The sequence below is a fragment of the Fibrella aestuarina BUZ 2 genome (genome assembly GCF_000331105.1).
Taxonomy (GTDB): domain Bacteria; phylum Bacteroidota; class Bacteroidia; order Cytophagales; family Spirosomataceae; genus Fibrella; species Fibrella aestuarina.
The window spans coordinates 1562740-1619625 of record NC_020054.1; the positions used below are offsets into that span (position 1 = coordinate 1562740).

Genomic DNA, 56886 nt, shown 5'->3' on the forward strand with positions numbered 1-56886 from the left:
TAGTTACCTACTACAACCTGGTGTTCCGGTTTAGCGCTACCTACAACTCACAAGGCCAAACGGGCTTTTTCCTGAACCTGCAGCGTGAGCTGTAGTCGCTCGTGAGTAGCCAACGCCAACCAAGCCATTTTATTCGTGCAGGCTTGTCCCTTGCCAGCCTGCTCCGCCTGACTATGACAACCTACCTTCGTACTGCCGGCTTTGTCCTGTTGGCCCTGATGGGGTTCACCGCGTTTGCGCCCATCGGCGAAACGGCACGAATCACCGATACTAAAGACGGTCTCCTGTCGGGTACGGCCAGTGCCGACGGGAAAATTTCGATCTTCAAAGGTATTCCGTTTGCGGCACCGCCCGTTGGCAACCTGCGTTGGAAAGCGCCGCAGCCCGTGGTGAAGTGGTCAGGTGTACGGAAGTGCGAGCAGTTTGCCGCCAGCCCGATGCAGGGGACGCCCAATCCTTTTGGCCCCTGGAGCGCTGAATACCTCATACCCAAAGAGCCGATCAGCGAAGACTGCCTGTACCTGAACGTCTGGACGGAAGCAAATTCGCCAACGAAAAAACGGCCGGTGCTCGTCTGGATTTATGGGGGTGGTTTCAACAGTGGGGGTAGCGGCGTGCCCATCTATGACGGCGAGGCCATGGCCCGTAAAGGCATCGTGTTTGTCAGCATCAACTACCGCGTGGGGGCGTTTGGCTTTATGGCCCACCCTGAGCTTACGAAAGAATCGGGCAACAAAGGATCGGGCAACTACGGCCTGCTCGATCAGATCGCGGCCCTCCGCTGGGTGAACTATAACATCGCGGGTTTTGGTGGCGATCCGGCCAACGTCACGATTGCCGGGCAGTCGGCCGGGTCGATGAGCGTCAACTGCCTGGTGGCATCGCCGTTGGCCAAAGGGTTATTTAACAAAGCCATCGGGCAGAGTGGGGCCAATTTCAGCCGCCCCCGGACCACCTTACCGCAGGCCGAAGAAACCGGGCTGTCGATTATGCGGGCACTGGGAGCGTCGTCGCTGGCCGAACTCCGTGCCAAGCCAGCGGCCGAGATCCTGCAAAAAGCACAGGGAACCCGTGGCCCCGTGATCGACGGCTACGTGCTGCCCAAACCCGTCGCCACGATTTTTGCCGAAGGCAAACAGAACCCGGTCACCCTGCTGACGGGCTGGAACGAAGACGAAGGGATGCAGTTTGGCACGCCCAAAACTGCAGTTGAATTCCAAAAACAGGTCGAACAGCAGTACAACGCCGACGCCGCAACGTACCTGAAACAGTATCCCGCCACAAGCGATGAGGAAGCTGCCCGGTCGCAGATCGACGCTTCACGCGATCAGAGCTTTGGCGTGCAGAACTATGCCTGGGCAACCGTTCAGAGCAAGCAGGGCAAGCCGGTCTACGTGTACCGGTTTACCCGCAAGCTGCCCGCCACGGGCTCGTACGCGACCTACGGCGCTTTCCACACGGGCGAAGTGGCCTATGCCTATGATAATCTTCGCTTCATCGACCGGCAGCTACGCCCCCTCACCGCAACCGACGATGAGTTGGCCCGCCAGATGTCGGCCTATTGGGCTAACTTCGTTAAAACGGGTAACCCAAACGGGATCGGGCTACCGACATGGCCAGCTTATACCAATAGCAAAAAGCAGATGATGGTGCTGGGCGACGAGGTACAGGCCAAACCCCTGCCCGATGCCGCCCGGCTCGACTTTCTGCTGGGCCTCATGAGTCGGCCTTAATGGCTGGGTACATTGCCGGGTTGCTCAGGCGTTGGTAATCAGCAGGCTGTTGCCGTCGTTGCTCAGCGTAGTTTTATACTGCGTAAGCGAGCGTGTTGCCGGTCTTTGTGTGACGGTTCCACTGGTGGTATACTGGGCTCCGTGTTCAGGGCAGTACAGATTGTCGGCGCTGGCAACGTACCTGACGGTAGAGCCCTCGTGCGTGCAAATTTTTGACACGGCGATGTAGCTGCCATTCTTGATATGCGCTACCAGAATGTTACCGCTGTAGGCATAGTTTCCTACTGTTTTTAACCCCGAAAAAGCCGACGAGCTTAGGTCCAGCGTGACACCATCGGCACTAAGTGGGGTGACGGTATCTTCGGCTTTTGAGCATGCCGAGAGTGAACCTACGCAGTAGAATGCCAGGAGAGCCGAGCCGCTAAGCCCAAGTTGCTTTAAAAACTGTAGCCGATTGATGGCGCCGCCGGTGTTGTCCATTGGTTTGGTTGGTTAAGAATAGGTACAATAGAACCATGCGCAAACTCGGAGAAGCGATGAAAACAGGCAGGCAAAGCAGGGTAGCGCCTGTTGCGTAACCAACGCTACGCCTATTCGCCTCAATACACCATACGTCTGTTTTGCGGCGAACGTGGCAGATGTTGCGGTGAGAAGGAGGACGTATAAGTCGATATGTAGCTGCCTGACGGGCAAAGCCAGTGAAAGCCGTTGCGTCTTTGCGGCTAAACCTGCACTTTCGCGGCATGAGAAAGCTATCCATTGTGTTGCTTGGCCTGTCGCTGCTGGCAACGGCCTGTGAGTCACGCAAAACCACCGACGCAACCCAAACCAGCGATACGGCCACAGCTACACCGGTCACCGACAACAGCGCCAGTAACGTTGCAACCCTGACACCGCGTTTGCAAGCACTTGGCCTGACTCCCGACCATGCCTGGCAGAACGTCAATCTGGGCGACGACTTCTCGGCTCTGAAAGCCAACGCCAAAGCCGAGCCATTTGAGCAGGACGTAAAGCACGTTGGCTACACGACCGAGTTTGACAACCTCGAATCGGTAGATTACCAGTATTTTCAGGACAACGGGAAAATCAACAAGATTCAGGTTGATCTGTACCTGAACACGGCGCAAAGTGTGGCCGATTACAAAAAAGACCTGATCACGTACCTGACCGGCAAATACGGCTCTGCCGCCAGCATAGCGCAGGGCAGCAGCTGGCAGCAAGGCAAAGTCACGCTCCTCGACGTATCGAAAGGAAAAGACTTCGGCTTGCGACTGGTGATTAAATAAACACGAAGACCAGCAAAAAGCCAGCGTTGCGGGCTCATCTGGATGTTTTTAAGACAACCTGATGAATCCGCAACGCTGGCTTTTGCCGGTTAGCGAGCCGTCTTATTTGGGAAACGAAATCTTGAACAACGTACCCTGGCCCGCCTCACTTTCAACGTCAATATGGCCTTTATGGCTGTTGACGATGTTCTGAGTGGCCGTCAGGCCAAGGCCCATGCCGCTTTGTTTGCCCGTAAAGAACGGATCGAACAGGCGCTGCACGTTTTCGGGTGGAATACCACTGCCGTTATCGCGAATTTCCACGCAAACCTGCGTGTCATCGATACAATGGGTCTTGACAATCAGCTTACCGCGTTCCGGCTCCATCGCCTCCACGGCGTTGATCAAAATGTTGGTCAGCGCCACCCGTACCTGTTCGCGGTCGAGTAGGGCGGTGCAGTCTTCGGTCGAGAACTGCGTGACCAGCTGCATTTGCTTCAGCTTGATCCGGTCAGTGACCAGATTGAGCGTGTCACGCACCACATCGTTCAGGCTCTGCGGCTGACGGTCCAGTTCGCGGGGCTTCGATGAGTTGAGCATGTCGGTGATCAAGGCACCAATGCGCTCCACGTTCCGCCCGATGATGTCGGTATATAGCTGCGTTTCTTCGTTACCGACCAGTTCCTCACGGAGCTGATCGAGAGCCAGACTCAGGTTGGTGAGCGGGTTACGTACCTCGTGGGCAATACTGCGGGCGAGCTTACCGGTCATCGTCAGCTTTTCGGCGATAATCAGTTCCTGCTGCGCTTTCTTCTGATCGGTGATGTCGCGAACAATCCCCTGGTACCACATGGGACGGCCGTTGGCATCGTCGACGGCCCAAACCGAAATCAGGCAGATCCGCTTGCGACCTAGCTTGCTCACCAGGGTCGTTTCAAAATCTTTGATCTGATTGAACTCGCGCACCGAAAACCGCAACTGCCGTAGCGTATCGAGGCGGTCGAAGAGGCGGGCGGGGTTCATCTTCAACAGTTCGTCGCGCGTGTAGCCCAGCAACTGCTCCACCGACGGGTTAACATCGCGAAACGCCATGTTGCTGTTAGCTACGAAAATGGCATCGATGGACCGCTCAAACAGCGAACGGTATTTCTTCTCCTGCTCGATCGACTTCGCCAGCGATTCAGCTTGCCGCAACGCATACCGGATACTACGCCCCAGCAACTGCGCATCAATTCGCCCCTTGACGAGGTAATCCGATGCCCCGATGGCCATGGCCGAGTAGTCGACCGACTGATCGTCCTGGCCGGTTAGCAGAATCATCGGGGAGCGACACCCGTTTTCGGTGGCCTCCTGAATCAGTTCAATCCCTGTGCGTTCGCCCAGGCGATAGTCGATCAGGTAGACGTCATACTCATTGGCGTAAATGCGTTCGAGTGCCTCCTCGTAACCTTCCACCCAATCGAGGCGGAGATTTCGGTTTTCGGGAGCGCCCATGAGCGTGCGAGTCAGAATGTAATCATCTTCGTCGTCTTCGACCAGCAACACGCGAATGATGCTGGTCTTTTCCTGGATCTCAGGAGTAGTAGCGGGAGCAACGGTAAGCATAACGTGAGTGTTGCTAAGCAAGTTAATGAGGTAATTGAACGGTCTCCAGCCAATAATTCTTCAGGGAGCCGATCATCTCGGTAAGGCGGTTGAAACTGCTGGGTTTAACCATGTAGGAGTTAACGCCCATGGCATAGGTGCGATCTACATCGTCGCGCGATGATGACGTAGACAGAATGACTACCGGAACCCGTTTCAGATTCGGATGTGATTTGATCTCCGCCAGCGCCTGAAAGCCATTTTTTCGGGGCATATTCAGGTCGAGCAGAATGAGGCTCGGCTGCGGGGCATTCTGATCGGAAAACCCATTTTTATGTGTCAGGTAATCCATCAATTCTTCTCCATCTTCTACAAACTTCACCTGCGACGTGTATTGATGATGACGTAGCGCTTCATTCAGAAACAGCCGGTCGTCGGCGTCGTCATCGGCAATCAAAATCGTCTTGTGAACGTCAAAAGTAGGTGTTGTCATTCCGGTATTGGCTGAATATGTAACAGTTAGCTACGTTAACGCACGTAGGCTGGTTAACCTATGGGTAAACTCGACTGACAAAGCAACCCGGTAGTTTTTTAAAAAGTGCTGCGCAGCCCAGGTAATTGTGGCTATTCGGGCCCGAAACTGTGGAATTCCGTCCGCATAGATTTGCTCTTTGTAAAAAACCGTACTTACTCATTTGTCCAAAAAACAGTTATGTAAGCTTGTTGATAATCAGTTAATTAGACAACGATCGGGCCGTATTAATTATATACTGGCACGAAATTGTTAGGTAAGAGGACAACACAAGTACACTCAACGTTATGAAAAACTCTGTTAAAACCATCGCTGCAGCCGCCCTAATGACTCTGGGCTTTTTAGCTACCAATCACACTGCTCAAGCACAAACTCGCGTCAGAACGGGTATCAAAGGTGGTCTTTCGGCCAGTACGCTCCAATTCAACAATATTGACTTGACCGACCGTAAGGAACGCATTGGTTTCCACGCCGGCTTATTCACTCAAATCCCGGTTGGTTCAGCCTTCGCCATTCAACCCGAATTGCTTTATTCAAATAAGGGCGCCTCGTCGAACTACCGTGCCTTAGCCCAAGACAGCCGCGCTTCGTTCAACCTGAATTACGTTGAACTACCCGTACTAGCTACCATCAAGCTCGGCAACGCTGCCGAAATTCAAGCCGGTCCGTACGTAAGCTACCTGCTCAATTCGAACGTTAGCAATACGGGCGGGATACTGGGCAATTCGTCAATCAATCTCAACGCCGACCAATTTAACCGCGTCGATTACGGCCTCGCCGGTGGTGTCAACGTTTACTTTGGTCAACTGCTGTTAGGCCTGCGTTATGCACAGGGTCTGCAACCCATTGCGAACACAACAGCGTCTAAAGCTGTATTCGACAATGCCAAAAATGGTGTTGGCTACCTGTCGGTAGGGTACAGCTTTAACTAAACAGCCAAGTAGACTGGAAGTCACAGCAATCGTGTGCGAAACGCTCTATGTCAACCCGCAATGGAATCATAAAGCGCTTCGTACACGATTTGGCGTTTTACAAATGAATGTCGTACGCCTTTAGCTTGTTGTACAACGTTTTGCGATCAATATTCAAAACCTCAGCGGCCTTCGTTTTGTTATAACCCGTTTTTTCGAGCACTTTCAAAATGGCTACTCGCTCAGCACTTTCTGAGACAGACTTCAGGTTATTGCCACTACCCTGAGCTGCCTGCTGGACAACCGGCGGTGAACCCGGCCGAACCGAATCGACAACGTAGCTCACGGTTTCCTCAGGTGTGATGTAGGTAGGCGAAACAATCTCGTGGGGAAGCACATCAACAGTGATGTAATCGCCCTGGGTCAGCAGCACCGCCCGCTTCACCACGTTTTGCAGTTCGCGAAGGTTACCATGCCAGTAATAGTCTCTGAACTTGTCCCGGGCCTCATCGTCGAAGCCTAGCACGTCTTTCTCAAGCTGTTGATTAGCGATTTCGAGGAAATGCTCGGCAAACAACATGATATCGGCGCGTCGCTCGCGTAGGGCTGGCAGATCGATCCGAAATTCATCGAGCCGGTGGTAGATGTCTTCCCGGAAGCGGCCCTGCCGCACGGCATCACGAAGGTCTTCGTTGGTGGCACACAGGATGCGCACATCGACGCTGATGTCGGTATTGCCACCTACCCGCTTGATTTTCCGCTCCTGCAAGACGCGCAACAGCTTGATCTGATTCTCGTAAGAGAGGTTGCCAATTTCATCGAGAAACAACGTACCGCCGTTAGCTACCTCAAACGAACCGATCTTGTCCGACATGGCACCCGTAAAGGCACCTTTTACGTGACCAAATAGTTCGCTTCCGGCCAGTTCTTTAGACAGCGCTCCGCAATCGATGGCTACAAACGGCTTATCGGCGCGTTTGCTGCTCAGGTGAATGGCGTTGGCGACAAATTCTTTGCCAGTGCCGGTTTCGCCCGTAATGATCACCGACATATTGGTGGGGGCGATCAGTTCGATGTGTTTTTGAAGCTGTTCGGCCGCGCGGCTTTTTCCGAAGATAAACCGTTTGCCCGAGGGGGCCAATTCGCGGCTGCGGCTGGACTTTGGGGCGGTAGCCGATTTGGCAGGCTCGATAGCAGAAGGCTGCGTCTGAGCCGTGGTTTTGGCTGTAGGTACGTTCCGTTTCTCCAGTGCCCCCCGAATCGTGTAAAGAATTTCGTCGGGGAGAAGCGGTTTGGTTACGTAATCGTATGCGCCATATTTGAGGGCCTGTACGGCAATGCGTACATCGGAATAGCCGGTGATGATAATAACTGCCGTAGCTGGGCTGAGTACTTTTATGCGCCGCAGCATATCGAGGCCATCGGTATCGGGAAGCTTAAAATCACAAATGACCAGATCGTACGATTCTTTGCGCAGGAGCGAGAGACCATCTTCGCCCCGCTGAGCCGACGCCGTTTTGTACTTCTGTTTGCCCAGGAATTTCTCTAGCAACACACAGATGTCATTATTGTCGTCGATTATCAGGATTTTTTCCATAAGCAAATGCCCGAACTAACCTTGACAGGAATTCGGGCCTTGTTAGCCATTGATGGGTACAGTGGGTAAGGTGTAAAAGTAGCCCGCTGGGGGAACGCCTTTGATTCGTTGACTAATCTACAAAATTAATCGTCTGCAAATGCGCTAGACCTGAATTGATTCCAGAGCCTGCTCTACGGTCTTACGTGTAAATGGTTTACCCATGAAATAATCGGCACCCTGATCGCTGGCACGTTTTCGCTCGGCAATGCCGTCGAATGCGCTGATCATCACGACTTTAGGGTTGGAAACGCTGTCTTTTTTGATGGTTGGTAATAGATCGAAACCGACACCGTCGGGAAGATTTAAGTCCAAAAAGATAGCGTCAAAATGCTGTTGTGATAAACATTGACGACCTTCTTCCAACATGTGTGCGCAAGTAGGTTGGTACCCGAGCCGACGAAGTAAGCCAGAAAGAAGCAGACATATGTCGGCCTCGTCGTCCACGATCAGCACGTGCTTCGACTGATTCATAATTGTTTGTGTAGTCGGTCTTAACGGATACCCTTGTGCTGAGCCGCCTACTCGTGTGCCGGTCATGTTAAAAGTATGTTACGTTTTTAAATTTCTATTGTATAGTGTACCATATAAAATATAGTGCCTGAATTTGCAACCTGGTCTGTATTTCAGAATATTACCAACCTAAATGGCCGTTACAGAACCACTTAAGGGGCTGGCGACTTCAGAAATAAATATACTCAGCCTAAACGGCATCTGCGCGATTGGGGAAAAGTGTGGATTTGTTTACTAGGTAGGCCGCTTAAGTTGGGGAATATTTTCTACACTACTTGTGTGGTAACGTTGCTGATATCGATTGCAGAAAAAAAGTTTTTGGGGTGTATATGCCTCATTTCTACGCTTATGAGTACTTCAGTCCACACAGAACATATGTCGGGTGCAGAATTGGCATAATTTTCTCCTACTCAGTAACAGAACGCGAGACAAGTTGTTCTGATTTACTCAACACACAACGAACGTTATGGGAAATTTGCTGTACACAATAGCTGTGATTCTGGTCATCATCTGGGCGCTTGGATTCTTAGGATTCAATAGCTTCGGTATGGGTGGGCTTATCCATGCTTTGTTAGTTATAGCGATCATAGCGGTCCTGTTCCGGCTAATTAGCGGACGTGGCGTTTGATACACGCCCCTGTTCGGTCTATGCAGCCCTTCGGGCCAAGGCATCACGGAAGTGACCTAAGCCTGACTCCAAAGTAGACACTTAGTAAGTGGTACGTTTAGGTTTAGGTGGTTTCATTTTAGGTTAAGTACAAGTTACGGTGGGTACGGAATCCCTGCATCAGTTTGAGTGCAGGGATTTTTATTTGTATACAGTCATCGTCTGGAAAGTCATCAGAAAAAAGGGTCCGTAGTCTGGAAAGTCGGTCAAGTGTTGCTCACGCGAAGCAATCAACTTAACAACTCTCCAGACTACGGACCCTTTTTCTGATGACTTTCTAGGCACTCAAAGAGACATCATCTCCTTGAAGCGAATGGCTTGTCGGCGGCTGATTTCGATTTTGTCGTTGCTGCCCCGGAGCGTCACGAGCAGTCCGCCACTAAACCAGGGCTCAATCTTATCAATCCATTGCAGGTTGATGATGTGTTTCCGGTTGGCCCGGAAATAGGTAGCCGGGTCGAGGCGATCTTCCAGCGCATTGAGCGATTTGAGCACCAGCGGTTTCTGATCATCGAAATACAGCCGGACGTAGTTGCCCATCGACTCAAAGAGGCGCACCTTGCCCAGTTTCACAAACCAGCATTTCTCACCGTCTTTGACAAAGACCTGATCGTTTTCGCCCAATAGCTTGGTTGCGTCCTTGGGTACGTTCGGCGTACGTTCGGCCGTTGACCCGTGCAGTAGTTCTTCCTCGACGCGGTGGATCGCCTCGCTGAGCCGGGCCAGATCAACTGGCTTCAGCAGGTAATCGAGCGCATTGAATTCAAAGGCTTTGATGGCATACTCGTCATAGGCTGTCGTAAACACGACCTCGGGCGTGCGGCCCTCAATCGATTGCAGGAGTTCGAAGCCGTTCTTGCCCGGCATCTGAATGTCCAGAAACAGCAAATCGGGTTGCAGGTCGTCGATCATGGGCAGCGCTTCGTCGGCGTTGGCGGCTTCGCCAATGATATCTACTTTGGGAAAGTTCTCCAGCAGGCGGCGCAGTTCGTTGCGGGCCAGCCGCTCATCGTCGATGATCAGGGTTTTCATAAAAGGGAGTTTACTGGGCGGTTAGCGTTGGGAGCCTCATACATGCTGCAAGTGATCGCGCTTGAAGACACCTTCAGACTGCTGCGGAACCACAACGTCGGCGGCCACGATACCAGCCGTTTCCTGCTGAATGGCAAAGTGGGCGTCGGTGCCATACAGCAGTTCGAGGCGTTGGGCAGTGTTTTTCAAGCCAAAACCGCCCGAAGCCGTTTCTTTGGTCATGGCATCGGGTTGTAACGTACCTGTGTTCCGAATGCAGATGTGAAGTTGGTCGCGGCCCGACGTACCCGTTTCGATGCGGCCGATAAGCTCCACGAAGCCGCCACTAACGGCTTTCGACACGCCGTGTTTGATGGCGTTTTCGACCAGTGTCTGAAGCATCATCGGCGGCACCTGCCAGTAGTTGGCCTGCGGATCGACGCTGATGCGGCATTCGAGGCGGTCTTCATACCGGATCTTTTCCAGCGACAGGTAGTCCTGCACGGTTTTCACTTCTTCGCGCAGTTCAACGGTCTTGCGGCGGTCGGCGAGTAGTGAGTTACGCAGCAGATTCGACAGTTGAGTAATCCCCTGCTGCGCTTTCTGCGGATTCTCGTAGACCAGCGCCCGAATGCTGTTGAGGGCGTTGAACATGAAGTGCGGGTTCATCTGCGACCGTAGCACTTTGGCTTCCGTTTCCCGGATCGACGTTTTCAGGAGGATCTTCTCGATTTCGGCATCCCGCGAGCGTTCCACATAATGGTAGGCCGTGTAGCTTAGAATCCAGGCCATCATCGTTTTGACCCAGTTGACCATATTGGCGATAAAGGTCGACACGGTGCTCATGCGCAGGTCGGTGATCAGGCTCAGGTCGAATGGGAAATTGACGAAGGTCATGATAAACGCCAGCACGATAACGGAGCCCAATACACGCGGTGCCAGTTTGTAGAACGGCAACCGAACCCAGTTCCAACGTTTGATGGTGAGGCGGTATAGGTGCGTCAGGCTGATGCCAAGCAGAATATTGGCCAGCGTGAGGTAGAATATTTCTGGTACGAACCCCTCGTCGATCCAATAGATGATGAACTCGGTCATCATCAGGAGCGTCCAGCCGACGATTTGGCAAAACCAGTAAACACGTTGCTTCGACATAGGATAAAGTGGCTTGCGAGAGCCTGCTAACGAAACTACGTAAAAAATGCCCGTAGCGGGGCCCCCTTTATGCGAAGCCCGCCGATCGCTGGATAAGGCTCGACATTCGGCGGATGAACGGGCTTAAACACCAACGACCAGCTTTTGCGTAAAAGCTGGTCGTTGGTGTTGGGTATGAACGTACTTACAGTTCGAGGTAGCTGTTGACTGCGAAGAGGTGTGCCGTATCGTTGGCAACGTCCAGCGTAAAGGTGCCAGACTGATAGGTATAGGTTAGCTTATAGAGGCATAGGTTACTGTGTTCAAACTGATCCATGCGCGCCAGCGGATAGCCAAGCAGCCACGACAGCAAAATCCGCATCGCCCGCCCGTGCATGGCAACCAGCACCGGCGATTCGTCGGTCTGGGCTAGAATGTGGTCGATAGCCGGGCGTTGACGGGCCATTACCTGCTCGGGGCTTTCGCCCTGCTCGGTGGGCATCGCCGTGTTGCCAGCCGACCAGTTCTCGATCAGCGTCCGGTAATAGTCGTCGTCGAGCGTGTTGGGGACTTTGCCCTCCATGATGCCCCAGCTGATCTCGTTCAGGCCGGAGAGCTTCTCAAAAGGAATGCCCAACTCGATAAACGATTCGACGGTCTGGTACGTCCGAATCAGCGTTGAGGTGTAAATCTTGGCAAAGGGTACATGCTGATAAGCCTGGAAAAACGCCGCCGCCTGCGCCCGTCCCATGTCGTTAAGGCTGGCGTCGACCCCGCTGCCCTGCACAACCCCCCGGCGATTATAGTCCGTTTCGCCGTGTCGAATAATATATAGCTCCTTCTTAGCCAAAAGCGATTGGTGTTCCGGTTTCGGAACCTAAATTGGCCGCAAAAGTACGGAAAAATCAGTTGATTATGAACGCTAACGTCAACTTAGCCAACTTAGCCGAGTTTCACCAGCAGTCGATCGTTGGCCATCTGGGAATCGAATTCCTGGAAGCGACCGACGCCCACCTGACAGCCCGTATGCCGGTAGACGAACGTACCCAGCAGCCGTTTGGCATTCTGCACGGCGGGGCTTCGGTCGTGTTGGCCGAATCGTTGGGCAGCGTGGCATCGGTGCTGCGAATCGACACGAACACTCACCGGGCCGTGGGGCTTGAGATCAACGCCAACCATATCCGGTCGGTATCGTCGGGTTGGGTTTATGGCAAATGCACGCCCATTCATCTGGGCCGTACCACTCACGTCTGGGACATTCGGATCACCGACGAAGCCGAACGCCTCGTGTGCGTCAGCCGACTAACGATTGCCATCATTGCCGCAAGATGATAAAAATCAGTTTATCGGAATAATACAAAAATGGCTTCGTTGGGGTCAATGCTGGAGCTTATCCACGCATAAAGGCCTAAATTTTGGGCAAGCGTATCTCAATAAAGTGCATTTGCGCGCCACGAAGGCCCATGTTAATAGATGGTATCAATGCCTGATTGATAGAACCGATAAGACAGGTATTCATTTTCGCCTCAATTTTGTGCTGAAAACGCATCGTTTACAGAGACAACCTGTCTATCAACTCTATGAAAAATCATATTATTTCCGTTGGTTCGGAATTTCCTGAATTCAAAAAACTGGCCGTTGTTTCACTGGAGAAAGACAACGAGTTCTACGAGATTTCATCAAACGATCACCGCGAAGCTGGTAAGTGGCTGGTGATGTTCTGGTGGCCGAAAGATTTCACGTTTGTGTGCCCCACCGAAATCGCTGAGTTCAACAAGAAAGTAGAGGATTTTGAAGACCGTGATACGGTGCTGATCGGCGCGTCGACCGACAGCGAGTTTGTGCACCTGGCGTGGCGCAAAAACCACGACGATCTGCGTGGACTGAAATTCCCGATGCTGGCCGATACGTCGAAGTCGCTGGCCGAAGAGCTGGGCATCCTGGAAGCCAACGAGAAAGTTGCCTACCGGGTTACCTATATCGTCGACCCGCAAGGGATTGTACGCTGGGTAAGCGTCAACGATTTGTCGGTAGGCCGCAACGTAAACGAGGTGATCCGGGTACTCGACGCCCTTCAGACCGACGAACTTTGCCCCTGTAACTGGACCAAAGGCGAAGCAACGATCAACGCTTAATTAGCTAAGGGCGTGGGGCTCGGGGCAGGAGAGCCTATAGGTTCCTGCCCCGAGCCCCACGCCCAGGCTTTTTCAAACCATGACAATCACACGAACCGATACCGCTACCTCAATTCTGGCGAACCTGGGTCTGGCTCCTGAAGCCGATTACCCGGTGCTCGACGCGATGGGCGACAGCAAATACCTGCGTGATCTGAAGATCAATGTGGGTAACGTGCTGAACAATAGCACAAACCTGAATGCCAAGGAAAGCCGCTTGCTGGCCCTGTCGGTAGCTGCTAACGAAAAGCATCAGCCGCTGATCGACGCGTTTTCGGAGGCCGCTAAACAGGCAGGTGCCACTGACGCCGAAGTAGCCGAAACCCTGGCCTGCACGTCATTGCTTAGCACCAACAACATCTACTACCGCTTCCGGCATTTTGCCAACAAAGACGCATACACCAATGCGCAGGCGGGCATCCGTATGAGCATCATGATGACACCGGTACTGGGCAAAGAGTTTTTTGAGCTGATGAGCCTCGTTGTATCGGCTATCAATGGCTGCGAAATGTGCGTTCGTTCACACGAAGAGAGCGTACTCAAACACGGGGCTTCCGAAGCGCGTGTGCTTGACGCCATTCGGCTGGGCGCCGTCATCAAGGGCTTGCTCGTCGTCGTGTAAGGTCACTAGCCCCCGTTTAACTGGTTCACTATGAGCCGTTAAACGGGGATTTTTCAGATTTGGCTTACCTTCTGGTAAATATTCGGCTACGTTCACGCAATGCAGGCGCTATGACTGCCTGAATCCAATCATATTAAGGGATTGAACCAAAAATCTATTCCTTCTATGAAACGAGCGTTACGGATCGTCGGCGTTCTGCTACTTGGATTGATTGTCGTGGCTGGTGCCGGCTTGGCCTACGTAAAGTGGGCACTACCTAATGTGGGGGAAGCTCCCCAGCTGACCATTCAGGCCGATTCGGCGCAGATCGCTCACGGACGCTATCTGGCCAATCACGTGGCTCTTTGCGTAGACTGCCACTCAACCCGCGACTGGACAAAGCTGAACGGTCCCATGGTGGCCGGTACGGAAGGTAAAGGCGGCGAGGGGTTTCTGCGCACGATGGGCTTTCCGGGCAACTTCTACGCCCGCAACATTACCCCGGCTCACCTTGGCGACTGGACCGATGGCGAGCTCTACCGGGCCATCACGACGGGCGTAAGCCGCGACGGCCGGGCGCTGTTCCCGGTGATGCCTTACCTCAACTACGCCCGCATGGACCCCCGCGACATCAAGGCAATTATTGCTTATGTCCGCTCGCTGCAACCCATCAAAAACACGTCGATTCCGGCGCCTGAGGTCGATTTTCCGGTCAATTTTATCCTCAATACCATGCCCAAACCAGCCGAGCCCGGCACCCGTCCCGACCCGTCGGACAAGCTGGCTTACGGCCGTTACCTGACCACCTTCGCTAATTGCTCAGACTGCCACACACCCGTGGATGGGCAGGGACAACCCCTGCCGGGGAAATTTATGGCGGGTGGGCGCGAGTTTCCAATGCCCGGCGGCACGGTGCGATCGGCCAACCTGACCCCCGACCACACCGGCCTGATGCATTACACCGAGGATGCCTTCGTGGCTAAGTTCAAGAGCTACGCCGACCCGGCTACCCAACACGTAGCTGTGGGCGAAGATGGCTACAACTCGATTATGCCCTGGGCTATGTATGCGGGCATGACCGAGTCGGATTTGCGGGCGATTTACACGTACCTGAAGACCCTGACGCCGGTGCCGAATACGGTAACGAAGTTTACGCCTAAAGGCAACGTGCTGGCGGCTCGTTGATACTAAAAAAGTGGTGGGGTACAGGTACGTTAACTGATCAGGCAACGTACCTGTACCCCACCGCTTTTTGGTAGAGATCTTGTACCGTGTCTGACCAGAAGCAACGCAGCAGGCTATTGTAGTTGTTGATCGGGCAAGTAATCGTAGCGGTATAACGCTGGACGATGGAGTTGGTAAATAAGCAAAAAAAGAACGCCCGCCTCTGATACCAGAGGCGGGCGTTCGGCAAGTGATTCAGCGTAGGGGAATACCCTTACATCTTTTTCACGTTAACAGCGTTGAGGCCTTTTTTGCCGTCAACGATGTCGTACGACACCTGATCGTTTTCACGGATCGTCAGGCCGTTCAGGCCAGTGATGTGTACAAAGATGTCTTTTTTCGACTCGTCGTCAACGATGAAGCCGAAGCCTTTGCTTTCGTTAAAGAATTTAACTACTCCTGTTTGCATGATTGTATGAGGTAAAAAACAAAAAAATGAACAAAAACACTCTTCTACAAAAAATGCTAAACAGGGGACTAAAGACGCAAAGCGGGTATTTAGTAAGAACTGCGCGCAATTTGTCAGATAGTGCAACTAATTATCCGAGGTGTTAGGCTCAGAAGGACAGTACTCTAAACGACAATTTGCAAAATAGGTTCTTACAAACCCAATAAATTATACTGGAAGGTCAAAAAATAGTTAAATACACGCTTTTTTAGTGTAAAAAGGGGTTGAAACGCGTCGAAATAGGCCAATGTGGTTCGTTAATTCGTTCCCCAATCTCGGTAACAAGTGAGTTCGACGTTTGGGTGGAATGCCAATTAAACCTTGTGATCGTTGCCGTCTCTAAGGGGTATACAACACGTAACACGCTACGCAACGATGAAAACAAATTGGATTTTTGCCACCCTTTTCGTGCTGCTGGCTACTGCCTCGATGGCTCAGCCCGGCCGGAGGCCCGCCCCCGATTGGGGCAACGATTACCGCGAGGATGTCTTCCGGATCGAGCGCCTCGACCGGATCGTCAATCTGAACGGTGGCCAGAAGCGCGAGCTGTTCCGCATCGAACAGTTCTACGACCGGGAGTTTACTCTGGCCCCGCGCTATCCCGACACCTATCGCCAGCTGATGTGGCGGAAGAGCCAGGATGTGCTCGCGGTGCTGTCGCCGCGCCAACGCGATCGGCTCTTCACGTTCGAGCAGTATCGCCAATATGGCGGCAATCAGTACAACAATGGCTATAATAACGGCTACGGCAATCGGGGCAATGGTCAGCCCGGCTGGGGCCGCCGTTGGTAAAGGCTTTCCGATCAACTCCATTCCTACATGAACGAAGCCCGCCCCAAATGTTGGAGCGGGCTTCGCTGTTACGTACCCAGGCGCAGTAAGCGCCGATGCACAGGCTTAATAGCCGGGGTTCTGTGGGAAACCAGGCGACCCGTCGGCGTTCTTCTCCGTCCGGTCGATCTGCGTCTGCGGAATTGGGCGCAGGTTGTTGGTTTCTTTTACGTTAGCCGCCGCATCCGGGTTGTATCTCTTCACCCGATCGACCAGGTTGCCCCAGCGCTTCAGGTCAAACCAGCGTAGTTGCTCGCCGGCCAGCTCGCGGGCGCGCTCTTCGTAGATCGTTTCCATGGTTACGTCGGCGGCATTGAGTTCCATGGCGGCTTCTTTACCCGGCCAGGCAGCGCGGCGGCGCACCACGTTGAGGGCGGCGGTGGCCTCGGTCGTCTTGTTTTGCTTCAGTTGGGCTTCGGCCAGAATCAGGTACGTTTCGGCGAGGCGGAAGGCCAGAAAATCACGGCTGCCCTGTTCGTAAGTCAGGTCGGGGCGGAGCGGATCGAGAAACTTCTGGAGCGTCGGGAACAGGGCCGCGTTGTAGAGACTCGGCACCAGCACCTGATACGGCTTGGCCGCCCGTTGCGCCACTGTCCACTCCACGCCGGGAATGTAGATGGCCGTGTCGCCCGCTTTCAGCGTAATCTTCGCTTTGCTATTGTCGAAAGAGGTATTCAGGCCGGTGCCTGGGTTGTTGCTCAGCCAGGTGTCTTTAAACGTCTTCTTGTAGCGCGAGTCGTTGGTGCGGTCCTTGAAAACCGTTTCGAGCAGGTACGTGGTCGGGCGCAGGCGCTTGAAGGGGCGGTCATTGGCAATGTCGCGCTTCATACCGGGCTGCACGTCATACTGCATCCCAAAATACAGGTGCAGTTTGTTACCGTCGCCGTTGTTCGTATTGGCCGTGTTGATGTTGGTCAGCGGGTCGGAGGTATACTGGATTGAATAGATCACCTCGTCGTTGATTTCACCGGCACCCTGGGCAAATACGCTGGCAAAGTCGGGCAGCAGTTTGAACCCATAGTTGTTGATCACGCTCTGCGCCAGGGTCGCCGCTTTGGCGTAATCGTCGGCCGCTTTCGCCGATGACGTTGCTTTGGTCAGGTAGACACGGGCCAACAAATGTTCGGCTGCAGCTTTGGTGGCGCGGCCGTAGTCGCTCGACCGGATTTTGTTGTCCAAGTCGGGGATGGCCGCTTCCAGATCCGCCACGATCGCCTTGTACATGTCGGCCTCGGTAGCCCGGGCGATTTTCTTCGTGGGCCCGAGGGTTTCCGTCAGGCGCAGGTCGATACCCCCAAACAGCTGGGTCAGGATGAAATAGTAATGCGCCCGCAGAAATTTCACTTCAGCTACGCGCAGCTTTTTAGTTGCATCCGTAACGCCCGCCGTGGTCGGGGCTCGTTCGACAACCGCGTTGCAGGTGTTGATACCCCGGTATAGCTCTTCCCAGAGCTGCTGGATGATATCATACGAGCTGTTGAGCTGGCTATCGTAGAAGTGGAAGCCTTTGTAGCTACCGTCGGCCCCGGCCTGATAGATGTCGGTGCCATATTCGGTCATAGTCAGGCCGCGTTCGCTGGCGTAGAAGGCCCGTTGCGACGAATAGGCCGCCCGGACGGCATCCTCGAAGCCTTTGGGTGTATTGATGTAGTCATTCCCGATATTGGCAATAACTTTTTCGTCCAGGATATCCTTGCACGACTGGCCCGTGAGGAGCAGGACCGTCAGGCCTAGTACCCGAACACTATTGGTGATGATGTTTGCTTTCATTGGAAAAAGAAGTCTTCGTGTGGGGACGAATCAGAATTTAACGTTCAGGCCAACGGTAGCCACACGGGTAGCCGGCACAAAGCCATTGTCGACTGTACCGTTCGTCGATTCGGGGTCAACCCCGTTGTACTTCGTGCGGTACGTCGAGAAGATGAACGGTTGCTGAATGCTCGAGTATAACCGCAACGACTGAAGGCCTAAGCGCTGTACCAGACCTCCCGACGGGAAAGTATAACCGAAGTTGATGTTCCTCACTTTTACGAACGAGCCGTCGAAGTAGATCAGCGCCGTATTATACAGCGGGAACTCCTGGTTGGCGTTGGGGCGCGGGAACTCGTTGGTCGGGTTGTTGGGCGTCCAGTAGTCGACCTTGATCTGCTGATACCGGCCCGCCAGCGCGTTGTTGTTCTGGTGGAAACCGCTCAGGATGGTCTGACCAATCCGGGCGTAGATAAAGAACGACAGGTCGAAGCCTTTGTAGTTGAAGCGGTTGGTGATACCACCGCTCCAGGTCGGGATATCAGAGCCCAGGAAGGTCCGGTCGTTGGTAACCGAAAACTTACCGTCGCCATCGATATCAGCCAGTTTAACCTGCCCCGGTAGGAAGTTGCCATACGCTTTGGCGGCATCGGCTTCGTTCGACTGCCAGATCCCGATCTTCTTAAAATCGTAGTAGGCCGTGAGGGGTTTGCCAATGAACCACTTGTTGCCGATATCGTCGACGGCCCCGTTATAAAGTGACAGAATAGCTTCGTTGTTCTTCGTAAACTGCAGATCGGTGCTCCATTTGAAGCCGCCCGGTGTATTCACGTTGATGGTCGAGATGCTGATCTCAACGCCCCGGTTGCGGGTCTCGCCGATGTTACGCGTTACAGCGTTGAAGCCCGTAGAGGTCGGCAGCTGATCCGACAGCAGCAGATCGGTGGTGTTGGTCTGGTAGACTTCCAGCGAACCCGACACGCGACCACGCCACAGGCTGAAATCTACCCCGACGTTCGACGAGGTTGAGGTTTCCCATTTCAGGTCGGCGTTGCCAATCGTGTTCGGGCGGTAGCCATAAGCCGGGTTGTTCCCCCAAGCATACACCGTGCGACCCAACAAACCCTGCGTTTGGTAAGGCGCTACACCTTGGTTACCCACGGCACCCCGGCTCACGCGCAGTTTCAGCAGGTCGATCCAGGTGGCGCCTTTCATGAACTCCTCGTTGTTGATGTTCCAGCCCAACGCAATGCCAGGGAAGTTACCATACTTGGTGTTCTCGCCGAACCGGCTCGATCCATCCCGGCGCAGTGTAGCCGTAATCAGGTACTTGTCTTTGTAGTCGTAGTTGATACGGCCCATGTACGAGTTGATCGTCCACTCAACCAGGTTGCTCCCCACGCCCAGCACTGAGCTGGCGTTACCGGCGTTGTAGAACGACTGCGACTCCGCCGGAATACCCTGTACATTGATGTTGTTGGTCTCGAAGTTGTCGCGCTGAATCGACTGGAGCGCCGTGACGTTCAGGTTGTGGCCTTTGCCAAACGTTTTGGTGTAGGTCAGGATGTTTTCGAGCGTGTAGTTGAACCCAAATGAGGTGTTGAACTCACCCTGCGGGTCGCCGCCTTTGCGGGCGTTGGTCTGCGCACCAATGAACCGCCCGTAGCGCTGAAGCGTGAAGTCGGGCCCGAAGTTTACCCGGTATTTCAATCCGTCGAAGATGTTGGCTTCGATGTAGAGGCTGTTATAAATCCGGTATTTCTTACGTTCCTGGATCTGAGCCCCCGGCGCAATCTCTGCCAAGGGATTGGTCAGCAGGGCGTCGTTGGTGGGGAAGAAGATCATGTTGCCGTTGTCGTCGAACGGCCGACCGAGCGGGTTCTGTTGCAGCGTGAAGCTATACGGGTTCAGGCTTTCGCCGTTGCGCAGGCTGTACATCAGGTACGACGATAGCCCCACCCGGAACATTTTGTTGATCTGGTGATCGACGTTGGCGCGCAACGAGTAACGGGTGTAATCGAGGCCCGGGATAATGCCTTTATCCTGGAAATAACCGGCTGAAATGTAGAACTGCGTCTTCTCGTTACCGCCCTGAATACCCAGCGAATGGTTTTGCTGGAACCCCTGCTTCAGAATCAACGACTGGTAATCCGTGTTGCGCCCGGCAGCGATACCGGCGGCCACGTTGGGGTCACCACCCAGTACCGAAATCTTCGCATCGGCAACCGGGTCCGATTGGCCCGTCGGTACGACTTTCCCGTCGGCACCGGTGTATTGCCCCGTTGTGCGGTAGGCTTCGCGGACAAACTCGGTAAACTCAGCCCCGTTGAACAGCTTGATCTTGTCGAGCGCGTCGGTAACACCCACGTAGTTGTCGTAGCTGATCGTGGTCTTGTTGTTGGTGTTGCCGCGTTTGGTCGAAATCAGCACGACGCCGTTGGCACCCCGCGCCCCGTAAATCGCCGTGGCGGTGGCATCTTTCAGGATTTCCATCGAGGCCACATCGTTGGGGTTGAAATCTTCGTACCCCGCCGAGAGTGGAATCCCATCCACCACATAAAGTGGGTCGTTACCGGCGTTGAACGACCGGCGACCACGTACCCGGATGGTGGGCACTGTGCCCGGCCGGCTACCCGACTGCGCTACGTCGACACCCGCCACCCGGCCCTGCAAGGCCTGCCCGAGGTTGGTGATGGGCATCTCGGTAATCTGCTTGGCGCTGACCGACGAGATAGCCCCCGTTGTTTGGCTTTTCTTCTGGGTACCGTAGCCCACCACGATCACCTCCTGCAAGGCGCGCTCGTCGGATTTCAACGTCAGATCGACGGTAGCCCGGTTCCCCACGGCCACTTCCTGCGAGAGAAAACCCAGCGACGAAATGACCAGCGTAGCCTGATCGTTGGGTACGTTGATCCGGTACGTTCCGTTGGCATCGGTCGACGTACCCCGCGAGGTACCTTTCACGGTTACGTTGGCACCCGGCAGCGGCGATTGGTCGTCGCCCGACAGGATCCGGCCGGTCACCGTGCGTTCCTGGGCATAGGCCCGGCTGAATGGGCTGCTCACCAGCCAGAGTAAAACGCACCATACCAGCAGATGTCGGTGGTACTGATGTGTTGAAAACTGCGTAAAAACGTGCTTCATAGGAAATTAGCAATTAGGTTTGGAATAAATGGCACTCGGGTAATTATCAGGTACGTACTCTTGAGTAATACGTTGTTGGTCAGCGGATAGCGTCGTCGCGGTGGGTGGCGTAGGCCTGTTTGTAGTCAAGGCCACGTACCTGCGAGGCCACGTAGCGAATGCCCTGAAACAGATGCTGCACAAACGTGGCTTCGTTGTAATCTTCCTTGGCGTGGCCCAGCGCCGTGCACCAGGTGTAGCCCCCGTCGAAATGGTAATACCAGGCGGCCGGATAGAGCGCGGTGTAGGAGCCCGCTGCGGTTCTGATCTTCTGGGCCTCGGTGGTGTCGAGCGAGGTCAGGTCATGCGCCAATAGGGTCGTTGGCCCCGGCGACATCTCTTTCATGAAATAGCACTCATCTTCCCGCTGCCAGGTTTTGGGCAGGCCGGCCATGCTCGGGTGGCGCGCGTCGATCAGCTGGAGGCGGTACGGTTGCCGCTTTGGGTGCCACAAAAACGACCCACCCAGCATCCGTTTGAACCACACCCAGTTGCGCTCGGTCCCGATCACCGAATGAACGCCTACGAAGCCGCCACCGGCCTCGATGTAGCGCCGGAACGCCAGCCGTTGGTCATCGGTGTCGAAGACGTCGTTGTTGGTGCTGGGGAAGATCAGCAGGGTAAACCGCCGCAGGTTCTGCTCCGTAAACACCGTTGGCTGGTCTGACACCTCAACCGCAAAACCGTGCTCACGACCCAGTTGCTGAAAGCGGGCTACCGCCGTCGGGATGTTATCGTGGACGTAGCCTTTGCCGTTTTTGGTGAATACCAGTACGCGTATCTTCTTCCAGTTTACGCCATCGTCGGCGTGGCTCAGGCGAGCCAATAGGCAGAGGGTTACCAGGAGGGAAAAACGAAACATGGATGGGTTTAGGGAGGATCGGCGCAAGGGCGTTATACTTTCACGTCGGATGCCTGCTTTTGAGCCTTTAGGGCCAGTTCCGTTGCCAGGAAGCAGTGCGCCTGCGTCATGGCGGTTTCGGTTCGGTTCAGCACGTCGTCGATCAACTGCCGCCCGAAGGGTAAATCACCCTGGCTGCAATCCACATAACGTGTCTCTTTCTGATCGACCAGAAACAGGTGCTCGCCATTAGGGCGCCCCGCCACGTCGACATACTTCCGCAGTTCGATGTAGCCATCAGTACCCAGAATCGTCAGGCGGCCATCCCCCCAGGTGCTTAGGCCGTTGGGCGTAAACCAGTCGAGGCGAACGTATCCGGTGCCGCCATTTCCGCGCAGCATCATATCGCCAAAATCCTGGAAATTGGGGTATTGTGGGTGGTTGACGTTACGGACCTGCGAGGCCACGACGCCCGCCTCGGTGGAGCCGGTGAAAAACAAAAACTGCTCGCACTGATGCGCGCCAATGTCGCAGAGGATACCGCCGAACCGTTTTTTATCGAAAAACCAGTCGGGGCGCGGGTTCAGGCCGATGCGGTGTGGCCCCAGCCCGATCGTCTGAATCACCTTGCCGATGGCCCCGGCTTTCACCAACTCGCCCGCCCGCACCGTAGCGCGTACGTCGAAATGTTCGCTATAGCTGATGGAGTAAATGCGCTTGGTTTCTTTCTGCACGCGACGTACCTCCGCCAATTGCTCGAGCGAGGTGATGCCCGGTTTATCTGCCAGGTAATCCTGCCCGGCTTTCATCACCCGAATGCCCAGCGGCGCGCGCTCGTCGGGGATGGCGGCGCTGAGAATGAGTTGAATCTGCGAATTGCCAATCAGTTCGTCTTCCGACTTGGCTACTTTGGCCTGCGGGTATTTTTTGGTATAAGCCGCCAGCAAATCGGGTTCTTTGGCATACACACCCACCAGCTCGCCACCGCCGCGGAGTACGGCCTCGGTCATGCCATAGATGTGCGGGTGATTGAGGCCAATCGCGGCGAACTTGAGGCGTCCGGCCATACCGGTCGTGGGTACAGGCTGAAGCGTTTCATGCCGAACGGGCTGATGGCCAAAAGCAGGGACGTCGAGCGCCGAAAACGCGGTCAATCCCGCTGTCGCAGCGAGCGATTCGCGCAGAAAGCGGCGACGGTTAGCATTTGAGGAGGGCATATAGGTCTAGGTTGTATAGGAAAGTGAGGGAAGCGTAAGCGGCGGAGCCAATTCGGGAAAGAATCGGGGGTTATCTGGCTTTGGCCAGTGCGGGGACAGCGTAGGCGGCCCGTTGGGGACGCGACAGCAGGGCGTTGGCTTCGGGATCGTTTTTGAACTGCTCGCGGGCTGGGTCCCAATACAGCTTGCGCTTCAGCTTCATGGTGGCATGATGAAGCAGACAGGCCGAGCACGACCGATGCCCCACTTCGATCGGGGCAATTGGCGGCTTGCGACTTTGGATGCTTTGCAGCCAGTTACCATGCTGATCGTCGCTGACGGGCAGGTGCACCTCGTTGGGCCCCAGTTTCGACGTCAGGATGCGCGGATCACTCGCATCCAGCGCTTTTGTGTTACCCGCTGCGGCGACGGGATCGCTGGCGGTGGCGGTGTAGTTACCCCGCGTCACGAAAATCCAGCCCTCGGTGCCCTCAAAGCGGATGCCATTGGGTAGTTCGTTGCTGACGACCATGTGTACCCCATTGGCGTAGTTGGCCTCGGTCCGGAAGATGCCGTGAACATCCCACAGCCCACTCGTCGGGAACTGCGCCGTGCCCCAGATTTCGACGGGGCCGGTGCGTTCGGTATCCATGGCCCAGTGGGCCGAGTCGATGTGGTGCGAGCCCCAGCCGGTGATCATGCCGGCGCCAAACTGTTCGCAACGCAGCCAGCCGGGGCGGTCGTAGTCGGCCTGTGGGTGCACCCGTTTTTCGGTATAATACACTTCCGGCGTGGTGCCGAGCCACATGTCGTAGTTCAACGTAGCGGGTATGGGCATCGCCGGTTCTTCGTTCCCTGAGGGGTCGCCGGGCAGGCCTACGTAAACGGTTTTTAACTGACCGATCCGCCCGTTACGGACCAACTCGGCGGCAATCCTGAATTGCGCCCACGACCGCTGTTGGCTGCCGACCTGATAAATTCGGTTGGTCGCCTGCACGGCATTGCTCAAGGCGCGGCCTTCCGAAATGGTTAGCGAGGCGGGTTTCTGCATGTACACATCTTTCCCGGCCTGCACGGCTGCCATTCCGATGGGGGAGTGCCAGTGATCGGGTGTGCTGATGAGCACAGCGTCGATGTCTTTGTTTTGTAGCAGCTCGCGGTAGTCGCCGTAGGTACGTACCCCGTCGTAGGGTTTGCCTTCTTTCTTGCTGTAATACTCGTTGACCAGCTTCTTGGCATCCTGCACGCGGCGGCTATCCACATCGCATACGGCAACGATCCGGGCCGTGTCGTACTTCCAGACGCCGGGCATGTCGTGCCCCCGCGAAATGCGCCCCGTACCGATAGCCCCTATGTTAATGCGATTACTTGGAGCGTTTTTACCAAAGACGGAGGCGGGAACGATCGTCGGAAAGCCCATTAATAACGTACCCGAAGCGGCTGTTTGCGCGGCTTTTTGGAGAAAAAGCCGCCGTGATACCTGTGACTGATTTGGCATACGAGTGCGCTAAAAAGAAAGGTTGGTCAGCAATAGAGTACAAACACAAGATAATTTACTGAAAATTTTGGCTTTTTTTAATTTAGCAGTTCGTCAACGGTCAGGCCTATTTCATTCGATTGCATAAACTACTCAGGGCGGTGGGGGTAATCTGGGGGGGCGGTGCCCTTTACAGTCAAAACAAACGACGTATGAAACACCTGATTCTGCTAGTATCAGTAGCCTTGCTGACAGCCTGCTCTGGTTCCAAACGAGCCACCTCGACGGATGAGAAGGGCTGGCAACGCCTTTTCGATGGCAAAACCCTGACCGGCTGGAAAGTGGCCGAAAATCCGGCTACGTTCAGTGTGCAGGATGGCGCTATTGTGGTGTTCGGCCCGCGGGCGCACCTCTTCTATGATGGTCCGGTTGGCAACCACGACTTCACCAACTTCGAATGGAAGGCCACTGTAAAAACGGCCCCTGGTGCCAACTCAGGTATGTTTATTCACACTACCTACCAGGATAAAGGGTGGCCGGCACAGGGCTACGAAATTCAGGTAAACCAAACCCACTCAGACTGGCGCAAAACGGGTAGCGTGTACTCGTTTCAGGATGTGAAAGAGGTATTCGTGAAAGACGATGAATGGTACACCGAACAGATTACCGTGCAGGGCAAAACCGTCACGGTACGTATCAACGGTAAGGTTATCAACGAGTATACCGAACCCGATAATCTGGACCGCAAAGGTGGCGACGCGCAACACCGCCTCAGCCACGGCACCGTTGCCTTGCAGGGACACGACCCCAAGAGCAAAGTGATGTTCAAAGACATCATGATCCGGCCGTTGTAATCGAATGCAAGACCGCGAAGGGTAACGCAAAGGGCGCCAAGAAATTAACTCTTGGCGCCCTTTGCGTTACCCTTCGCGGTCTTCGCGTCTACCTATACTAATTCTGCCTCGGGCTCGGCTACCGCCGTTACGTCAACGCGTGGCGGTAGCAATTTGTACAGCACTGGCGTCACCACCCGCGAGAGCAACGTACTGGAAACCAGGCCGCCGATGAGCACCCAGGCCAGGGGGCTGTAGAGCGGATTGTTCTCGATAGCGAGCGGAATGAGCCCGCCGATGGCCGTGAGCGAGGTCAGTACAATCGGCACGAAACGAACCTCGCCCGCTTCCTGAATAGCTTCGTCGAGCGGGATGCCCTGCTCGCGTAGCTGATTGGTGAAATCAACCAGCAGAATGGAGTTCTTTACCTCGATGCCGATCAGCGCGATCAGACCGATCACGGCAACGAATGAAAACGGATTGCCCGTCAGCAGCAGCGCGACAATGGCCCCGATAATGCCCAACGGAATCACCGACAGCACAATCAACGAACTTTTGAAGGTGCCGAATTCCAGAATCAGTACGGCCAGAAAACCGAACGCCGTAATCAGGATGATGGTGCCCAGCCCTCCGAACGACTTTTCACGGCTTTCCAACTCCCCGGCCGCTTTATACGTGAACCCCTTGGGGAACGTCATTTTGCCCAGTTTGGCCAGCACGTCGGTGAAGACGTTGTCGACTAGATAACCCGTTTTGACGAAGCCCGTAATGGTCACGTAGCGGTCTTTGTCATAATGCAAAATCTGGTTGGTGCCCGATTCGAACTGCAAATCGGCGATCTGCCGCAGCGGTACGGCGCTCCCGGTCAGGCTGTTGATGTAGAGGTTACTCAGCGCGCTTTGGTCGGTCGAAGCACCCTTGGGCAGCGTGACGTTGATGGTGTAATCGTCCGAAGTTTCGGGGTCTTTGAACGTACCCACGTTGAGCCCCGCTACCGCCAGCCGGATGGTGCGGTTTACGTCGGCAATAGACAGGCCCAGTAGGCCCGCTTTCTCTTTGTTGATCTTCACGCGCAGGTCGGTGCGGCGCGTTGCCAGCGGGTTGTTTACGTACAGCAAACCCGGCGTCTGGCGGAAAACGGCCTCGACCCGCGCAGCCTGGGTACGTAGCGAATCGAGGTTTTCGCCGAAAACGCGCACCGCCACCGGCGCCTCCTGGGCGGGCCCCTGCTCAAAATCTTTCACCTCGATTTTGGCGTTAGGATAGCTGGCCAGTCGCTCACGCAGTCGGTCGATGATCACCCGCTTCTGGTCGGGGCGCGTGTCGGGCTGAAGCTGCACCAGCACCTGCGCAAAGTTGGGCGACTCGCTCCGTTGCACGATGTTGTAATAGATGCGCGGATTGCCCTTGCCCACATTGCTGGTGAAATACTGGATCGTCGGCTCGCGCTTCAGCACGCTTTCGACAAAGCGCGTGACCGTGTTGGTTTCCGACAGGTTGCTGCCGTCGCCGGTTTCAATATTGACCAGAAACTGCGGTTTTTCGGAGGCTGGAAAGAGCGCAAACCCAACTTGTTTGAACAGCGACAGCGACCCGATGAATAAGGCAACGGCCGTCAGCAGCGTCAGCACCGGATGGCGCAGGCCCCACACCAGCAGCTTGCTGTACGACGCGCCGATTACCCGCTTCAGACCCCGCAGAAACCAGTTGCCTTCGGGGTTGTGGTTGTGGCTCAGCAGGCGGCTGCTTAGGAACGGGACGATCGTGAGCGACACCACCATCGAGGCCAACACCGTCGTCACCACGGCCATCGGCAGCGACCGGATGAAATCGCCGGAGCCTTCGGGCAAAAAGATGAGTGGCAAAAAGGCCAGCACCAGCGTGGTCGTGCAACCGATTACGGCGGTGGTAATCTGGCTGGTAGCCTGAATGGCGGCGTCGCGTTTGCTGTAGCCTTCGCGCAGGTACCGCTCGATGTTTTCGACCACCACAATGCTGTCGTCGACCAGAATACCCAGCGCCACGATGAACCCGACAATGCTCAACTGGTTAATGCTGAAACCAAAGGCACCGAGCAACGCCAGCCCGATGGCCAGCGACAGCGGAATGGAAATCATGACGACGGAAGCCGCCCGGAACCCCAAGGGTAGCAGCGTGATCGACACCAGCAGAATGGCGATGCCGAAATCCTTGGCAAAGCGCGAGAGTCGCTTGCTCACGCTCGCCGCCTGATCGAAGTTTTTGGTCAGGACGATGTGCGACGGCAACGTTTTGGCAAACTCGCTGATCACGGGCCGAAGCTGTTGCCCTACTTTCTCGATGTTGGCGCCCGTTTTCTGAGCCGCCGTAACGAGCACCGCCCGGTGGCCGTTCAGGCGCGTCAGGTACGTTGCTTCTTCGTAATTGAGCGCAACGTCGGCGATGTCGCGGAGGTAGATGGTTTTCTGTCCATTGGTCGAAACGATGGTATTCCGAATGTCGTCGAGCGATTGGTAATCGCCGCTGGTTTTGACGTTGAACTTGCGCGTACCGGCCAGCAGGCTACCCGCCGGAATGTTCAGGTTTTCGGCCTGAAGTGCGCCCAACACTCGGTTAACGGCGATGCCCGCCTGCGCCATCTTCTCAATGTTAAGCGACACCCGCACGGTGGTCTTTGGGAAGCCCCAACTCGCTACGTTTTTCAGCGTCTTTACCTTTTCCAGCTGTTCGCGTAGGCGGTCTGCCTGCTCGCCCAACTCCTTGTCGGTGGCTACTTCCGACTGCAACGCCACTTGTACGATGCTGACGTCGGTGGGTGAAAACTTCCGGATTTCGATGCGGAAAATGTCGGCGGGTAGTTCGGCGCGCAGGGCGTTGACTTCGCGCACCATTTCCTGGTACTTCTCATCGGGATCCTGGCTGTATTCATATTCGACCCGCGCCACTACCAGCCCGTCTTCGATGCTGGTAATGACGTGATCCATGTTGTCGAGGGCGTTGAATCGGGCCTCTACGGGGTCGGCTACGAGTTCTTCCATATCCTCAGCGTCGGTGCCGGGATACACGAAAATGACGGCAAATTGCGGGGCCGTAAACTCGGGGTCCTCGCCCCGCGGCATATTCACCAATGCGTTGATGCCAAGTGCAAACACGGCGATGAACAGCACCAGCATAAACTGCCAGTTCTTGACGGAAAATTGAGCTAAGTTCATGGTGTATGTAGCGCCGAGGCGGCGCGTTTACCTATTTTACAGCCACGCGCGAATCTTCGGTCAGGAAAGCTGAACCGCTTGTAACTACTTGGTTTACGGATTGTAATCCCCCCGTCAGTAAGACCTTAGTGCCGCTGATGTAGCCGATCTGAATTGGTTGCTTACGCACCCGCTGTGGGCCTGTTGCGGCCTGACGGGTTGCCAGCACGTATACGAATCCGTCTTTGCCATTGCCCTCCACGATCGCTTCGATCGGCACCATCGCGTAGGTACGTCGTTGGGTGGGGGTAAGGGTCGCCTTGGCGAACAGCCCCGGCGCTAATCTGGCACCGGCCGGGTTCAGCCGAATCTCGACCTCATAGAGTTTGTTCATGGGGTCAGCGGCCTGCCCCAGTTCGGTGATCGTGCCCGAAAAGGACCGGTCAGGATAGGCGTCGAGCGCTATGGTTGCCCGATCGCCGAGCTTGAGCCGGGCCCAGTCTTTGTCAGCCACGCCCACGCGCACTACCCAATCGTTGCGGCGGTTACCCGATAGCAGGTATACGCCTGCACCGGCAGCGACAAACTCACCTTCGTTAACCAGTTTACGCGTGACGGTGCCATCCACCGACGCCCGAATCTGGGCATACCCCCGGTTGAATTGCGCAATCGTCAGGTTCTGCCGCGCTACGTTGCTGCCCGTCGTGGCGTTCTGGAGCTGTTCGAGCGTGGCGGCGGTGTCGGCGTACAGCTTTTTAACGCGTGCTAGATCGCGCTCGGCTTTTTCCTGCCCCAGTTGAGCCTGCGATACCTGCGCATCGATTTCGGTCAGATTGAGCGTAGCGAGCAGTTGGCCTTTCCGTACGGTCTGCCCTTCGTCGACGTAGAGTTTGTTGACGATGCCGCCAATCTTGAACGAGAGCCGCGCCTCTTCCGACGATGACACCAGCCCGGAGGCGACCACCGGTTCGGCCCGTTCAACCTGCTCGACTGCCGCCAGCCGAACGGGAATGATCGTGGCGTCGGTTACCGAGTCGGCTGCGGCGGTTTCCGTTGCCTGTTCGGTCTTGCTGTGGCAGCCCCATACGGTAGCGAGCGCAACCAGCGCAATGAGTAAATAAGTCGGTTTCATGTGTATGATGGTTGTTAGAGAACTGCTGTCCAGAAGGCGCAGATGCTGAGAATCAGACACAGCGGAATGTAGAAGGCCGTGTCGAGGCGGGCGAATGCGGTTTCGGTCGTGGTTTTGAAGAAGCCGACGTACCTGAAATCGCCAACGACGCGCAGGAAGAAAATACCCCCCACGCCAAGCAGACCATACTGGGTGAGCCAACTAGGCAACGTACCTGGCAACCAGCCGATTCGGTACAGATGCAAGACGGCCATCGCGGCGAGCCCCGCCGCCACAAGCAGCGTCAACCCCCGGCCTGGCTGGAACGCTTTCTGCCCGGCGCGGTCAGGTCGTTCGGGGAGGGCCGCGGACAGGCCCCAGGTGCCGCCGAACGCCCAGTAGACGTGGATGCCACTGATCAGCAGCAGCAGGGCGGTATTGAGTAGCGCAGGGAGCATAGTCAGGGCGTTGGTTGGGGAACTGCCGTGACTCGATCGAGCGCGGCGCGTTTGGCGAGTACCTCTTCGCGGGCAAGCGACTGCTGAAGCTGAGCCGTCAGGCGGTCGTTTTGCACACGCAACAGTTCGATGAGCAGTGCCTGCCCATTGCGGTATTTGCTGTCGATAATACGGAAGGTCTGCTCAGCGTTGGTGAGGCCAGCTTGCGTAGCGGTGAGGCTTTGGTTGGCAGCGTCGAGTTCATAATAGGCCTGCAACACCTGTAGCTGAATCTGCCGCTCAACCTCGTTGATCCGATTTTGTACTGATTCCGCCTGAATTTTGGCCTGCTGAATCTTCGACCGTTTTTCGTAGCCCTTAAACAGATCCCATTGCAATCCAAGCTGCAACAGGGCGTACCCCTGGTTGCTGAACGTATAGCCAAATCCCTGAAAACCAGCGTTACCGCCCACATATAGATTCGGAATCATGGCGTTGGCTTCGTTGAGCTTGATGGCCAGCTGCGCGGCTTTCAGCGACTGCCCCAATTGCGTCAGCTCCTGCCGACTTTGTACGGCTGCCTGTTGCAGGTTGGGCAGCGCGTCTTCGCCTAGTGGCGTGGTTCGGGCCAGTGTCGAATCAATGGCGACGGGGGCAGTCAGGTCGCGGTTGAGCAGAAAGTTGAAGTAAGCCCTTGCCGTGGCCTGATTCTTATCCGCCGTCACCAGCTGCTGATCAATCTTGCTGAGTTCGTAGCGGGCCTGTGTCACCACTTCTTTGGTCGCCACGTTGTTGCTCACCAGCTTTTCGTTCAGGCGCACCAACTCTCGCAAGGTGTTGCGGGCATTGTCGAATATCCGGCGGGCATCGAGCGTTTGCAGGTACTGGTAATAAGCCGTCTGGATACTGTAGCGAATTTCGTTTTCGACCACTCGCTGACGAGCCTGTTGTGCAGAGAGTAAACTTTTCTGAATCAGGTAGTTGTATTGAAGGTCGGTGTTGTACAGCGCATACTGCATGCTGACCTTTGTATCGTGAAAATTGTTGGGAGCCAGTTGCTCGTTGACGTTAGCGATGTTGGTGGGAAAGCGGTCCTGCCCCGTTAGTTTGTTGAGGGTACCGTAGACCGGATTGAGCAGATCGCCCACCGGAAACTGAAGCCGCCGCCCGCCCGCCGCCAGCGAATAGGTTGGGTTGAACGCCACCCGCGGATAGAACAGAGCCTTCGCCTGCACCAGCGACTCGGCCACACGCCGAATCTCGTAGCCTTCCTGTTTTAAGGTCAGGTTATTGCGCAACCCCTCCTGAACGTAGCCGTCGAGTAGCGACGACGTACCCGGCGGGGCCGGTTGCGCCCAGCTAGCCGAATGGCAAACCAACAGGAAGAATATGTGGTAAAAGACCTTCTTCATAATCAGTGCATAGTTTATGAACAGTGTTTAGTAAATGGGTGTAGTCTAGTCTATCGCTGCCTTCCGAGGCTCATTCGGAATGCACCAATGCGTTTATAAACCTTTACGCAGGGTGTTACAGAACAGCGTGAAGGCCTGCTGCATCAGCTCGGCACGGCGCTCATCGGTGAACATATTGAGGCGTTTTCGAACAAAGAGGGCCGTATAACCGTGAATCGTACTCCAGATCATCATAGCGGCTACTTCGGGATCCTGCGGTTGAAACACGCCTGCGCTAATACACTCCTGCACGACCTGCACGAGCATGCTGAACGCAATGCGCCCCTCCGACCAGATTTCTTCCCGGCATTCAAGGGTTTCCATCGGAGCCGTTATAATGAACATCACATCGAACAATTCCGGGTTTTCGATTGCAAAATGGGTGTACTGTTTTCCCATCGCGATCAGTTTTTCAAATGGATCGGTAATGATCAGTATGGCCCGAAACTCATTCATCAGCTTGGCAAACGCCTGCTGATGAACGGCGTAGATCACTTCACTCTTATCTTTGAAATACAGGTAGATAGTAGCCGGGCTGTATTCAATCTCGTCGGCAATGGCCCGGATGCTGAGCTTCTCGTAGCCGTTCTGCACATATAGATGTTGGGCCGCGTCGATGATTCGCCGCCGCATTTCTTCTTTCTCCCGCTCTTTCCGTTCTACGATACCCATACCAGTCAATTAACGGCTCAAACATAATGAACACTGTTCAGTGAATCAAAATCGGGCTGCTGTTTTTTTGTGAACGGTAGTTCTGAGCGAGGAACGGTAGTTGCTTTTGTGCCAATGGGGATTGTCGTCCACAAACGGAGGTAATCCGGACCGATCACTCACGATGGATTAATCTTTTGCCGTACTTCGTTGTCAAAGTAGTGTGAATACCAAACAAATGAAATCGTTTCTGCTGGTTGCCTTGATAGGATTCGGCCTGCTGGGTACGTTCCCAACGGCCGTGGCCCAACGACCCAACGCCGGCTATACGCTTGGCGATATTGTAGCGCCTTTTTCGCTCAAAAACGTGGATAACCGCACCATCAGCCTGTCTGATTATCAGGGCCAGCGGGGGCTGATTGTGATTTTTACGAGCAACCACTGCCCGTTCTCAAAGGCATACGAAGACCGTATTCTGGCGCTCGATCGCAAGTTTAGTGCGCAGGGCTTTCCGGTCATTGCGGTGCTGTCGAACAACGCGGCGATCTATGAAGACGATACGTTTGAGCGAATGCAGGCCCGCGCCCGTGAAAAAGGCTACACGTTCCCGTACCTGCAGGATGCTACGCAAGCCGTAGCCCACTCGTTTGGGGCAAACCGCACGCCGCAGGTATACGTGCTAAAACGCAACGGTGGTGCCGACGCAACCGCCCGCTTCACGGTAGAGTACATTGGTAGCATCGACGACAGCCCACAGGACCCCGCCGGGGTGCAACGTCAGTATGTCGACGAAGCCGTGACTAATCTGCTGGTTGGTCGGCCGGTGGTGACACCATTGACCAAAGCGGTTGGCTGCGCGATCAAGTAAGCGAATGGAGTAGAAAACCAGGGCCAATGGCTGGCGAACTCTGCGCGGATAAAGGCGTGGAGCAACGCCAGCCGTTGGCCCTGGTTTATTAGGGCTTGTGTGGATATGGCACGGCCTTTGCCAATCACTTTGCCAACAAACCAATTCTTTACACAATCATGATTACAAAACCACGTTCATTCGCTTACCTGTTTAGTGTTGGCCTGCTGGCAACGTCAATGACCTTGTTTCAGGCGTGTAGCTCAGATGGTAAGAAGGAATCGCGCACCGAAGATGCCATGGAGCAAACCGGCGATGCCATGAAAGCGGATGCCAAAGATGCTACTGCTGAAGCTCGTCAGGATGCCGCCGAGGCAGGCGACAAGATGGAGGCCGCTGGCGATGAGGCCGCTGCTGATTTCAAACGCGAACGCGATGAAGCCGTGGCCGATATGAAGCGCCAGCGCGATAAACTGGACACCCGCATTGATGAAATGCAGGCCGATATCAAGCGGCAGGGTGCTAAAGCAAAGGCCGAATCGAAAGAGCAACTGGCTAAGCTGGAAGCCGAGCGCAAAGAATTGGGCAATGACATCGACAAAGCCCAGAACGCAACCGAAGCAGCCTGGAAAGACATCAAAGCTGGTTTTAAATCGGCAGGCCGGTCAATCGGTAACGCGTTTGACAAGGCAGAAGATAAGGTTGATCCCGACGGGAAAGACGACTAATCCGCCCCACCGTAACTTGTAAGTGAAAGGAGTCGAGCCTGACTGATTTATCAGTTAAGCTCGACTCCTTTTCATTTGTTAAACGCTATTAACCACAGACCGTTTCAGTATGGAGCTCTACAGTTTCGTAGAATTACTGCTACAGTGGACTAAGTAGTAGTACTTCGCCTGCCTTGCAGTCGCGGATTATTTTTTCACCGGTTTGTGCCTGTCCATTCAGCTTATAAGTAGCGCCGAACGGATGCACCAACGCGAGCTTGCCACCCGCCAGACTCTTCACACGCACTTCCGTAACCGTGCCTTCTTTTACAGTGGCCCCAACCAGAAAAGCGCCCTCGGTACGGACATCGTCAAAGTTCAGGTTTTGCCAGGTACGTGGTCGGTTGGGCAGCACATAGATGGCATCGTCGCGGTTTTGCACCAGCAGTTCCAGCACAGCGCTCAAGGCACCAAAGCCGGCATCGAGTTGCATCACTTCCCGGTTTTTGGCTTCCTTTTCCCAATCGGGTGCACCGAGCAGGCTGGTGCCGTTGGTATTGGCGTTGTGCAACGTACCCCGGCCTTCATTCACGTAGTTTTCTTTCCAATAGTGTAGCCATTTGATGGCGGCATCGGTCTGTCCGGTGCGGCTCAGCAGAATCGACGCCCACGGAATCGACCAGCCCGCCCAGCCCCCGGCTCCCTTGAAGCGCCACGCCTCCAGGCTGTTGTCGACCAGCTTGCGCTGCGCCGGGTCGTTCAGGTCGATGGTCGCGAACGGATACACACCGCCGAGGTGCGAGTGGTGCCGGTGGCTCTCGATGAGGTCCATGCCCTCCCACAGGGCGATGCGCTCATTGCTGAGGTTCCACTCGTCCATAAACTTGCCACTGATTACCGTGTAGGCCGGAAGGCGTTTGTCGACGTCGGCCCAACGCGGATCAACGGGCTTGCCCAGCGCGGCAGCGGCCTGAGGCAGAATCCGGCAGATCCGGTGCAGGGCCGCCAACTGGAAGCTGGCATCGCGCCCCCAGGCATTCATGGCTGCTCCGCGATATTCCGGGCTCACCGACACGGGCAGGCTGAAGCGCTTGCCGCCTTGCCCGTCGCTCACTTCTTCCAGCATGGCATAATAGCCTTCGAAGGCCCCGTTGAGCATGGGCCAGACCGTTTCGTCGAGCAACTTGGGCGCATCGTATTGATCGAGGCCATACCGGTAATTTTGCCAGGCCATCATGGCCATCCAGGCGGTGCAGGCGTGGTCGATGGTGCCCGTCCAGAACGTACCCACCACGTGGCAGCGGTCATCTACGGCATGGGGGAGCATCAAAGCACCCGGTCGGCCAAAAAAGGCTTCACCGTTCTTTTTCAACTGTGGCATCCACCCGCCGATCATCCGCCACAGGGGCCGGAAATTGGCCAGCCGGTTGGTCGCCAGCGCAGGCGTGTAGATCATCTGCACGTTGATGTTGAAGTGGTAGTCGTTGCTCCAGGGGACCAGCTGCTGCTCTTCCATGAACGGCCCTTGCAAGGCGCAGGCCAGGCCGTTAGGCGAGGTCGCAATAGCCTGTTTATACAACCCGTAGTCGATGATTTCCTGCAAAAGCGGGTCGGGGAGGGCAATGCGCGGCACCACCCGGTAATAGCTGGCCCAGAAGGTATCGGCGGTAGCAATCGCCGACGGCGCCCGGTCGAGCAACGCCTGCATGGCCGGGTAGTCGAACCGGCGTGTTTTCCGGTTGTAATACAGGTTGCTGGTCTGGATGTAGACGTGCTGCTCGTTGACCTGATCGTAACCTACCAGCAAGGGGTCGTCTTCGGGCAGCGGCTGAATGAACGCGCCCTTACCATTATTTTCTTTTACGACCCAGGTGGGTTCTTCAATACTTGCCGCCCGCAGTTGATCAGCCACAAACGTGTAGTGCGGAATCAGTTTGAACGCCAGCTTACCACGCAGACCCTTGGGGATGTCGATGTCGGTAATCTCCAGACTGGCGGCCTGCCGGATGTTGATCACGTGGCTCAGTTGCTGCGGGTCGCGAACCACCACCTGCAACAGCCCCCGGTCGGTAAAGAGGTTACCGTAGAGAATGAGCCAGCCTTTGGGCATCGTTACGTCGAGCCGCCCGCCACTTAGTTGCTGCGGGCGCCCCAATGAGGGTTGCCCCGATTTCGGCACCGTAAAAGCGGCCTTGATCCCGGCTTCATCGCCGGCCTGCAATTTGGCTTTCAGGTCGGGAAAAGTTGTCTTGGTGGTAAATTCGACCCCGCCCCGGTGGTCCCAGAAACCCGTACGACTGATGGTGAGGTGCAACACATTACCACCGCCCCAGACCATGATCCCCTGCGTACCATTGCCCAGCAGCACGCCCGTATGGGGCCGGGGCAGCGGAAACTGCCAGGTTAGCGTGCGGGGCGGCAACTGCGCCAGCAGCGGGGTGGTGTGGCAAAGAAGCAGTAAGGCAAGACAGAAACTAAGCAAAAAGCGCATGGCGGTGTTGGTCGAATGCATTCGTCAAAAGTAGCATTCGCAGCCCCGTTGAAACAAGCGGGGCAGAATTCCGATTTACGAAGTACGGCATACTGTTCTGCCTGCGCGGATACGCGTAGTTTGCGAGCAAAATCGTACATCGCCGTTTGTCAATCAGACTACATGGTTACCCTTTCCGTACTGAAATTTGCCCCGGGCGACCGGTATCGAGCCTTTGCCAACATGGGTCGCTGGAGTATGAAGCCCTTTGACGCGCCGGGTCTGCAATTCCAGAAGATGATGGGTACGGGCAAAAACTTCGGCCTCTGGCCCGACTTTTCGCAATATGTTTTTTTGGCGACCTGGGCGAGCGAGGCCGATGCCATGCGCTTCTTCGCGTCTGATGCCTGGCAACCGTTTCTGCCCGTAACTCAATCAGGCGTACCCAGCCCCGGCGAATCCACGCGGGGCGAATCCACGCCGGGCGCGGACTTGCCGGGGCTGGGTACGTTGTTTCTGGAGCCGTTCAAATCACATGGCCGATGGGGCGGTACAAACCCCTTTGAGGCCTCAGACGAACGCCCGCAGGCCCCGCACCCCGCGCTGCCCGTGGCTGTACTCACCCGAGCGACCATCCGCACCAGCAAGCTGTTCGACTTCTGGCGGAACGTACCTGCCGCGCGGCAACGCCTGACCGGGCAGGGCGACAAGCTGTTACTGGCTATCGGATCCGGCGAGGTGCCGCTGGTGCAGCAATGCACGCTCAGTGTCTGGCGCGATGCCGCCACCGTCGATCAGTTTGCGTATCGGCAGAGCGGCCACAAAGAAATTGTGAAGAAAACCCGGCAGCGCAACTGGTACTCTGAAGAACTGTTTGCCCGGTTCTGGGTCGTCAGGGCGGAGGGGAGTTTGGGTAAACTCGTCGGCAACTAACGCAGTCGATCGCATTTACTTTCAGTAAAAAGTCCTCACGCGCTTTGACAGGGGAGCCACGGGCTATGTATGTGAAACATAGCCCGTGGCTCCCTACGCAGCAACTAAAAAGGGAGAGGTTGAACAGGGTGGATACTTATAGTCTGTTGTAGTAAGTCAACTATATCGCGAAAGTATATTGACCTAAGCTTACAGGGCCGTTTACATTTACGGTTATTTTTCCGTTTACTTCCCTTTTTGATTGGTATGAGTAATTCCGGCGAGTCACTAACGGTGACGGAGATGAGCGATCTGCGTGAAGCCATAAAAGCCAAGTACAGGACCTACCAGTCGCTGGACAGGGATCGCTTTCCTGATTTTGAGTACAATAGCAATCGGGCTAATTACCAGCCGCTCAAAGAATCATTCGAGGTAGAATTTTACGAAATCAGGAAGATTGATCGGATAAACAATGCGCTTCACGTGCCCAGCACCAATACGCTGGCGCTGCTATTCACAAACCCAGATTTTATCCCCGGCAAAAAGATTCTTAATACCTGCCAGTCCTACGCAAAGGGACCGTCCACGTTAGTTGCCAACGAAGCCAACATGGGTGTTGCTCAGGCAAAGCCAGCAATAAGCCGCAATGGGGCGCTGGTACTCGCAGGCGTTGTGGTTGGTGCTGCCCTGCTCATCTACCAGACAACGCAGCAGGCATCGCCCGGCAGCCAATTGATCATCCATCGCCCTTATCACGATCAGATTGTGCCGCGCCAGCTACTAGCTGAGGGCAGAGTGACCGGTCTGGATACGGTATGGGTCGTCGTGCGGGCAATTGGGCGTGGGCAGTATTGGGTACAGCCGCCGATTGGCGTAGAAGCGACGGGCAAATGGCTCGGACGAATCTATATAGGCAGTGTGGATAAGGGCGATATTGGCGTCAGGTCTCAGATTCGGGCATTTGGTCGCCCCGCCATTGCGCTGCAAGAAGGGCAAATCCTGACCAGTTGGCCTGAAGCCGACTACGCGTCAGAAACCATAGAGGTGGTTAGGGGAACAGAATAACCCCGACGGGCGCCGCGTCGATGGCTCGTCAACGCTCGTTTCGCGAGACAGATTATGCATTAACCTTTGGCTTCATTCTTGTATCCCAACGGGAAAGATTGTTATTTTGCGGGCTAAATTCGTGTATAAACCGAGATGTCATTAATTAACAAAATCCGTGAACGCTCCGGATTGGCAGTCGGCGTCATCGCCGTTAGTTTGATTCTGTTTATTGTGGGGAGCGATTTGTTGGGGGGGCGGAGTACGCTTTTCGGCCAAAACGATCAGGAAGTCGGCGAAATCGATGGAAAAACCATCGATAACCAGGATTTTCAGGCAAAAGTCGATCAGATTCGGGCTCAGTATGAACAACAAACGGGCCGCGCCCCTGGCGAGCAGGAAATGGTGCAGGTTCGTGAGCAGGCCTGGAACCAACTCATCTTCGAAACCGCCTACCAGAAAGAATTTGACAAGCTCGGTCTGACGGTGTCGCCCGACGAACTCGTCGACATGGTGCAGGGTGAGAACATCAGCCCCGAAGTGCGGCAGGCGTTTACCAACCCCCAGACGGGTCAGTTCGACAAAAACCAGATCATCCAGTACCTCAAAGGGCTGAACAGCGTACCCCCGGCGCAAAAAGCGCAGTGGGCGAGCTTCGAGCAGCAATTGAGCGTCAACCGGGTGCGGGAAAAGTACAACAACATGCTCCAGATGACCAACTACGTCACGTCGGCTGAGGCGCAGAAGGAGTACACGGCGCAGAATACCAAAGCAGACGCGAAATTCCTGTTTGTACCCTATTACTCGGTCAACGACACCACGGTGAAAGTGACCGATTCGGAGCTGGAAGATTACCTGGGCAAGCATAAAGACGAGTTCCCCGGTGCTAACACCCGCTCGATTCAGTACGTAACGTTTGCGGTGAATCCATCGAAAGAGGACAGCGCATCGCTCTACAACGAAATCAAATCGCTGGCGCGTGGCCTGGGTGGTGCTAAAAACGACTCGACCTACGCGCGTCAGAATTCTGACGTGCCTGTTGCGCTGTATCAGACCATCGGTGAGATGCCGACGCAACTGCGCGCCGCCGTGCCGACGTTTGCGCCGGGTGGCGTATACGGCCCCTTCCGCGAAGGCAACACGTACTTCATTTATAAGTACGGTGGCACGAAGAAAGACACCAACTTCACCGTTCGGGCCAGCCATATCCTGATCCGGGCAACGGCGAAAACCGATTCGGCCAAAGCACAGGCAAAACGCCGGGCTGAAGGTATTCTGAAGCAGATTCAGGGTGGTGCCAGCTTTGAAGCCCTGGCGCAAAGCAACAGCGAAGATGGCTCAGCCCAACAGGGTGGTGATCTGGGCTATTTCAAAAATAACGGTGGTATGGTGAAACCGTTCGAGGCCGCCGTATTTGGCTTTGCTGGAACCGGTCTGATTCCCCGCGTGGTCGAAACCGACTTTGGCTACCACATCATCAAGGTGACCGAGCCTAAGACCAACATCCTGTATCGGGTAGCTGGCATCGGTAAGACAATCACTCCGAGCGAGGCGACCACCAACGAAGCCTACCAGCGCGCGAGCCAGTTTGCGGCCAGCAGCAAAACAAAGGACGATTTTCTGGAAAATGCCAAGAAAGACAAGGCACTGGTCGTAGCCAATGCCGAGCGCATTCCTGAAACGGCGTCGAGCATCAACGCTTTGACCGATGCCCGCCAGATTGTACGTTGGGCATTCGATGACAAAACAGATATGAACGCTGTGTCGGAGCCTTTCCAGGTTGGCGACCAATATGTAGTGGCCGTTCTAACGGGTGAAACTGACAAAGACAAGGTAACGATCAACGATTACCGCGCCGAACTAACCGCCAAAGTACGCAACCAGAAGAAAGCCGAGCAGATCCTGGCGAAACTGGGCAACGCATCGGCCGGTACGCTGGAAGCAATGGCGCAGAAATACGGTGCTGGCGCTGTCGTTGAAACCGCCGAAGATATCAACCTGTCGACGGGCTTCCTCCGCTCAGCGGGCGTTGATCCGGTTGCGCTGGGTCGGGTGTTTGGGTTGAAAACCGGCAAACGGTCGAAGCCATTTGCGGGTGAAAGCGGTGTACTGATTGTTGAGCCTACGCGGATTGCCCCGGCTCCGAACGTAGCTGACTACGCCATGTACAAGACGCTGCTTCAGCAGAATCAGGCGCAACGTACCCCGGTCTACATGAACGAGGCTATCAAAGAAGCCGCCAACATCGTTGACCGGCGCGCTAAACTCTATTAAGCACTCGCAAACCGATACGGTTTACAAAGCAAAGAAGCCGCTCAGGTACGTACCTGAGCGGCTTCTTTGCTTTGTAATGACGGCTATCTGCTACAGCAAGACGATATCATTGGCGTGAGCCACCTCCACATTCTGGCGTGAGGACAAATTGGTCAGCGCCGCCGCCGATAACCGCGCCTGCGCGACGGCAACGGCTGTGCCTGCCTCGTCGATCAGCTCGATAACTTCGCCTGCTGAAAAATCGCCCAGAATCTCACGGATGCCCACCGCCAGCAGGCTACTACGCCGTTGCAGGGCCGCCACCGCCCCGGCATCGACACGTACCTGACCCACCGCCAGACTACCACTTGCCAGCCAGCGGTTCCGCGCTGAAAGCGTGGTAGGCTGCGGATCAATTTGAGTGCCTACCTCGCCTTTAAGCGCACCGGCAATGCTGTTTGGTTCAGCCAAGCCGAAGATGACCACCCGGATGCCCATTCTGGCTGCCAGTTTGGCAAAGGTCAGCTTGGAAGCCATACCCCCAAGACCCAGCGAGGACTTGTCGGTGCGTACCACCCCAAACACCGATTCGTCGAGGCTGGGTACGTGCCGGATCAACTGATTATTGGCATCGAGCAGCCCCCCAACGGAGGTACACAGCATCAGCACCTCGGCCCCGAACCCCACCGCCAAGAGCGTAGCCAGTTCGTCGTTATCAGAGAACTTTAATTCACGGCTGCTGACGACGTCGTTTTCGTTTACGATCGGAATAATACCGCTCTCCCACAGCGCCTCGTAGGTGTCTTTCAACTGAAGAAACTGATCCCGGTTGGCAAAGTGATGTCGCTCGCAAAGGCTCTGCGCGATGGTGACACCATACACGGCAAAGAAGCGACTATACACGTTAAGGAGTAGCAGGTTGCCAACTGCCGCGGCGGCCTTACGTTGGCTGATCTCACCCCGATAGTCGCGTAGGGCGCTCTTTCCGGCCCCCACGGCGCCCGATGAGACCAGTACCACATTGTATTGATCGCGCAGAGCCGCTACCTGTCGGGCTATATCAACCAGCACGGGCTCGTTCAGTTCGCCGGTTGATTGGGTGATGGAAGCAGTACCGAATTTAAGAACAAGTACGGGCCGGGGCATTGGAAAGGTGTTTTACGTTTAAGGGTCAAAGTTAGCGCAGTCCCTTATTTGTGCGCTAACCAGCGTTGATCCTCGGACGTCGCCCCGTGTTCAATCCCCGGCGTGGCTTTTGAAGAGATGCTCGATGGCCGCTTCCGTAAAGCGCGCTTTTTGCTTCAGCGCTTTCTTCAGTATATCGTTGTAGGTACGTTTGGGCACTTCGATAGCCCCAAATCGTTTCACGTTATCATTGATAAACTGCGTGTCGAGCAATTGGAATTGCTGCTCGCGCAGAATAAGAATCAGGTGGTGAAACGCCACCTTGGAGGCGTTAGGAACCAAGTGAAACATGGACTCGCCAAAGAACGCTGCCCCGATGGCAACGCCGTATAACCCCCCAACTAAACGGTTATCTATATACGTTTCTACGCTATGCGCTAAGCCCACGTGGTGGAGTTCCGTATAGGCCTCAATGATTTCTTCTGAGATCCAGGTACTATCATCTTCTGAGCGCGGAATGGCACAAAGCCGCATTACCTGCTCAAAATTCGAGTTTATGCGTACGTCGAACAGCCGTTTATTCAGCGTGGGGCGAAGCGATTTGGCTGGCTTGTAGGAATCAAGTGGAATAACGGCACGCGGGTCTGGCGAATACCAATAGAGTGTGCCATCTGCATCCGCCATCGGGAAGATGCCGTTGATATAGCCGTAGATCAGGTCGTCGGCGGTCAACTTGCTCATGGGGGTCCGAAAGGGATGCTGTGTAATAAGACAAAGTTATAGAAAACATTTTGGTAAGTTACAAGAACGACCATCAATGAATTGTGAAGAAGTAGGAATAGTGATTGGCGCTGCTTTTGCAGGGCAAAAGTTGGTTGTCGGTGGTGCGATTTTAGTCAGTAAACAAAGCGCAGAAAACGACGTAAAAAAAAGCCGAACGAAATCGTTAAAAATCTGTTTATGGATTGCAAGGTCAGAGCAATTTATCGACTTTTGCCCGCGTTTACGAACAAGCACATGAACCAACCCGGCTACATACAGGCAATCTGCCACACAACGCCCTACCGGTTCAGGTCCGTGAGGACCCTATAACGCTGTCCTGCTTCCGTAGCAGGCCCTCTTCGCCCCACTTTTTTCTTTCCATCTTTTTCATCATCCGGATAAAAACGTCTCCGTTTGAGGCCGCCGCCGACCCGTTGTCGGGCGTTCAATAAATGACGATGATCACGCACGAAATAGTTAACGATCAATACATCGTTCAGGTCGCCAACAAAGACCACATTGGGCTGGCAGAAACCATCTGTCAGCAAATGGCTGAAAGCGCTAAAGCCCGGGGAACGGGTATCGCCAAACGCTCGCCCCTGTACCTCATTGAAAAAATGTTGGAAGGCAAGGCGATTATTGCTCAGACGCTAACCGGCGAATGGGTTGGGTTTTGCTACATCGAAACGTGGGATCACGGCAAGTTTGTCGCTAACTCAGGGCTAATCGTTCATCCTGATCATCGTAAAAGCGGGATCGCCACGCGGATCAAGGCAAAAGCCTTTGAACTCTCGCGGACGAAATACCCGGAAGCTAAGATCATTGGGTTGACCACCAGCCTCGCCGTGATGAAAATCAACAGCGATCTGGGCTATCAACCCGTAACGCTGAACGAGCTGCCAGGCGATGAAGCCTTCTGGAAAGGTTGTCAGACCTGCGTGAACTACGATATCCTGACGCGCACCAACCGGAAGCACTGCCTGTGCACGGGTATGCTGTACGATCCTGAAGAGCACAAGCAGCAGGAGAAGAAAGCGCCCTGGAATTTCTTGAAAGAATCGAAACTGTATGAACGCTGGCAGCGCCTGAAAGAGCGGGTGTTGCTCCGGTTTAGCGAGCGCCCAGTTCCCAAAAAGCGGGATCGCGAGCTGGAAGCTGCTTAGTGGCATCGGCCCCTGGGTCAGGATCAGGTACGTTTGCCGGTCAGACCCCAGGGGCCGATTAACAATTTCTTAATATAGGAGGGGGTAGACTACCCAACGGATTAGCGGACCTTTGCAGGCGAACCCACTGCCTGATAACGGTAATTAACGGCTATCCACTATGTTCGGCTTAGAGACCGGCATTTTTCTCCTCTTGGCTCTTTGCGTCCTCGCCGCACTAGCCTTCGAATTCATCAACGGCTTTCACGATACTGCCAACGCCGTTGCCACCGTCATTTACACCAATTCGCTTCAACCCACGCAGGCCGTTGTCTGGTCGGGGATTGTCAACTTTATTGGCGTTGTGACGGGCGGCGTAGGGGTCGGTATGAGTATCGTCAACCTGCTTCCCGTTGAACTGTTGGTCGACCAGAACGTGTATCATAGTATCGCGATGGTGCTGGCGCTGTTGCTGTCGGCCATTATCTGGAACTTCGGCACCTGGTATTTTGGCCTGCCCGCCTCCAGTTCGCACACACTCATTGGCGCCATTCTGGGCGTGGGACTGGGCTTTGCGCTACTTCCCGAAAACACGATGGGCGTCGCGGCTGTCAACTGGGACAAGGCGAAAGAGGTTTTTCTGGCCTTGTTCCTGTCTCCGCTCATTGGCTTTAGTCTCGCCGTTATTCTGATGTTTGTGTTGCGGCGCGTATTGAGCCGACCCATTCGCAAGCAGATTTTCGACGAACCACATCCTGGACAGACCCCGCCCGGCTGGATTCGGATCCTGCTCATTATCACCTGTACGCTGGTTAGTTTCTTTCATGGCCGCAACGACGGGCAGAAAGGCATCGGGCTGCTCATGCTGATCCTAATCGGGATTCTGCCCACATACTTTTCCATCGATACCCGTCTCGACATCAAGCAGCTACAACCCGACTTAGCGGTTGTTGAGCAGAAAATTGGTGCCATTGATAAATCGCAGCTGGCTAAATCAGAACTGGAACGTATCCAGAAAATTGACACCAGCCTTGCTAACCTGCGCCCGGTGGTGACCAGTGGAACGTATCCACAGAAAGACGCTATCCTGATTCGGAAGGCGCTGCTTACCATCAGCAGTAACGTGAAAGCGCTGATCGGCAGTGAAAGCGTTAAGCTGAGCGCCGCCGACAAATCAGCGCTGTCCAAAGCCGCCACGATTGAAGAAGAAGGCCTTCGTAAATACACCGACCATGCGCCCTTCTGGGTCATCCTGATGATTTCCCTGTCGCTGGGCTTTGGCACCATGATCGGCTGGAAACGGATTGTGGTAACGGTAGGGGAGAAGATTGGTAAATCGCACCTGACCTACGCGCAGGGGGCATCGGCCGAGTTGGTTGCCGCCACCACGATTGGGCTGGCTTCGGGCTTGATTCCCGGCTTTAAAGCACCCGTTAGCACCACACACGCGCTGTCGTCGGGTATTGCGGGGGCCATGGTGGCGAGCAAAGGAATCAAGAATTTGCAGGCTAAAACCGTGCAGAGTATCGCACTCGCCTGGGTGCTGACTCTCCCGGCTGCCATTCTGCTTTCCGCTACCCTGTTCTGGATTCTCCGGTGGCTACTGGGGTAAACAGCAAGAAGCTCCTAAAACGAAAAGGCAACCCGTTCAGGTTGCCTTTTCGTTTTAGGGTAGTTTTAAACTAGTGCTTGAACACTTTCACTTGATACACGTAACCCTGCATCTGCCGAATCTGTTGCTTGCGCGACAGGCGGGTCATGCGGTTTTTATGATTAAGCGCCAGCGGATTGCCTTTGAGTGAATCGGGCGAAATCGTGTTGAGGGCGTCGAGCAGGATGCCTGTTTTCACGGCAAACGTAGCACCTTCAGACGTCAACTGTTTAGCAGTGATGATACCAATAACGCTGCCGTTTTCATCGAGAAGCGGCCCCCCCGAGTTACCCGGGTTCACGCTGATGGCTACTTGGTACGCCGCTGAGTCGCCACGGTAGCCTGTACCTGAGCTCAGGTAACCTTCGCCATAAACAATTTCTTCCCGCGGGTAGCCGAGTGTGAATACGCGCTCGCCAAGGTCCGATGGCCGGGCGTTGAACACATACGGAATAGGTGGCAGGGCATGGAAGGCGGTATCCTGACCAATGTCGAGAAACGCCAGGTCGTGCGTCGGGTCGCTGTGAACGAGTCGGGCTTTGTAGACCACCCCCTGCTGACTCTGTACGTACACCGAGTCGGCGCCCTGCACAATGTGGTTGTTAGTCACCATCAGCCCCGCCGTTGTGAGCAGGAAGCCCGAGCCCGCCACCTGACCGGGGTTCTGCTGGAATACCCGCCCCCGACCGCTGAGGTTGTTCAGCAGCTTGGTTTGGGTCTGTTGCAGCACCGCGATGTTCCGCATCATCGTGCTGTACTGCTGATCCTGCTTGTGGCCCGTCTGGTAAGACCGGTACAGGCTGATGGTAGCAAAGGTAGTCAGAATCGCCACGGCGGCGGCGACTGCCAACGTAGGCCGGTGTGCCTGCCACCAGGTACGTACCTGCGTGCCGCGTGTTGGCGGCGCGTTGTCGAGTAGCCCTTCGTCCGCCAGTTGCTGATGAACGTGGGCCAACTTTTCTTTGAAGGCCAGCCGCCGACCATAGTCGCGGAGGGCGCCTTCAATAGGGTCTAAATCGTTGGCGTTCATATCATTCTTCTTTGTAGTGGGTAAAAAATATTCGCCGCAACCGCGTCAGGCATTTATGCTTCTGCGTTTTGGCATTATCTGAATTGGTATAACCGAACTTCTCCGCAATGGCATTCATGGAGAGGTGCCGGATATAAAAATCTTCGAGCAGCGTTCGGCAGGGTTCGCCCAACTGATCCAGCGAGGTCGCCATCTGCTCAAACTGCTGATCGCGTTGCTCGTGATCGGCCATATCGTTGGCAATCGCCTCAACGGGCTCTTGCGTCAGAAAATCAGTCCTGATCATCGGCGACCGTCCCTGCCTGGCCAACTGCTTCAACCACAATCGTCGTGCCACGGCGTACAGGTACGTCTTCAACTGGCAATGCAAGGTAAAATCGCCACTCACTACCTTCTCGTACAACACAATCAGGGTTTCCTGATAAATGTCCTGTGCGTCGTCGGCTGATCCGCTGTTGGCCATTACCAACTGCGCAATCATCGGGTAATGTTGCCGATAGAGCTGATGCAATGCCTTATCTGCCCCTTCCGCCAGCCCGATTAGGAGATCCTCATCGGTCGCGGCCAACCGCGTTGTTTCGCTCATCAACTGCTCAATCGTTAATACGCATTTGGGTAAAAGGGTAACCCAGAAAAAAAGATAAAAATTTTTGAAAAAAGGTGGGTTACCTTCTCCACGCCCCGGTATTAATGGATGGAAAGTTAACTAATCACCGCTAAACAAATTACGACCATGAAAGGCTTCGCAAAATCAGCAATCTTCGCTCTCTCAGTTATCGCTCTGGCTACTTCTTGTGAATCAAAGAAAGCTGAGTCGACTACGACTACGACCGACACTACGTCAATGATGTCAACTGACACGTCTGCTAGCAGCATGTCAACCGACACGACGATGATGGCTCCTGAGTCAACATCAATGGCGTCAGACTCAGCGAAGTAATCACTTCGCCACCGCTTACAGAAAGCCCCTCGCAACCGAGGGGCTTTTTGCGTTATAAGCTGGGCATAAAAAAACCTATAAGGTTTTTAAAGCCTTATAGGTTTGATTGAAAGGGAGTTAAGCTACTGCCCGCCGGTCTTGGTCAGGCTCGGCTTGTTGCCCTGAAAGGCAATCATATCGGCCAGAATCCGGCCCGCTTCGGTTAGGAAGGCATCTTTCTTCTTGGTAGGCTTAGCTACTTCGGGGGCTTCTGCACCGGGCGTTGAGGCAGGCTTGTTCGTGCCAGCGACTTTCTTCTCGGCTTCTTCCTTTTCTTTCTTCCGCTTGCTTTCCAGCAACGACACCGTCGTGTTTTCCTTGGCCTTCTTGAACTCAAGCACGGCCTGCGCTTCACGCTTCAGATCCGAATCGGTTTTCAGGCGCTGCTCGTACTTGTCGCGCAGGCGGGTCGTCAGCCGGTCGCTGATGAAGTTGGTTGCGTCAAACCGCGTCGGGTTGATCTGATCCCACGGCAGGGCGCTGGGCTGCGAGCTTTCGCCGTAGTCTTCTGCCGAGAAACGCGACGGGAACTCGATATCAGGCGTCACGCCCTTATGCTGCGTACTGCTACCGTTAATGCGGTAAAACTTCTGCACGGTCATTTTTACCTGCCCTACTTTATCCTGCTCTTTCGGCAGCATATTGTCGAGATCGATGAGCGTTTGCACGGTGCCTTTACCAAAGGTCTGGCCACCGACGATGATACCACGCTTGTAGTCTTGAATGGCCGCAGCAAAGATTTCCGAGGCTGATGCGCTGAACCGGTCAACCAGAATAGCCAACGGACCATCATACGTCACGCCGGGGTCCGAGTCGGCCATCACCTCCGTGTCGCCGCCTGAATCACGTACCTGAACCACCGGCCCCTTCGGGATAAACAAACCCGTCAGGTTGATGGCTTCATAGAGCGAACCACCGCCGTTGCCGCGCAGGTCGATTACGATACCATCTACTTTCGCCAGTTTCAGCGAATCGATGATCCGTTTGACGTCGGTCGTCGTGCTGGCCACATCGGCTTCGCGGCGGCGGGCGCCTTCAAAATCGCGGTAAAACAGCGGGATGTTCACAACCCCCAGTTTATACGGGTGACCATCTTCGGTGATGTCGAGGATCTCCTTGTGCGCACGCTGCTCTTCGAGCTTCACTTTCTCCCGCACAATCCGAATCTCTTTCGGACCATCGGTAGCGAGTGCCGTCGCGCTTTTCACCTGAAGCCGAACCACCGTGCCTTTAGGGCCTTTGATGAGTTTAACGGCTTCGTCGACGGGAACGCCAATGACACTGACCATCGGGCCGTTATCCCCTTGCGCTACACCCGTGATCTTATCGCCCGCTGTAAACTGCTTGCTGCGGAAGGCAGGACCACCCGGTACCAGATCCGAAATCTTGATGTACTCACCATCTTCCTGCAACCGGGCACCAATGCCTTCCAGCGATTGGCTCATCTCTTCGTTGAAGAGCGAGGCCGCCCGTGGAGCCAGGTAGTTGGTATGTGGATCGAGCGCTTCGCCGAACGCGTTCATGTACATCTGGAACACGTCTTCGCTCTTGATGCGGCCCATGTTCTTGGTGATGTTTTTGTAACGGCTCGTCATCAGCGTCGTAATGGCGGTGTCAGCTTTGCCGGCCAGTTTCAGCTCCAGCGCCTGGTTCTTGAGCATCTTCCGCCAGATGTCGTTCACTTCCGCCGCATCTTTCGGCCAGGGTGCTTTCTCGCGGTCGACGTTGTAGCTCTCGTCTTCGGTGAAGGTAAACGGCTTCGTCAGCAATTGCTTGACGTAATCGTTACGCTCACCCACCCGCCGACGATACACATTGAACATGTCGAAGGCCGCTGTCAGGTCGCCATTCACCAGGGCGTCGTCGATCTGGTTTTTGTATTTCTCGAACGAAGCAATATCCGATGCCAGCAGGTACACGCGGCTGGGATCCATATTCTTCAGGTAGTTGTCCCATACCACTGCCGAGAGGGAGTCGCTGAGGCGAACTTTCCGATAGTGGTGGCGAGTCAACAACTGCGTCACTACCTGTTCAACGCGTTCCTGCGTAACAGTAGGTTTAAGATCATCGGGCGCGGGTGCGTAACCCGTTTGCGACGTAACCGGCGCGGAGGCCGTTCGCGAATCCGGCTGAAAGCTCAGCATCAGCACGGGAATCAGGGTGATCAGGTATTTACGCATGGAGAAAAGGCAGAGGGCGCGGGGTCTGAGGCAATGGGTCGGTATGCTACCAGCAAGAGTAAAAAGACACTCTGCCTGAAGCCCCGCGCTCCCTGCTTAATTTGTTTTTACAATGTCCAACAATTCAATGTCAAAAACGAGCGTCGAGCCCGGGCCGATATCGCTACCCGCCCCCCGATCGCCGTAGGCAATGTCAGATGGGATAAACACTTTCCACTTCGAGCCAACGGGCATCAGTTGCAGCACTTCCGTCCAGCCCTTGATCACTTCCGTTACGCCAAACTCAGCGGGTTCCCCGCGCTGTACTGAACTATCAAACACTTTGCCATCGAGCAACGTACCTGTATAATGTACTTTAACCCGATCGGTGGCGGTGGGTTTTGGCCCGGTGCCTTCTTTCTCAATTTTGTACTGCAATCCGCTGGCTGTGGTTTGCACACCCGGCTTTGATTTGTTTTCAGCTAAGAACGCCGCCCCCATCTTTTTGTTTCCTTCGGCAGCTTTCGACTGCTCGGCCATGCGGCTCATCTGCTGTTTCTGCATGTAGCCCATCATGATCTGCTGCATCTGCCCTTCATCGATGGCCAGCTTCTGGCCTTTGAGCGCGTCGTTGATCGCCTGCGCGAGTATACTGGTGTTGACGTCGTTCAGGCGCTGCTGCTTCAGGCTTTGGGCAATGCTGTAGCCGATGCTATAGCTCAAAGAGTCGTTACTGTTGGTCAGCGTTGCTTTGGGGCCAGCCGAAGTGGCGGGGCGCGTAGCGGCCGAACGGGCCGGTGTCGACGGGCGGGCGGGTACTGCTTTCCGGGTTTGTGAAAAGGCGTGGTTGGTAATGAAAAAAGTAGACATCAGGCCGACAGCGGCCACGCGAAAAAACGTCATGAGAACGGGATAAAAGGTTGTTTTTAACAACGGTTGGCTAATTGGAAAACGTGTAGCAGCCCATAAATAGTTTGGTTTTTGCGGCCACCCGACCTATAAATTAACAACGGATCAATAAATTGTCCAAACAGCATCTAGTTGATTTGGTGGGGGTTAGCCAAAACAAAAACCCACGCTTGTGGCGTGGGCTTCGTTAAAATGTGTTAAAGTCAGTTGGTTGGGCTATTTCACTTCTTCGTAATCAACGTATTCACCGCCCTTCATCGACGAACCATCCCGGCGGCCGGGCTTCGGCGTGACGCGGGTTTCGCCTTCCCGAATGGGGGCGTTGCGTTCATACTGCCGGCGCTGTTCTTTCACTAACTGCCTACCTACCAGCAGATAGAATAAGAAACGGCGTACTGGCGGTACAAAAACGATGAGCAGGGTGAGAATAAAGAGGGCCTTTAGCAGCATGGGAAAAAGGTGTTTAGAGTCATAACGTAGGGTCGCCGCATTTGGTTTATACCACTACGCCGTAACCAACTGAGTGTCTACTTGTATAACGCTTTACCGGCCGCTTCATACTTATCGCCCGCGACCCAGAACGGCCGCGTGGGCCGGTCGGCGATGAGGCGGGCGGCCCGGGCGTAGGCCTGGCAAAAGCGCAGTAGGTAGTCGTAGTCGATCGTATCCGGGTTGTCAGATACCTGATGGTAATTCTTCATCAGCTCTTCGTCGAAGGCTTTGAACCCCTCCGACAGCGTAGGAGCGGGAATCCCCTTGGCTGCAAAGCTGACGTTGTCTGACCGATCGAACAGCCCCTGTTCGGGCGCCGGATCGCCAAAAACTGACAATCCGAACGTACCGGCAGCCTGCTCGATTTCGGCCCGTGCACCGGTGCGGTCGAGGCCAATAACTGATATCAACTTAGTGTCGTTATAGCCCGCCCCGTCGATGTTGAAGTTGAAGATGGTTTGCTTCAGAGGGACCAACGGGTGTTCGGCGTAATACCGGCTACCCAATAGGCCCACTTCCTCGCCCGTGAGCGCCACGATGATCACCGACCGTTTGGGTTTTTGCTGCATTAACGTTTTGGCAGCGGCCAATAAGCCTACCGTACCCATGCCGTTGTCGCGGGCTCCGTTAAAAATAGTGTCGGTGGGCGTGGTGGGGCTACCGCCCTGTTTGCCAACACCGATATGGTCGAAGTGGGCCGTGAGCAGCACGTATTCGGCTTTCAAGGTCGGGTCGGTGCCTTCGATGATCCCCGCCACATTGACGGCCTGTACGGGTTTGGCCACCCGTCCCGACGATTGCACCGTTACGGCCGCGTTGTCTTTTAAGGCACTCAACTGCCCTTTGCCGTTATCGGCCCAGATGTGTAGCAACTGCGGCTGATCGGCCGATTCGCCAGCAGGCGCCAGCGCCAGTTGTTCGCTGTTGAAATAGCGATTGACAAACGCCCAGGGTGCGGTTGGTGAGGCAAATAGCTCGATTACGCCCAGTGCGCCCCGCTCGGCAGCGAGTTTACGTTTGGTCGTCATGGCCCCCATTAGCTCGCGGGGCGTCTTGGCTTCAGCCGAACCGACCTGCGTGATCACAAACTTGCCTTTTACGTCTTTGCTGGCGTAGTCGTCGGGGGTCAGGCCGTAGCCGACGTAAACGCTGGGGGCTGTCTGGTTGATTGCCCCGCCACTCATGATGACAAATTGGTTGCCTAACTGAAGCGAATCGCTGCCAAAGCGAATCCGGCCCGACGCCGTGGGCTGGGTACGTTGCAAGGCCACCGGCTGGAAAAAGCTGTTGTTTTCGGCGGCTGGCTTCAGGCCCAGCAGGCGAAACTGCTCGGCAATGTAGCGGGCAGCGGCCATATTGCCCGGTGAACCCGTCCGGCGTCCCTGCAACTCATCCGACGCGATAAAGCGCAGATGGGCTTCCAGTTCGGCTTTGGTGAGTTGCTGCTCGGGCATGGCCGGCGTTGTGGCTGTAACCGTCGCGGTAGCCCGCCTGCCCGGTTTGGGTTGGGCGAGCGCTGGGGTAGTTTGATACGATACGGCAAAGGCGCTAAGCAAGGCGCAGGCCCGGAGGCTAGTTCGAAGACTGACTCGAAGAGGAAGTTGATTCATGGATGCAGGAAAACAGGAAAGCAACTTACAAAAAATGCTGACGCATAGCCGGGGATGCCCAGCCAGACGTCAGCATTTTCAATGGTAGCTGCAAAACAAAAAAGCCCAGTTACGCAACGCCGGTCGGGTTTCGCAACTGGGATAAAGGATGGTTGGTAGAGTAAGAAAGGATCGTCTCGACGGTCGAGGGGCGGGGTGTCCGGCTGATCTTGTCCATGAGCGAACGTAGCTCAAGGGCGTCCATGAAGAATCCCATCAAGGTGGGTTCAGCCATCAGGGCTTCTTCGATCAGTACATTTTCCTCTTCGGAAGTCTCTTCGTAGACATACCGGATTACATCATCTTGGGTAAACGTTTTTGTCATAGCTTGTAGGACGTTTGCTTAATTGCTTACGCAGGTTAATTAAAGCATAACGCATACGTCCCAAAGCGGTGTTGATGCTGACTCCGGTCGCATCGGCGATCTCCTGGAAACTCATTTCCTCGTAGTGCCGCATAATTAGCACCTGCCGTTGCTGTTCGGGCAATCGCTGAATCAGCTCGCGCAGATGCTCGTGTGTCTCGCGCCGAATCTGCACCGCCTCTACTGAGTCTTCGGCAAATTCGAGCGTGTTAAACACGTTGCTTCCGTCTTCAAACACTACGTTGGGGTAGCGTTTATCTCGCCGGAAATAGTCGATCGCCAGATTGTGAGCAATACGGATAATCCAGGGCAGAAACTTGCCTTCTTCGTTATAACGACCTGATTTGATGGTATCGACGGCTTTGATAAAGGCGTCCTGCATCAGGTCTTCGGCTATGTATTGGTCTTTTACAATCAGGTAAATGGTTGTATAGACCTTACTCTTATGCCGATGAACGAGTTTTTCAAAGGCTTTCTCACTACCACGGATGTACGACGAAATCAGCTCACTGTCGTTAACCTGGGCTTTTTCCATTTCAGAAAGACAATTAGGTAACGTAGAGGATTTTGTCGATAGTGTGTTCCGGATTAAGTTTTAATGTGATCGGCCTGACTTCTTATCAAAGTAACAAAACCTATCCAAATTTTACAAGAGTCGCTGACGGTATTTTTGCGGATTGGCGACCCTAACGCCAATTGTAGAGCGAATAACGTACCAATATACGAGAAATCCGATTCTACGGTTGCGTGGCGCCAACTAATAATTGGATAAATAATGGCCTCTAGGGTTTAATCGCCCCCTGTGGGCTACCTTCGCCACAGAAAATATTGACATACTGCCAAACGTATGAAATTTCAGAAGCACGTTTTCATTTGTACCAATCAGAAAGAAGCGCCTAAAAAATGCTGTGGCGCTGAGCATGGGGCCGCTTTGGTGGCTGCTTTCCGGCAGGAACTGACGCAGCGCGGCCTGCAAAAAAGTATTCGGGCGCAACCCTCGGGTTGTCTGGATGCCTGCGCCTTCGGGCCGGCGGTGGTGGTGTATCCAGAAGGCACCTACTACGGAAATGTCCAATTGGCCGACGTACCTGAGTTGGTTGAAAAGCATCTGGTCGGCAACGAGGTTGTCGAGCGGCTGGCCCTCGACGTTTAAGTGAGTAGTTGGTCATTGGTCACCGGGCGGTGACCGATCCCGACGAGGGGTTGCCCGGCATTGGCTGGTGATTAATGACCAACGGCTTGTTGCTGTATGTATACACATCTTTTTTTTGACCTCGATCATACACTCTGGGATTTCGATCGGAATTCGGCGGAATCCATCGCTGAACTGTACGAAACGCATCGCCTCCACGAACGGGGCATTGCATCGGCCGATCAGTTCGCTGAGCAGTTCATTGTCATCAATAAAAAACTCTGGTACGACTACGACCGCGACCTGATTACGCACGACTACATCCGGCAGAATCGGTTTCCGCTGGTGCTTCAGTCGCTGGGCGTTGATGACGTGAGTGGCTGCGCCGATTTGAATACCGACTACCTGCGGCTACTGCCCCAGAAAGCCCACCTGACCGACGCCGCCCGCGAGTTGCTAGAGTACCTGCATGGCCGTTACCGAATGCACATCATCACCAACGGATTTGCTGAAATTCAGGCGGTAAAGATGGCCTCGGCCGACATTGCTCATTTTTTCGAGCATGTGGTCACCACGGCCGAGGCCAACGCCAAAAAGCCGAACCCACTCATTTTCGACTACGCGCTGAACGTAAGCGGTGCCACCGTTGCCGAGAGCCTGATGCTGGGCGATAATTACGAGGCCGACGTGCTCGGCGCGAAGGCGGTTGGACTTGACACTGTGTTCTACAATCCGAAGGGGGAGGTCGTTGAGGAGCCTGCCACCTATACCATTCGTCACTGGGATGAGTTGAGGGCCATTCTGTAAAACCAGGAGCTCAACTCGTCGCTGATTCCCTCGCCAACAGGCAGAAGCGGGCTGGCCTTTATGACAGAGTGCAGCCATTGCCTGCCGTTGGCAAAACAGTTAAGTGTAGTTAGGTATAGTGCCTTACAGATGATCAACTGAGTCGAGGTACTAACTAGTATAATTAGCTATTCTATACATCCTATAAAATACGTAGACTGTTTCTTGGTGTGCAACGTATATGCGTACAAACAGCTATTCTTCTGGTGTCAGTGCGAGACAGAATCAGGAGTAAAGCTGTATGTATACGGGTTTATAGCCTTATTGGAGTGATAAAAAAAGTAGTAATTATCTTATTTGCTTTGGGCTTGTGCTGTTTATGGTTAGCATTCTCGATGAAAAAGAGGTCTACAGCATTAATAAGAACACTTGAATTGGCGCGGTAAGCTCGGCAATAGTAGGCCGATTAACCATTCAGGTACGTTGTTAGTCGTCTGCTGGTAGTTGCGAGCCAGCTAGTAGCCACCGCCTTACTATTTTTGCTCACAAACAATTCACTGTTCACGGTGTACTGCCAGCTCTCCTTGGGCACGGTAGCCAACGGCGGACAGGAAACCAAAACACTTCTTCATGAACTTACAACAAGCTACGGCCCTCGTGTCGGGGGGCGCTTCGGGTTTGGGCGAAGCCACCGTACGGGCCTTTCACGCGGCTGGTGCCAACGTCATCATCGCCGATCTGAATCAGGATCGGGGCAACGCGCTGGTAGCCGAATTGGGCGACCGGGTTCGGTTCGCCCTGACCAACGTTGTCAGCGAAGCCGATGTGCAGCAGGCGGTCGATCTGGCGGTCGGGACCTTCGGTGCGCTGCATATTGCCGTCAGTTGCGCGGGCATTGCCGAGGCCCGGAAAACGTTGGGTAAAGTGAATGGCGAGTACGGCCCGCATGCGCTCGACGCGTTCCGCCGTACGATTGAAATCAACCTGATCGGGACATTCAACGTGATCCGGCTGGCGGCATTTGCGATGGAAAAGAACGTACCCAACGAGGAAGGTGAACGCGGGGTGCTGATCAACACGGCTTCGGTTGCCGCCTACGATGGACAGATTGGACAGGCCGCGTATTCGGCTTCGAAAGGCGGCATCGTGGGCATGACGCTCCCCATTGCCCGCGATCTGGCCAAGTCAGGGATTCGGGTGATGACGATCGCGCCGGGCCTGTTTGAGACGCCGCTGCTGGCGGGCCTGCCCGAAGAAGCCCGGCTGTCGCTGGGGCAGCAGGTGCCGTTTCCGTCGCGGTTGGGCCGCCCGACCGAATATGGGTTGCTGGCCAAAAGCATCGTGGAGAACCCCATGCTCAACGGCGAGGTAATCCGGCTGGATGGCGCTATCCGTATGGCTCCGAAATAGGCGCGTCAGGCCTGCATGACCGTAAAGAGCGAGCTCCCGAAAGGGAGCTTTTTTAATAAGGCCCCTTCGGCTTTTACGAGGCTGTACAAAAGCCGGTTGACCGGTGCGCTGGGTACGTCGACGTCGGAAGTCGCCTGGCTGAGATCGACCCAGCCACGCCGGATCTGAAAGCGTTGCCAGCTCCGAATGGCCAGAATCAGTGGGGATAGTAGCAGGCTCCAATAGGTGGCGTAGCGGATATGTAGACCCGCTTTGGTCGCAAACTGGCGTATGTCGCTCAGCACAAAGCGCTTGGGCCCGCCCACCGTGTAATCGTGAATGCCGATGAAGGCGTCGAACGCATTGTTGTTGCTGATAAGCAATCCGTTGGGCTTGAGCCGCTGCCGAACGGTTTGCAAGACCGAAGCGGCCGCTTCGTCGGATATGTACATCAGCACGTCGTTGCAAATGATCGCGTCGAAACGTTTGTCAGGTACGTAGTCGGCCAGGTTCCGAATGTCGTGGTGGCTGATGCGTAGTCCTCTCGACTGCGAAAACGCTACCCCATCGGCCGAGAAATCGAAGCCTTCCAACTGGGTGTAGCCCTGTTGCTGAAGATGGAGCAGCAGCCCGCCCGTACCGCAGCCTGCGTCGAGAATGGCTATGTCGGTTTGGCCGGGAAACTGACGCTGAAGCTGCTCGCTCACTTTTTCGTGGAGAATCC

General features: G+C 54.9%; 52 protein-coding genes (2 of these 52 cut by a window edge). 21 read left to right on the top strand and 31 right to left on the bottom strand.

Annotation, left to right across the window (positions count from 1 at the left end):
• Together FAES_RS06315 and FAES_RS06320 are read left to right on the top strand one after the other, a co-directional pair.
• Positions 1-95, top strand: the 3' portion of a protein-coding gene (locus FAES_RS06315; protein ID WP_015330367.1) for a BamA/TamA family outer membrane protein. It extends 1351 nt beyond the left edge of the window; only the last 95 of its 1446 coding nucleotides appear in the window; its start codon lies off the left edge, out of view; its stop codon occupies positions 93-95.
• A 78-nt stretch (positions 96-173) separates the two neighbouring features.
• The gene (locus tag FAES_RS06320) at positions 174-1733 is read left to right on the top strand and encodes a carboxylesterase/lipase family protein (protein WP_015330368.1); all 1560 of its coding nucleotides are present in this window, start codon (positions 174-176) and stop codon (positions 1731-1733) included.
• A 24-nt stretch (positions 1734-1757) separates the two neighbouring features.
• Here FAES_RS06320 and FAES_RS06325 read toward each other — a convergent pair whose 3' ends face one another.
• A complete protein-coding gene (locus tag FAES_RS06325) occupies positions 1758-2213 on the bottom strand; it encodes a QcrA and Rieske domain-containing protein (protein ID WP_015330369.1) in 456 nt (151 codons plus the stop codon).
• Positions 2214-2476: 263 nt separating this feature from the next.
• On the opposite strand from FAES_RS06325, the gene FAES_RS06330 reads away from it, so the two are divergent.
• Entirely contained in the window at positions 2477-3019 is a 543-nt protein-coding gene (locus FAES_RS06330) for a hypothetical protein (RefSeq protein WP_015330370.1), read from the top strand.
• A 102-nt stretch (positions 3020-3121) separates the two neighbouring features.
• Here FAES_RS06330 and FAES_RS06335 read toward each other — a convergent pair whose 3' ends face one another.
• Positions 3122-4603 carry a hybrid sensor histidine kinase/response regulator gene (locus FAES_RS06335; protein WP_015330371.1) on the bottom strand — a complete coding sequence of 494 codons (1482 nt, stop codon included), beginning with the start codon at positions 4601-4603 and terminating at the stop codon, positions 3122-3124.
• Between the two features lie 22 nt (positions 4604-4625).
• Positions 4626-5075 (bottom strand): response regulator, encoded by a 450-nt coding sequence (locus FAES_RS06340; RefSeq protein WP_015330372.1) that lies wholly within the window; start codon positions 5073-5075, stop codon positions 4626-4628.
• Positions 5076-5401: 326 nt separating this feature from the next.
• Here FAES_RS06340 and FAES_RS06345 point away from each other — a divergent pair, with 326 nt between their 5' ends.
• The gene (locus FAES_RS06345; RefSeq protein ID WP_015330373.1) at positions 5402-6046 is read left to right on the top strand and encodes a porin family protein; all 645 of its coding nucleotides are present in this window, start codon (positions 5402-5404) and stop codon (positions 6044-6046) included.
• Positions 6047-6143: 97 nt separating this feature from the next.
• On the opposite strand, the gene FAES_RS06350 is transcribed toward FAES_RS06345, so the two are convergent.
• Both FAES_RS06350 and FAES_RS06355 read right to left on the bottom strand, forming a co-directional pair.
• Entirely contained in the window at positions 6144-7622 is a 1479-nt protein-coding gene (locus tag FAES_RS06350) for a sigma-54-dependent transcriptional regulator (protein WP_015330374.1), read from the bottom strand.
• 144 nt (positions 7623-7766) lie between these two features.
• Positions 7767-8135 carry a response regulator gene (locus FAES_RS06355; protein WP_041257605.1) on the bottom strand — a complete coding sequence of 123 codons (369 nt, stop codon included), beginning with the start codon at positions 8133-8135 and terminating at the stop codon, positions 7767-7769.
• A gap of 505 nt (positions 8136-8640) precedes the next feature.
• Between FAES_RS06355 and FAES_RS29970 the strand changes: the two genes are divergently transcribed.
• Positions 8641-8802 (top strand): lmo0937 family membrane protein, encoded by a 162-nt coding sequence (locus tag FAES_RS29970; protein WP_148289301.1) that lies wholly within the window; start codon positions 8641-8643, stop codon positions 8800-8802.
• 324 nt (positions 8803-9126) lie between these two features.
• Here the strand turns inward: FAES_RS29970 and FAES_RS06360 are convergent, their stop codons facing one another.
• From FAES_RS06360 to FAES_RS06370, 3 genes are all read right to left on the bottom strand, one after another.
• Positions 9127-9873 (bottom strand): LytR/AlgR family response regulator transcription factor, encoded by a 747-nt coding sequence (locus FAES_RS06360; protein ID WP_015330375.1) that lies wholly within the window; start codon positions 9871-9873, stop codon positions 9127-9129.
• Between the two features lie 36 nt (positions 9874-9909).
• Positions 9910-11004 carry a sensor histidine kinase gene (locus FAES_RS06365; protein ID WP_015330376.1) on the bottom strand — a complete coding sequence of 365 codons (1095 nt, stop codon included), beginning with the start codon at positions 11002-11004 and terminating at the stop codon, positions 9910-9912.
• Positions 11005-11188: 184 nt separating this feature from the next.
• The gene (locus FAES_RS06370) at positions 11189-11833 is read right to left on the bottom strand and encodes a histidine phosphatase family protein (RefSeq protein ID WP_015330377.1); all 645 of its coding nucleotides are present in this window, start codon (positions 11831-11833) and stop codon (positions 11189-11191) included.
• Between the two features lie 65 nt (positions 11834-11898).
• Between FAES_RS06370 and FAES_RS06375 the strand changes: the two genes are divergently transcribed.
• The 4 genes from FAES_RS06375 to FAES_RS06390 all read left to right on the top strand — a co-directional run bounded on the left by FAES_RS06375 (position 11899) and on the right by FAES_RS06390 (position 14943).
• The gene (locus FAES_RS06375; RefSeq protein ID WP_015330378.1) at positions 11899-12315 is read left to right on the top strand and encodes a hotdog fold thioesterase; all 417 of its coding nucleotides are present in this window, start codon (positions 11899-11901) and stop codon (positions 12313-12315) included.
• A gap of 248 nt (positions 12316-12563) precedes the next feature.
• Positions 12564-13118 (top strand): peroxiredoxin, encoded by a 555-nt coding sequence (locus tag FAES_RS06380; protein ID WP_015330379.1) that lies wholly within the window; start codon positions 12564-12566, stop codon positions 13116-13118.
• A 79-nt stretch (positions 13119-13197) separates the two neighbouring features.
• A complete protein-coding gene (locus FAES_RS06385; RefSeq protein ID WP_015330380.1) occupies positions 13198-13779 on the top strand; it encodes a carboxymuconolactone decarboxylase family protein in 582 nt (193 codons plus the stop codon).
• 165 nt (positions 13780-13944) lie between these two features.
• On the top strand, positions 13945-14943 hold the full coding sequence (locus FAES_RS06390; RefSeq protein ID WP_015330381.1) for a c-type cytochrome: 999 nt from the start codon (positions 13945-13947) through the stop codon (positions 14941-14943).
• A gap of 253 nt (positions 14944-15196) precedes the next feature.
• Here the strand turns inward: FAES_RS06390 and FAES_RS06395 are convergent, their stop codons facing one another.
• Entirely contained in the window at positions 15197-15391 is a 195-nt protein-coding gene (locus FAES_RS06395; RefSeq protein ID WP_015330383.1) for a cold-shock protein, read from the bottom strand.
• Positions 15392-15805: 414 nt separating this feature from the next.
• Here FAES_RS06395 and FAES_RS06400 point away from each other — a divergent pair, with 414 nt between their 5' ends.
• Entirely contained in the window at positions 15806-16222 is a 417-nt protein-coding gene (locus FAES_RS06400; protein ID WP_015330385.1) for a hypothetical protein, read from the top strand.
• 105 nt (positions 16223-16327) lie between these two features.
• Here FAES_RS06400 and FAES_RS06405 read toward each other — a convergent pair whose 3' ends face one another.
• From FAES_RS06405 to FAES_RS06425, 5 genes are all read right to left on the bottom strand, one after another.
• A complete protein-coding gene (locus tag FAES_RS06405; RefSeq protein WP_015330386.1) occupies positions 16328-18031 on the bottom strand; it encodes a RagB/SusD family nutrient uptake outer membrane protein in 1704 nt (567 codons plus the stop codon).
• Between the two features lie 30 nt (positions 18032-18061).
• Positions 18062-21154, bottom strand: coding sequence for a SusC/RagA family TonB-linked outer membrane protein (locus tag FAES_RS06410; protein WP_015330387.1), 3093 nt, complete (start codon positions 21152-21154; stop codon positions 18062-18064).
• A 79-nt stretch (positions 21155-21233) separates the two neighbouring features.
• Entirely contained in the window at positions 21234-22055 is an 822-nt protein-coding gene (locus FAES_RS06415; protein ID WP_015330388.1) for a ThuA domain-containing protein, read from the bottom strand.
• A gap of 32 nt (positions 22056-22087) precedes the next feature.
• The gene (locus FAES_RS06420; RefSeq protein WP_015330389.1) at positions 22088-23251 is read right to left on the bottom strand and encodes a Gfo/Idh/MocA family protein; all 1164 of its coding nucleotides are present in this window, start codon (positions 23249-23251) and stop codon (positions 22088-22090) included.
• A 70-nt stretch (positions 23252-23321) separates the two neighbouring features.
• Positions 23322-24728 carry a Gfo/Idh/MocA family protein gene (locus FAES_RS06425; RefSeq protein WP_041257606.1) on the bottom strand — a complete coding sequence of 469 codons (1407 nt, stop codon included), beginning with the start codon at positions 24726-24728 and terminating at the stop codon, positions 23322-23324.
• Between the two features lie 191 nt (positions 24729-24919).
• Here FAES_RS06425 and FAES_RS06430 point away from each other — a divergent pair, with 191 nt between their 5' ends.
• Entirely contained in the window at positions 24920-25561 is a 642-nt protein-coding gene (locus FAES_RS06430; protein ID WP_015330391.1) for a 3-keto-disaccharide hydrolase, read from the top strand.
• Between the two features lie 92 nt (positions 25562-25653).
• Here FAES_RS06430 and FAES_RS06435 read toward each other — a convergent pair whose 3' ends face one another.
• The 5 genes from FAES_RS06435 to FAES_RS06455 all read right to left on the bottom strand — a co-directional run bounded on the left by FAES_RS06435 (position 25654) and on the right by FAES_RS06455 (position 32381).
• A complete protein-coding gene (locus tag FAES_RS06435) occupies positions 25654-28731 on the bottom strand; it encodes an efflux RND transporter permease subunit (RefSeq protein ID WP_015330392.1) in 3078 nt (1025 codons plus the stop codon).
• A gap of 31 nt (positions 28732-28762) precedes the next feature.
• Positions 28763-29842, bottom strand: a complete 1080-nt coding sequence (locus tag FAES_RS06440; protein ID WP_015330393.1) for an efflux RND transporter periplasmic adaptor subunit — start codon at positions 29840-29842, stop codon at positions 28763-28765.
• 14 nt (positions 29843-29856) lie between these two features.
• Positions 29857-30279 (bottom strand): DUF3995 domain-containing protein, encoded by a 423-nt coding sequence (locus FAES_RS06445; RefSeq protein WP_015330394.1) that lies wholly within the window; start codon positions 30277-30279, stop codon positions 29857-29859.
• A gap of 2 nt (positions 30280-30281) precedes the next feature.
• Complete coding sequence (locus FAES_RS06450; RefSeq protein WP_015330395.1) at positions 30282-31670, bottom strand: TolC family protein; 1389 nt, start codon at positions 31668-31670, stop codon at positions 30282-30284.
• A 93-nt stretch (positions 31671-31763) separates the two neighbouring features.
• Positions 31764-32381 (bottom strand): TetR/AcrR family transcriptional regulator, encoded by a 618-nt coding sequence (locus FAES_RS06455; protein ID WP_015330396.1) that lies wholly within the window; start codon positions 32379-32381, stop codon positions 31764-31766.
• Positions 32382-32598: 217 nt separating this feature from the next.
• Here FAES_RS06455 and FAES_RS06460 point away from each other — a divergent pair, with 217 nt between their 5' ends.
• Entirely contained in the window at positions 32599-33228 is a 630-nt protein-coding gene (locus FAES_RS06460; protein ID WP_015330397.1) for a thioredoxin family protein, read from the top strand.
• A gap of 158 nt (positions 33229-33386) precedes the next feature.
• A complete protein-coding gene (locus FAES_RS06465) occupies positions 33387-33935 on the top strand; it encodes a sll1863 family stress response protein (protein WP_015330398.1) in 549 nt (182 codons plus the stop codon).
• A 139-nt stretch (positions 33936-34074) separates the two neighbouring features.
• On the opposite strand, the gene FAES_RS06470 is transcribed toward FAES_RS06465, so the two are convergent.
• Complete coding sequence (locus tag FAES_RS06470; protein ID WP_015330399.1) at positions 34075-36426, bottom strand: glycosyl hydrolase family 95 catalytic domain-containing protein; 2352 nt, start codon at positions 36424-36426, stop codon at positions 34075-34077.
• Between the two features lie 141 nt (positions 36427-36567).
• On the opposite strand from FAES_RS06470, the gene FAES_RS06475 reads away from it, so the two are divergent.
• From FAES_RS06475 to FAES_RS06485, 3 genes are all read left to right on the top strand, one after another.
• Positions 36568-37317 carry a DUF3291 domain-containing protein gene (locus FAES_RS06475; protein ID WP_041257608.1) on the top strand — a complete coding sequence of 250 codons (750 nt, stop codon included), beginning with the start codon at positions 36568-36570 and terminating at the stop codon, positions 37315-37317.
• 246 nt (positions 37318-37563) lie between these two features.
• Positions 37564-38361 (top strand): hypothetical protein, encoded by a 798-nt coding sequence (locus FAES_RS06480; RefSeq protein ID WP_015330401.1) that lies wholly within the window; start codon positions 37564-37566, stop codon positions 38359-38361.
• A 135-nt stretch (positions 38362-38496) separates the two neighbouring features.
• Positions 38497-40614 (top strand): peptidylprolyl isomerase, encoded by a 2118-nt coding sequence (locus FAES_RS06485; protein WP_015330402.1) that lies wholly within the window; start codon positions 38497-38499, stop codon positions 40612-40614.
• Between the two features lie 90 nt (positions 40615-40704).
• Here FAES_RS06485 and proB read toward each other — a convergent pair whose 3' ends face one another.
• Together proB and aat are read right to left on the bottom strand one after the other, a co-directional pair.
• The gene (gene proB, locus FAES_RS06490; protein ID WP_015330404.1) at positions 40705-41739 is read right to left on the bottom strand and encodes a glutamate 5-kinase; all 1035 of its coding nucleotides are present in this window, start codon (positions 41737-41739) and stop codon (positions 40705-40707) included.
• A gap of 90 nt (positions 41740-41829) precedes the next feature.
• Positions 41830-42459: a leucyl/phenylalanyl-tRNA--protein transferase gene (gene aat, locus FAES_RS06495; RefSeq protein WP_015330405.1), complete on the bottom strand. Its 630-nt coding sequence runs from the start codon at positions 42457-42459 to the stop codon at positions 41830-41832.
• A 479-nt stretch (positions 42460-42938) separates the two neighbouring features.
• Between aat and FAES_RS06500 the strand changes: the two genes are divergently transcribed.
• On the top strand, positions 42939-43643 hold the full coding sequence (locus FAES_RS06500) for a GNAT family N-acetyltransferase (RefSeq protein WP_041258626.1): 705 nt from the start codon (positions 42939-42941) through the stop codon (positions 43641-43643).
• A 160-nt stretch (positions 43644-43803) separates the two neighbouring features.
• Positions 43804-45234 (top strand): inorganic phosphate transporter, encoded by a 1431-nt coding sequence (locus FAES_RS06505; protein ID WP_015330407.1) that lies wholly within the window; start codon positions 43804-43806, stop codon positions 45232-45234.
• Between the two features lie 70 nt (positions 45235-45304).
• Here the strand turns inward: FAES_RS06505 and FAES_RS06510 are convergent, their stop codons facing one another.
• From FAES_RS06510 to FAES_RS06550, 8 genes are all read right to left on the bottom strand, one after another.
• The gene (locus FAES_RS06510) at positions 45305-46303 is read right to left on the bottom strand and encodes a S1C family serine protease (protein ID WP_015330408.1); all 999 of its coding nucleotides are present in this window, start codon (positions 46301-46303) and stop codon (positions 45305-45307) included.
• Between the two features lies 1 nt (position 46304).
• A complete protein-coding gene (locus FAES_RS06515; RefSeq protein WP_015330409.1) occupies positions 46305-46889 on the bottom strand; it encodes an RNA polymerase sigma factor in 585 nt (194 codons plus the stop codon).
• Between the two features lie 476 nt (positions 46890-47365).
• A complete protein-coding gene (locus tag FAES_RS06525; protein WP_015330410.1) occupies positions 47366-49462 on the bottom strand; it encodes a carboxy terminal-processing peptidase in 2097 nt (698 codons plus the stop codon).
• A gap of 96 nt (positions 49463-49558) precedes the next feature.
• Positions 49559-50344: a BamJ family beta-barrel-assembly machinery protein gene (gene bamJ / locus FAES_RS06530; protein WP_015330411.1), complete on the bottom strand. Its 786-nt coding sequence runs from the start codon at positions 50342-50344 to the stop codon at positions 49559-49561.
• A 222-nt stretch (positions 50345-50566) separates the two neighbouring features.
• The gene (locus FAES_RS06535; protein WP_015330412.1) at positions 50567-50800 is read right to left on the bottom strand and encodes a hypothetical protein; all 234 of its coding nucleotides are present in this window, start codon (positions 50798-50800) and stop codon (positions 50567-50569) included.
• A 77-nt stretch (positions 50801-50877) separates the two neighbouring features.
• Positions 50878-52452, bottom strand: a complete 1575-nt coding sequence (locus FAES_RS06540) for a M28 family peptidase (RefSeq protein ID WP_015330413.1) — start codon at positions 52450-52452, stop codon at positions 50878-50880.
• A gap of 109 nt (positions 52453-52561) precedes the next feature.
• Positions 52562-52816, bottom strand: coding sequence for a hypothetical protein (locus tag FAES_RS06545; RefSeq protein ID WP_015330414.1), 255 nt, complete (start codon positions 52814-52816; stop codon positions 52562-52564).
• Complete coding sequence (locus FAES_RS06550; RefSeq protein ID WP_015330415.1) at positions 52791-53390, bottom strand: RNA polymerase sigma factor; 600 nt, start codon at positions 53388-53390, stop codon at positions 52791-52793. The genes FAES_RS06545 and FAES_RS06550 overlap by 26 nt, the downstream gene beginning before the upstream one ends.
• A gap of 312 nt (positions 53391-53702) precedes the next feature.
• Here FAES_RS06550 and FAES_RS06555 point away from each other — a divergent pair, with 312 nt between their 5' ends.
• The 3 genes from FAES_RS06555 (at position 53703) to FAES_RS06565 (ending at position 56183) form a co-directional block, all read left to right on the top strand.
• On the top strand, positions 53703-54008 hold the full coding sequence (locus tag FAES_RS06555) for a (2Fe-2S) ferredoxin domain-containing protein (protein ID WP_015330416.1): 306 nt from the start codon (positions 53703-53705) through the stop codon (positions 54006-54008).
• Between the two features lie 96 nt (positions 54009-54104).
• Positions 54105-54794 (top strand): YjjG family noncanonical pyrimidine nucleotidase, encoded by a 690-nt coding sequence (locus FAES_RS06560; RefSeq protein WP_015330417.1) that lies wholly within the window; start codon positions 54105-54107, stop codon positions 54792-54794.
• A 609-nt stretch (positions 54795-55403) separates the two neighbouring features.
• Entirely contained in the window at positions 55404-56183 is a 780-nt protein-coding gene (locus FAES_RS06565; RefSeq protein WP_015330418.1) for a 3-hydroxyacyl-CoA dehydrogenase, read from the top strand.
• A 5-nt stretch (positions 56184-56188) separates the two neighbouring features.
• On the opposite strand, the gene FAES_RS06570 is transcribed toward FAES_RS06565, so the two are convergent.
• Positions 56189-56886, bottom strand: partial view of a class I SAM-dependent DNA methyltransferase gene (locus FAES_RS06570; protein ID WP_015330419.1) — the 3' portion only. Its footprint extends 76 nt past the window's final position; the window shows 698 of its 774 coding nt (coding positions 77-774); its start codon lies off the right edge, out of view — the gene reads right to left on this strand; its stop codon occupies positions 56189-56191.

What these genes read in the sequence shown, in the direction of transcription:
- FAES_RS06320 (WP_015330368.1), top strand. Translation starts at nt 174, where the DNA reads ATGACAACCTACCTTCGTACTGCCGGCTTTGTCCTGTTGGCCCTGATG.
- FAES_RS06325 (WP_015330369.1), bottom strand. Translation starts at nt 2,213, where the DNA reads ATGGACAACACCGGCGGCGCCATCAATCGGCTACAGTTTTTAAAGCAA.
- FAES_RS06330 (WP_015330370.1), top strand. Translation starts at nt 2,477, where the DNA reads ATGAGAAAGCTATCCATTGTGTTGCTTGGCCTGTCGCTGCTGGCAACG.
- FAES_RS06335 (WP_015330371.1), bottom strand. Translation starts at nt 4,603, where the DNA reads ATGCTTACCGTTGCTCCCGCTACTACTCCTGAGATCCAGGAAAAGACC.
- FAES_RS06340 (WP_015330372.1), bottom strand. Translation starts at nt 5,075, where the DNA reads ATGACAACACCTACTTTTGACGTTCACAAGACGATTTTGATTGCCGAT.
- FAES_RS06345 (WP_015330373.1), top strand. Translation starts at nt 5,402, where the DNA reads ATGAAAAACTCTGTTAAAACCATCGCTGCAGCCGCCCTAATGACTCTG.
- FAES_RS06350 (WP_015330374.1), bottom strand. Translation starts at nt 7,622, where the DNA reads ATGGAAAAAATCCTGATAATCGACGACAATAATGACATCTGTGTGTTG.
- FAES_RS06355 (WP_041257605.1), bottom strand. Translation starts at nt 8,135, where the DNA reads ATGAATCAGTCGAAGCACGTGCTGATCGTGGACGACGAGGCCGACATA.
- FAES_RS29970 (WP_148289301.1), top strand. Translation starts at nt 8,641, where the DNA reads ATGGGAAATTTGCTGTACACAATAGCTGTGATTCTGGTCATCATCTGG.
- FAES_RS06360 (WP_015330375.1), bottom strand. Translation starts at nt 9,873, where the DNA reads ATGAAAACCCTGATCATCGACGATGAGCGGCTGGCCCGCAACGAACTG.
- FAES_RS06365 (WP_015330376.1), bottom strand. Translation starts at nt 11,004, where the DNA reads ATGTCGAAGCAACGTGTTTACTGGTTTTGCCAAATCGTCGGCTGGACG.
- FAES_RS06375 (WP_015330378.1), top strand. Translation starts at nt 11,899, where the DNA reads ATGAACGCTAACGTCAACTTAGCCAACTTAGCCGAGTTTCACCAGCAG.
- FAES_RS06380 (WP_015330379.1), top strand. Translation starts at nt 12,564, where the DNA reads ATGAAAAATCATATTATTTCCGTTGGTTCGGAATTTCCTGAATTCAAA.
- FAES_RS06385 (WP_015330380.1), top strand. Translation starts at nt 13,198, where the DNA reads ATGACAATCACACGAACCGATACCGCTACCTCAATTCTGGCGAACCTG.
- FAES_RS06390 (WP_015330381.1), top strand. Translation starts at nt 13,945, where the DNA reads ATGAAACGAGCGTTACGGATCGTCGGCGTTCTGCTACTTGGATTGATT.
- FAES_RS06395 (WP_015330383.1), bottom strand. Translation starts at nt 15,391, where the DNA reads ATGCAAACAGGAGTAGTTAAATTCTTTAACGAAAGCAAAGGCTTCGGC.
- FAES_RS06400 (WP_015330385.1), top strand. Translation starts at nt 15,806, where the DNA reads ATGAAAACAAATTGGATTTTTGCCACCCTTTTCGTGCTGCTGGCTACT.
- FAES_RS06405 (WP_015330386.1), bottom strand. Translation starts at nt 18,031, where the DNA reads ATGAAAGCAAACATCATCACCAATAGTGTTCGGGTACTAGGCCTGACG.
- FAES_RS06410 (WP_015330387.1), bottom strand. Translation starts at nt 21,154, where the DNA reads ATGAAGCACGTTTTTACGCAGTTTTCAACACATCAGTACCACCGACAT.
- FAES_RS06415 (WP_015330388.1), bottom strand. Translation starts at nt 22,055, where the DNA reads ATGTTTCGTTTTTCCCTCCTGGTAACCCTCTGCCTATTGGCTCGCCTG.
- FAES_RS06420 (WP_015330389.1), bottom strand. Translation starts at nt 23,251, where the DNA reads ATGCCCTCCTCAAATGCTAACCGTCGCCGCTTTCTGCGCGAATCGCTC.
- FAES_RS06425 (WP_041257606.1), bottom strand. Translation starts at nt 24,728, where the DNA reads ATGCCAAATCAGTCACAGGTATCACGGCGGCTTTTTCTCCAAAAAGCC.
- FAES_RS06430 (WP_015330391.1), top strand. Translation starts at nt 24,920, where the DNA reads ATGAAACACCTGATTCTGCTAGTATCAGTAGCCTTGCTGACAGCCTGC.
- FAES_RS06435 (WP_015330392.1), bottom strand. Translation starts at nt 28,731, where the DNA reads ATGAACTTAGCTCAATTTTCCGTCAAGAACTGGCAGTTTATGCTGGTG.
- FAES_RS06440 (WP_015330393.1), bottom strand. Translation starts at nt 29,842, where the DNA reads ATGAAACCGACTTATTTACTCATTGCGCTGGTTGCGCTCGCTACCGTA.
- FAES_RS06445 (WP_015330394.1), bottom strand. Translation starts at nt 30,279, where the DNA reads ATGCTCCCTGCGCTACTCAATACCGCCCTGCTGCTGCTGATCAGTGGC.
- FAES_RS06450 (WP_015330395.1), bottom strand. Translation starts at nt 31,670, where the DNA reads ATGAAGAAGGTCTTTTACCACATATTCTTCCTGTTGGTTTGCCATTCG.
- FAES_RS06455 (WP_015330396.1), bottom strand. Translation starts at nt 32,381, where the DNA reads ATGGGTATCGTAGAACGGAAAGAGCGGGAGAAAGAAGAAATGCGGCGG.
- FAES_RS06460 (WP_015330397.1), top strand. Translation starts at nt 32,599, where the DNA reads ATGAAATCGTTTCTGCTGGTTGCCTTGATAGGATTCGGCCTGCTGGGT.
- FAES_RS06465 (WP_015330398.1), top strand. Translation starts at nt 33,387, where the DNA reads ATGATTACAAAACCACGTTCATTCGCTTACCTGTTTAGTGTTGGCCTG.
- FAES_RS06470 (WP_015330399.1), bottom strand. Translation starts at nt 36,426, where the DNA reads ATGCATTCGACCAACACCGCCATGCGCTTTTTGCTTAGTTTCTGTCTT.
- FAES_RS06475 (WP_041257608.1), top strand. Translation starts at nt 36,568, where the DNA reads ATGGTTACCCTTTCCGTACTGAAATTTGCCCCGGGCGACCGGTATCGA.
- FAES_RS06480 (WP_015330401.1), top strand. Translation starts at nt 37,564, where the DNA reads ATGAGTAATTCCGGCGAGTCACTAACGGTGACGGAGATGAGCGATCTG.
- FAES_RS06485 (WP_015330402.1), top strand. Translation starts at nt 38,497, where the DNA reads ATGTCATTAATTAACAAAATCCGTGAACGCTCCGGATTGGCAGTCGGC.
- proB (WP_015330404.1), bottom strand. Translation starts at nt 41,739, where the DNA reads ATGCCCCGGCCCGTACTTGTTCTTAAATTCGGTACTGCTTCCATCACC.
- aat (WP_015330405.1), bottom strand. Translation starts at nt 42,459, where the DNA reads ATGAGCAAGTTGACCGCCGACGACCTGATCTACGGCTATATCAACGGC.
- FAES_RS06500 (WP_041258626.1), top strand. Translation starts at nt 42,939, where the DNA reads ATGATCACGCACGAAATAGTTAACGATCAATACATCGTTCAGGTCGCC.
- FAES_RS06505 (WP_015330407.1), top strand. Translation starts at nt 43,804, where the DNA reads ATGTTCGGCTTAGAGACCGGCATTTTTCTCCTCTTGGCTCTTTGCGTC.
- FAES_RS06510 (WP_015330408.1), bottom strand. Translation starts at nt 46,303, where the DNA reads ATGAACGCCAACGATTTAGACCCTATTGAAGGCGCCCTCCGCGACTAT.
- FAES_RS06515 (WP_015330409.1), bottom strand. Translation starts at nt 46,889, where the DNA reads ATGAGCGAAACAACGCGGTTGGCCGCGACCGATGAGGATCTCCTAATC.
- FAES_RS06525 (WP_015330410.1), bottom strand. Translation starts at nt 49,462, where the DNA reads ATGCGTAAATACCTGATCACCCTGATTCCCGTGCTGATGCTGAGCTTT.
- bamJ (WP_015330411.1), bottom strand. Translation starts at nt 50,344, where the DNA reads ATGACGTTTTTTCGCGTGGCCGCTGTCGGCCTGATGTCTACTTTTTTC.
- FAES_RS06535 (WP_015330412.1), bottom strand. Translation starts at nt 50,800, where the DNA reads ATGCTGCTAAAGGCCCTCTTTATTCTCACCCTGCTCATCGTTTTTGTA.
- FAES_RS06540 (WP_015330413.1), bottom strand. Translation starts at nt 52,452, where the DNA reads ATGAATCAACTTCCTCTTCGAGTCAGTCTTCGAACTAGCCTCCGGGCC.
- FAES_RS06545 (WP_015330414.1), bottom strand. Translation starts at nt 52,816, where the DNA reads ATGACAAAAACGTTTACCCAAGATGATGTAATCCGGTATGTCTACGAA.
- FAES_RS06550 (WP_015330415.1), bottom strand. Translation starts at nt 53,390, where the DNA reads ATGGAAAAAGCCCAGGTTAACGACAGTGAGCTGATTTCGTCGTACATC.
- FAES_RS06555 (WP_015330416.1), top strand. Translation starts at nt 53,703, where the DNA reads ATGAAATTTCAGAAGCACGTTTTCATTTGTACCAATCAGAAAGAAGCG.
- FAES_RS06560 (WP_015330417.1), top strand. Translation starts at nt 54,105, where the DNA reads ATGTATACACATCTTTTTTTTGACCTCGATCATACACTCTGGGATTTC.
- FAES_RS06565 (WP_015330418.1), top strand. Translation starts at nt 55,404, where the DNA reads ATGAACTTACAACAAGCTACGGCCCTCGTGTCGGGGGGCGCTTCGGGT.